The organism is Pantoea coffeiphila (assembly GCF_016909495.1).
GTDB classification, from domain to species: domain Bacteria; phylum Pseudomonadota; class Gammaproteobacteria; order Enterobacterales; family Enterobacteriaceae; genus Erwinia; species Erwinia coffeiphila.
Genome location: NZ_JAFBFW010000009.1, coordinates 1 through 57,671 on the forward strand (window position 1 = coordinate 1; position 57,671 = coordinate 57,671).

At 55.7% G+C, this 57,671-nt stretch carries 42 protein-coding genes and 1 tRNA gene (1 of these 43 running past the window's edge); 28 read left to right on the forward strand and 15 right to left on the reverse strand.

The window, feature by feature from the left end; translation table 11 throughout:
- Positions 1-377 precede the first annotated feature (377 nt).
- Complete coding sequence (locus JOE09_RS22835) at positions 378-674, forward strand: HTH-type transcriptional regulator (protein WP_205067457.1); 297 nt, start codon at positions 378-380, stop codon at positions 672-674.
- A 50-nt stretch (positions 675-724) separates the two neighbouring features.
- Here the strand turns inward: JOE09_RS22835 and JOE09_RS22840 are convergent, their stop codons facing one another.
- The 3 genes from JOE09_RS22840 to glyQ form a co-directional block, all read right to left on the reverse strand.
- Positions 725-1,771 carry an NAD(P)-dependent alcohol dehydrogenase gene (locus tag JOE09_RS22840; RefSeq protein ID WP_205067458.1) on the reverse strand — a complete coding sequence of 349 codons (1,047 nt, stop codon included), beginning with the start codon at positions 1,769-1,771 and terminating at the stop codon, positions 725-727.
- A 134-nt stretch (positions 1,772-1,905) separates the two neighbouring features.
- Positions 1,906-3,975, reverse strand: a complete 2,070-nt coding sequence (gene glyS, locus JOE09_RS22845) for a glycine--tRNA ligase subunit beta (RefSeq protein WP_205067460.1) — start codon at positions 3,973-3,975, stop codon at positions 1,906-1,908.
- A gap of 9 nt (positions 3,976-3,984) precedes the next feature.
- Entirely contained in the window at positions 3,985-4,896 is a 912-nt protein-coding gene (gene glyQ / locus JOE09_RS22850; RefSeq protein WP_205067461.1) for a glycine--tRNA ligase subunit alpha, read from the reverse strand.
- 244 nt (positions 4,897-5,140) lie between these two features.
- On the opposite strand from glyQ, the gene JOE09_RS22855 reads away from it, so the two are divergent.
- Positions 5,141-6,136: an acyltransferase family protein gene (locus tag JOE09_RS22855; protein WP_205067539.1), complete on the forward strand. Its 996-nt coding sequence runs from the start codon at positions 5,141-5,143 to the stop codon at positions 6,134-6,136.
- Here the strand turns inward: JOE09_RS22855 and JOE09_RS22860 are convergent.
- Positions 6,133-7,056, reverse strand: coding sequence for a GlxA family transcriptional regulator (locus tag JOE09_RS22860; protein WP_200545897.1), 924 nt, complete (start codon positions 7,054-7,056; stop codon positions 6,133-6,135). The genes JOE09_RS22855 and JOE09_RS22860 overlap by 4 nt on opposite strands.
- A 1-nt stretch (position 7,057) precedes the next feature.
- Positions 7,058-7,600, reverse strand: a complete 543-nt coding sequence (locus JOE09_RS22865; RefSeq protein ID WP_205067462.1) for a cysteine hydrolase family protein — start codon at positions 7,598-7,600, stop codon at positions 7,058-7,060.
- Between the two features lie 176 nt (positions 7,601-7,776).
- On the opposite strand from JOE09_RS22865, the gene JOE09_RS22870 reads away from it, so the two are divergent.
- From JOE09_RS22870 to JOE09_RS22885, 4 genes are all read left to right on the forward strand, one after another.
- Positions 7,777-7,871: transfer RNA gene (locus JOE09_RS22870), tRNA-Sec, on the forward strand.
- A gap of 212 nt (positions 7,872-8,083) precedes the next feature.
- The gene (locus JOE09_RS22875; RefSeq protein WP_205067463.1) at positions 8,084-9,121 is read left to right on the forward strand and encodes a virulence RhuM family protein; all 1,038 of its coding nucleotides are present in this window, start codon (positions 8,084-8,086) and stop codon (positions 9,119-9,121) included.
- Between the two features lie 252 nt (positions 9,122-9,373).
- A complete protein-coding gene (locus tag JOE09_RS22880; protein WP_205067464.1) occupies positions 9,374-10,714 on the forward strand; it encodes an MFS transporter in 1,341 nt (446 codons plus the stop codon).
- Between the two features lie 368 nt (positions 10,715-11,082).
- Positions 11,083-12,534 carry a DASS family sodium-coupled anion symporter gene (locus JOE09_RS22885; RefSeq protein ID WP_420830702.1) on the forward strand — a complete coding sequence of 484 codons (1,452 nt, stop codon included), beginning with the start codon at positions 11,083-11,085 and terminating at the stop codon, positions 12,532-12,534.
- Positions 12,535-12,708: 174 nt separating this feature from the next.
- Here the strand turns inward: JOE09_RS22885 and JOE09_RS22890 are convergent, their stop codons facing one another.
- Positions 12,709-13,899 carry an MFS transporter gene (locus JOE09_RS22890; protein ID WP_205067465.1) on the reverse strand — a complete coding sequence of 397 codons (1,191 nt, stop codon included), beginning with the start codon at positions 13,897-13,899 and terminating at the stop codon, positions 12,709-12,711.
- A 227-nt stretch (positions 13,900-14,126) separates the two neighbouring features.
- Between JOE09_RS22890 and JOE09_RS22895 the strand changes: the two genes are divergently transcribed.
- Complete coding sequence (locus JOE09_RS22895) at positions 14,127-15,035, forward strand: LysR family transcriptional regulator (protein WP_205067467.1); 909 nt, start codon at positions 14,127-14,129, stop codon at positions 15,033-15,035.
- 17 nt (positions 15,036-15,052) lie between these two features.
- Here the strand turns inward: JOE09_RS22895 and argE are convergent, their stop codons facing one another.
- From argE to JOE09_RS22915, 4 genes are read right to left on the reverse strand one after another with little or no spacing between them, the layout of a single operon-like run.
- Positions 15,053-16,201, reverse strand: a complete 1,149-nt coding sequence (gene argE, locus JOE09_RS22900; protein ID WP_205067468.1) for an acetylornithine deacetylase — start codon at positions 16,199-16,201, stop codon at positions 15,053-15,055.
- Entirely contained in the window at positions 16,194-16,868 is a 675-nt protein-coding gene (locus JOE09_RS22905) for a DUF1028 domain-containing protein (protein ID WP_205067469.1), read from the reverse strand. The genes argE and JOE09_RS22905 overlap by 8 nt, the downstream gene beginning before the upstream one ends.
- On the reverse strand, positions 16,865-17,293 hold the full coding sequence (locus JOE09_RS22910) for a RidA family protein (protein WP_200560668.1): 429 nt from the start codon (positions 17,291-17,293) through the stop codon (positions 16,865-16,867). The genes JOE09_RS22905 and JOE09_RS22910 overlap by 4 nt, the downstream gene beginning before the upstream one ends.
- A 56-nt stretch (positions 17,294-17,349) precedes the next feature.
- Complete coding sequence (locus JOE09_RS22915; protein WP_205067470.1) at positions 17,350-18,756, reverse strand: purine-cytosine permease family protein; 1,407 nt, start codon at positions 18,754-18,756, stop codon at positions 17,350-17,352.
- 323 nt (positions 18,757-19,079) lie between these two features.
- Between JOE09_RS22915 and JOE09_RS22920 the strand changes: the two genes are divergently transcribed.
- A complete protein-coding gene (locus JOE09_RS22920; RefSeq protein ID WP_205067471.1) occupies positions 19,080-20,330 on the forward strand; it encodes a flavin-containing monooxygenase in 1,251 nt (416 codons plus the stop codon).
- Positions 20,331-20,441: 111 nt separating this feature from the next.
- Here JOE09_RS22920 and JOE09_RS22925 read toward each other — a convergent pair whose 3' ends face one another.
- From JOE09_RS22925 to JOE09_RS22935, 3 genes are all read right to left on the reverse strand, one after another.
- Positions 20,442-21,845: a DNA cytosine methyltransferase gene (locus tag JOE09_RS22925; RefSeq protein ID WP_239553273.1), complete on the reverse strand. Its 1,404-nt coding sequence runs from the start codon at positions 21,843-21,845 to the stop codon at positions 20,442-20,444.
- Positions 21,846-21,934: 89 nt separating this feature from the next.
- On the reverse strand, positions 21,935-22,915 hold the full coding sequence (locus JOE09_RS22930) for a metallophosphoesterase (RefSeq protein ID WP_205067473.1): 981 nt from the start codon (positions 22,913-22,915) through the stop codon (positions 21,935-21,937).
- Between the two features lie 126 nt (positions 22,916-23,041).
- Complete coding sequence (locus JOE09_RS22935) at positions 23,042-24,346, reverse strand: NtaA/DmoA family FMN-dependent monooxygenase (protein ID WP_105593675.1); 1,305 nt, start codon at positions 24,344-24,346, stop codon at positions 23,042-23,044.
- Positions 24,347-24,485: 139 nt separating this feature from the next.
- Here JOE09_RS22935 and fepB point away from each other — a divergent pair, with 139 nt between their 5' ends.
- From fepB to JOE09_RS22965, 6 genes are all read left to right on the forward strand, one after another.
- The gene (gene fepB, locus JOE09_RS22940; protein WP_239553271.1) at positions 24,486-25,451 is read left to right on the forward strand and encodes a Fe2+-enterobactin ABC transporter substrate-binding protein; all 966 of its coding nucleotides are present in this window, start codon (positions 24,486-24,488) and stop codon (positions 25,449-25,451) included.
- Positions 25,448-26,458, forward strand: a complete 1,011-nt coding sequence (locus tag JOE09_RS22945; RefSeq protein ID WP_205067475.1) for a FecCD family ABC transporter permease — start codon at positions 25,448-25,450, stop codon at positions 26,456-26,458. The genes fepB and JOE09_RS22945 overlap by 4 nt, the downstream gene beginning before the upstream one ends.
- Positions 26,455-27,504: a FecCD family ABC transporter permease gene (locus JOE09_RS22950; RefSeq protein ID WP_205067476.1), complete on the forward strand. Its 1,050-nt coding sequence runs from the start codon at positions 26,455-26,457 to the stop codon at positions 27,502-27,504. The genes JOE09_RS22945 and JOE09_RS22950 overlap by 4 nt, the downstream gene beginning before the upstream one ends.
- Positions 27,505-27,875: 371 nt before the next feature.
- Positions 27,876-29,984 carry a TonB-dependent receptor gene (locus tag JOE09_RS22955; RefSeq protein WP_205067477.1) on the forward strand — a complete coding sequence of 703 codons (2,109 nt, stop codon included), beginning with the start codon at positions 27,876-27,878 and terminating at the stop codon, positions 29,982-29,984.
- 579 nt (positions 29,985-30,563) lie between these two features.
- Positions 30,564-33,758, forward strand: a complete 3,195-nt coding sequence (locus tag JOE09_RS22960) for an autotransporter outer membrane beta-barrel domain-containing protein (RefSeq protein WP_205067478.1) — start codon at positions 30,564-30,566, stop codon at positions 33,756-33,758.
- 185 nt (positions 33,759-33,943) lie between these two features.
- Positions 33,944-34,378, forward strand: coding sequence for a CaiF/GrlA family transcriptional regulator (locus JOE09_RS22965; protein ID WP_205067479.1), 435 nt, complete (start codon positions 33,944-33,946; stop codon positions 34,376-34,378).
- Positions 34,379-34,583: 205 nt separating this feature from the next.
- On the opposite strand, the gene JOE09_RS22970 is transcribed toward JOE09_RS22965, so the two are convergent.
- The gene (locus JOE09_RS22970) at positions 34,584-35,192 is read right to left on the reverse strand and encodes a hypothetical protein (RefSeq protein ID WP_205067480.1); all 609 of its coding nucleotides are present in this window, start codon (positions 35,190-35,192) and stop codon (positions 34,584-34,586) included.
- Positions 35,193-35,341: 149 nt separating this feature from the next.
- Complete coding sequence (locus tag JOE09_RS22975; protein WP_205067481.1) at positions 35,342-35,923, reverse strand: HD domain-containing protein; 582 nt, start codon at positions 35,921-35,923, stop codon at positions 35,342-35,344.
- Between the two features lie 256 nt (positions 35,924-36,179).
- Here JOE09_RS22975 and eptB point away from each other — a divergent pair, with 256 nt between their 5' ends.
- The 14 genes from eptB to hmsP form a co-directional block, all read left to right on the forward strand.
- Complete coding sequence (gene eptB, locus JOE09_RS22980) at positions 36,180-37,880, forward strand: kdo(2)-lipid A phosphoethanolamine 7''-transferase (protein ID WP_205067482.1); 1,701 nt, start codon at positions 36,180-36,182, stop codon at positions 37,878-37,880.
- Between the two features lie 1,133 nt (positions 37,881-39,013).
- The gene (gene dppA / locus JOE09_RS22985; RefSeq protein ID WP_205067483.1) at positions 39,014-40,624 is read left to right on the forward strand and encodes a dipeptide ABC transporter periplasmic-binding protein DppA; all 1,611 of its coding nucleotides are present in this window, start codon (positions 39,014-39,016) and stop codon (positions 40,622-40,624) included.
- A 196-nt stretch (positions 40,625-40,820) separates the two neighbouring features.
- Positions 40,821-41,840, forward strand: a complete 1,020-nt coding sequence (dppB, locus tag JOE09_RS22990; RefSeq protein ID WP_200545876.1) for a dipeptide ABC transporter permease DppB — start codon at positions 40,821-40,823, stop codon at positions 41,838-41,840.
- Positions 41,841-41,849: 9 nt separating this feature from the next.
- Positions 41,850-42,752, forward strand: a complete 903-nt coding sequence (gene dppC / locus JOE09_RS22995; RefSeq protein ID WP_205067484.1) for a dipeptide ABC transporter permease DppC — start codon at positions 41,850-41,852, stop codon at positions 42,750-42,752.
- An 8-nt stretch (positions 42,753-42,760) separates the two neighbouring features.
- Positions 42,761-43,747, forward strand: coding sequence for a dipeptide ABC transporter ATP-binding protein (gene dppD, locus JOE09_RS23000; protein ID WP_105593688.1), 987 nt, complete (start codon positions 42,761-42,763; stop codon positions 43,745-43,747).
- Positions 43,737-44,741, forward strand: coding sequence for a dipeptide ABC transporter ATP-binding subunit DppF (gene dppF, locus JOE09_RS23005; RefSeq protein ID WP_123334543.1), 1,005 nt, complete (start codon positions 43,737-43,739; stop codon positions 44,739-44,741). Before dppD ends, dppF begins: the two co-directional genes overlap by 11 nt.
- Positions 44,742-45,166: 425 nt before the next feature.
- A complete protein-coding gene (gene bcsO, locus JOE09_RS26360) occupies positions 45,167-46,240 on the forward strand; it encodes a cellulose biosynthesis protein BcsO (protein WP_275584449.1) in 1,074 nt (357 codons plus the stop codon).
- Positions 46,231-47,028 carry a cellulose biosynthesis protein BcsQ gene (gene bcsQ / locus JOE09_RS23015; protein WP_105593690.1) on the forward strand — a complete coding sequence of 266 codons (798 nt, stop codon included), beginning with the start codon at positions 46,231-46,233 and terminating at the stop codon, positions 47,026-47,028. The genes bcsO and bcsQ overlap by 10 nt, the downstream gene beginning before the upstream one ends.
- Positions 47,029-47,118: 90 nt before the next feature.
- The gene (bcsA, locus tag JOE09_RS23020; RefSeq protein WP_205067485.1) at positions 47,119-49,218 is read left to right on the forward strand and encodes a UDP-forming cellulose synthase catalytic subunit; all 2,100 of its coding nucleotides are present in this window, start codon (positions 47,119-47,121) and stop codon (positions 49,216-49,218) included.
- Positions 49,215-51,707: a cellulose biosynthesis cyclic di-GMP-binding regulatory protein BcsB gene (bcsB, locus tag JOE09_RS23025; RefSeq protein WP_205067486.1), complete on the forward strand. Its 2,493-nt coding sequence runs from the start codon at positions 49,215-49,217 to the stop codon at positions 51,705-51,707. The genes bcsA and bcsB overlap by 4 nt, the downstream gene beginning before the upstream one ends.
- Entirely contained in the window at positions 51,707-55,750 is a 4,044-nt protein-coding gene (locus tag JOE09_RS23030; RefSeq protein ID WP_205067541.1) for a cellulose biosynthesis protein BcsC, read from the forward strand. The genes bcsB and JOE09_RS23030 overlap by 1 nt, the downstream gene beginning before the upstream one ends.
- 2 nt (positions 55,751-55,752) lie before the next feature.
- Positions 55,753-56,217 (forward strand): cellulose biosynthesis protein BcsD, encoded by a 465-nt coding sequence (gene bcsD / locus JOE09_RS23035; RefSeq protein WP_205067487.1) that lies wholly within the window; start codon positions 55,753-55,755, stop codon positions 56,215-56,217.
- An 8-nt stretch (positions 56,218-56,225) separates the two neighbouring features.
- Positions 56,226-57,233, forward strand: a complete 1,008-nt coding sequence (locus JOE09_RS23040) for a family 8 glycosyl hydrolase (RefSeq protein ID WP_205067488.1) — start codon at positions 56,226-56,228, stop codon at positions 57,231-57,233.
- A 175-nt stretch (positions 57,234-57,408) separates the two neighbouring features.
- Positions 57,409-57,671, forward strand: the 5' portion of a protein-coding gene (gene hmsP, locus JOE09_RS23045) for a biofilm formation regulator HmsP (protein WP_205067489.1). It continues 1,762 nt past the right edge of the window; only the first 263 of its 2,025 coding nucleotides appear in the window; its start codon is at positions 57,409-57,411; the stop codon falls past the right edge of the window.

Below are 57,671 nucleotides of genomic sequence, written 5' to 3' on the forward strand. Positions count from 1 at the left end.
TTGGCAGATTGGCAGATTGGCAGATTGGCAGATTGGCAGATTGGCAGATTGGCAGATTGGCAGATTGGCAGATTGGCAGATTGGCAGATTGGCAGATTGGCAGGACTGTGACAGGTAAGTACGGCTTATGCTACCTAAGCCAATGACATTTAAGGCGACAGAGATAACGCCTTTCAGTTTTTGCAAAGCAAAACAGAAAAATAATTAAAAAATATGACCTGAATCACCAGGATTAGTCTAATACTTAAGGTCCTGGCGTTTCCCTGTGCTGCCTCGCAGTTTTCCAGCGGTTGATGTCCGCCAGTATTCTGAGCCTGAGCTTGAGGCTCTACTCCTCTGGTTGTTCACATTAAGTGAGTTTAATGAGGTGTGTACTTATGGAAACAAAAGATCCAATGTTTGAATTACTCTCCAACCTGGAGCAGATCGTGTTGACGCGTGATGTGATGCAGGCTGGTGCGATGACAGAAAGTGAAGTAGCCATGCCCGAACCAAAACGGATCAGGGAAATTAGCGGCATGCAGATTGATGAGTTTGCCCTGGCAATGGGCGTCAGTGTTTCATCGGTGAAAAGCTGGGAAGCACAACGTACCAAACCGTCAGGCAGCGCACAGAAGCTGATGCAGTTGATTCATTCGAATCCGTATCTGGGACGACAGTTGCTGGAAAGATAAAAGAACGAAAAAACAAACCCGCCACAGGGCGGGTTTTATGCAGGAAAATCTTAGCGTCCCGCTTTCATATCAATGACAAAACGGTACTTCACGTCACCCTTCAGCATCCGCTCAAACGCATCTTCAACCTGATTCAGGCCGATCACCTCAACATCCGACACGATATTGTGCTGGCCACAGAAATCGAGCATCTGCTGGGTTTCCTTGATGCTGCCGATCGAGGTGCCGGAAATACTCAGGCGTTTAAAGACAATTGGCGTGACGTTGGGTGACGTGTGCGGAGAGTCAGGGATGCCCACCAGTACCAGATGACCGTTGGTTTTCAGCGCATTGAGGTATGGGTCCAGATCGTGGGGTGCGGCCACGCAGTCGAGGATCATATCCAGACTGTTCTTCACGCTCTCCATCTGCTCTGCATCTTTCGACACCACCACCTGGCTGGCACCCAGGCGCAGCGCATCGGCACCTTTCGCCGGTGAGGTGGTAAACAGCACCACTTCGGCCCCCAGTGCACTCGCCAGCTTCACCGCCATATGGCCAAGGCCGCCCAGCCCGATAATTCCCACACGCTGGCCCGGCTGCACGTTCCAGTGCTGAAGCGGTGACCACGTGGTCACACCGGCGCACAGCAGCGGTGCCACCGCGCTCAGCTCCAGATTATCCGGAACGGAGACGACAAATTTACTGTCAACCACGATACTGTCGGAGTAACCACCGAAGGTCATACCGCCGATGGTTTTCTCTTCGCTGTTATAGGTTGCGGTAAAGCCTTCTTCGCAATACTGCTCTTCACCACCGTGGCACTGAGCGCAGTGGCCGCAGGAGTCGACCATCACGCCTACACCCACCAAATCACCCGCTTTAAACGCGGTAACGTCGCTACCGGTGGCGACAACGCGCCCAACGATTTCATGTCCCGGCACCAGCGGGAACTGGCTGACGCCCCATTCGTTACGCGCCATATGCAGGTCAGAGTGGCAGACGCCGCAATAGTGGATGTCGATATGGACATCACCGGCCTGCAGGTCGCGGCGCTTGAATTCGAAGGGTTCGAGAGGGGTGTTGGCTGCCTTTGCAGCGTATCCAAAGGATTGCATAACTGTCTTAACCTGAATGGCAAAAACCGCACAGGGTAAGGAAATGGAGCCCCAGGGGCAAGGTGGAATTGTAAGGCGGGGTGTCTGCGCGATAAAAAAGGGCGGACCGATGGCCCGCCCCTTATGGCAGCAGATTACTGCAGCAGGGAGATATCCGCAACCTGCAGGAACAGCTCGCGCAGCTTAGCCAGCAGCGTCAGGCGGTTAATACGCACCGCCTGATCGTCAGCATTTACCATTACCTTGTCGAAGAAGTTATCCACCGTTTCGCGCAGCTCAGCCAGCTCGATCAGCGCTTCCTGGTAGCGGCCTTCTGCGAAGTAAGGCTGCAGCTTGCTGCTCAGGGCAGACACATAGGTCGCCAGCTTGATCTCTTCATTCTCTTTCAGCAGCACGGCCTGCACGCTGTCGTTCAGCGGTTCGCTGGACTTGGCAAGAATGTTAGAGACACGCTTGTTGGCGGCGGCCAGCGTGGCTGCGGCTTCCAGCGTACGGAAGTGAGACACTGCCTTCATGCGGGCATCGAAATCCGCCGGACGGGTCGGACGACGCGCCAGCACGGCCTGGATGGTATCCACGCTGTGGCCTTCTTCCTGATACCAGGTGCGGAAACGACCCAGCATAAAGTCGATCACCTCATCCACCACCTTGGCGTTAGACAGCTTGCTGCCGTACAGGCGCACCGCTTCTTCCGTCAGGGTTTGCAGATCCAGCGGCAGGTTTTTCTCGACGATAATACGCAGCACGCCAAGCGCGGCGCGGCGCAGAGCGAACGGGTCTTTGTCGCCTTTCGGATGCTGACCGATGCCGAAAATCCCGGCCAGGGTATCCATCTTATCGGCAATCGCCAGCGCGCAGGCAATCGGGTTCGACGGCAGCTCGTCACCGGCAAAGCGCGGCTGATACTGCTCGTTCAGGGCAACCGCAACATCTTCGGCTTCGCCATCGTGACGCGCATAGTGCATGCCCATCACGCCCTGGGTGTCGGTAAATTCGAACACCATGTTGGTCATCAGATCGCACTTGGACAGCAGGCCAGCACGGGTCGCGTGATTCACATCCGCGCCGATCTGGGCAGCAATCCAGCCCGTCAGCGCCTGAATGCGGTCGGTTTTATCGCGCAGGGTACCCAGCTCTTTCTGGAACAGCACGGTTTCCAGGCGCGGCAGGTTATCTTCCAGACGACGCTTACGGTCGCTGTTGAAGAAGAACTCGGCGTCGGCGAGGCGTGGGCGCACCACTTTCTCGTTACCGGAGATAATCTGCTGCGGATCTTTCGAGATAATGTTCGTTACGAAGATGAAGTTTGGCAGCAGCTTGCCCGCGGTGTCGTACACCGGGAAATACTTCTGATCGCCCTTCATGGTGTACACCAGCGCTTCAGCCGGAACCGCGAGGAACTTCTCTTCAAACTTCGCCGTCAGCACCACCGGCCACTCCACCAGGGAGGTGACTTCTTCCAGCAGGCTTTCGCTCAGATCGGCAACGCCGCCGATTTTACGGGCAGCTTCTTCGGCATCGGCTTTGATCGTCGCTTTACGGGCGTCGAAATCCGCCTGCACTTTACCGCGCTCCAGCAGGATCGCGGGATACTGGTCGGCGTTATCGATGGTGAATTCCGGCTCGCCCATAAAGCGGTGGCCGCGAATGGTACGCGCCGAGTCGATGCCCAGAATGGTGGCCGGGATCAGCTCATCGCCGAGCAGAATGGTCACAGTATGCACCGGACGCACGAACTGCACGTCAGACGCGCCCCAGCGCATCAGTTTCGGGATCGGCAGCTTAGCCAGTGAGGTGGCGATCATCGCCGGCAGCAGCGCCTGCGCGCTTTCACCGGTCACTTTCGCACGGTACACCAGCCATTCACCTTTGTCGGTGCTCAAACGCTCGGCCTGATCGACGGTGATACCGCAGCCGCGCGCCCAGCCTTCGGCAGCCTTGGTGGCCACGCCGTTGGCATCAAACGCGGCGGCAATCGCCGGGCCACGTTTTTCCACTTCGCGATCCGGCTGCGCGGCGCTCAGGCTGGCGACTTTCAGCGCCAGGCGGCGCGGCGCGGCGAACCACTTCACGTCGCCGTGGGCCAGGCCTGCGGCATCCAGTTCAGCGGTAAAGTTAGCCGCGAAGGACTCGGCCAGGCTGCGCAGGGCTTTCGGAGGCAGCTCTTCGGTGCCGATTTCCACCAGGAAGGTTTTTTCAGTCATGGCTGCCTCTTATTTCTTGTTATTGCACATCGGGAAGCCCAGCGCCTCGCGGGAGGCGTAGTAAGCTTCGGCCACGGATTTCGTCAGGGTGCGGATACGCAGAATATAACGCTGACGCTCGGTGACGGAGATGGCTTTACGGGCATCCAGCAGGTTAAAGCTGTGTGCGGCTTTCAGAATACGCTCGTAGGCAGGCAGCGGCAGCGGTTTTTCCAGCGCCAGCAGGCTCTGCGCCTCTTTCTCGTACTGCTCGAAGCAGGTAAAGAGGAAGTCGACGTCGGCGTATTCGAAGTTATAGGTGGACTGCTCCACTTCGTTCTGATGGAACACGTCGCCGTAGGTGGTTTTACCCAGCGGACCGTCGCTCCACACCAGATCGTAAACGCTGTCCACGCCCTGGATGTACATCGCCAGGCGCTCAAGGCCGTAGGTGATTTCTCCGGTAACCGGTTTGCACTCCAGGCCGCCAACCTGCTGGAAGTAGGTGAACTGCGTTACTTCCATGCCGTTCAGCCACACTTCCCAGCCCAGACCCCAGGCACCCAGCGTTGGGTTTTCCCAGTTATCTTCCACAAAGCGGATATCGTGGATGGTCGGGTCCATGCCCAGCTCTTTCAGCGAGCCAAGGTACAGCTCCTGAATATTGTCCGGTGACGGCTTGATGATCACCTGGAACTGGTAGTAGTGCTGTAAGCGGTTCGGGTTTTCACCGTAGCGGCCGTCGGTAGGGCGGCGTGACGGCTGCACGTAGGCCACCGCCGTTGGCTCTGGCCCCAGCGCCCGCAGGCAGGTCATCGGGTGAGAAGTACCAGCGCCCACTTCCATATCCAGCGGTTGGATGATGGTGCAGCCCTGGCGCGCCCAGTAATCCTGTAAGGTCAGGATCAGGCCCTGGAAAGTCTTGGTATCAAACTTTTGCATGTTGATTTCGCACGCGATACGAGTGGTTAAAAAAGTGGGCGTCAGTATACCCTTTGACCGGGTTGATTACCAAAATGGTAATGATAACGGCGGTGATTTAATCGAATTCGCTGCTTTTGTCGGCGACGCCACACATTTTATTCGTCCTGTTCCGAGTTTTTGCTCGTCGGGTTGTTGAAGTCCGTTCCCCTGGCCAGGCTTAGCGGGCATCGATACGGATTTTTTCCCGGCAAACAGGATTGAAATAATGCAGAAAATTGGCTGGATAGATAATTTGCGCGCGGTGGCGTGTTTGATGGTGATTATGATCCACACCACCACCTGGTACGTGACCACCGGAATGTCGGTCGGCGAGCACAGTTGGGATCTGTCAAACCTGCTGAACTCGGCATCCAGGGTGTGCGTGCCGATCTTCTTTATGATCTCCGGCTACCTGTTTTTCGGCGAGCGCAGCGCGCAGAAGCGCCATTTCCTGCGCGTAGTGCTGTGCCTGCTGTTCTACAGCGCGATTGCGCTGGCCTATATCACCCTGCTGACGCCAATTAATGAAGTCACCTCGGTGAAAAACCTGCTGCAAAAACCGATCTTTTACCACCTGTGGTTTTTCTTTGCGATTATCGCCATCTATATGTTTTCACCGCTGATTCAGGTGAAACCGGTCAGCGCGGGCTATATGGCGATTGTCATTCTGGTACTGGCTGTGCTGGCGAATCCAAATACCGTCGACGGTTCGATCGCCCGCTTTCACTGGCTGCCGGTAAACCTCTATATCAACGGGGATTCCATCTACTATCTGCTGTACGCGCTGACCGGTCGGGCCATCGGCACGATGAAAACCGACAGGCCGGGCGTCAGTTGGCTGGCCGCCATCACCTTTATCGCCTGCGTACTGGTGATCGCCTTCGGCACCAAACGCCAGTTCGCCATTAACGGCGCCTTCGCCGATACCTGGTATCTCTACTGCGGCCCGGCGGTGTTTATTGCCGCCGTTAGCCTGCTGGTGCTGTTTAAAAACACGCTAAACGACCGCCCTTTGCCGATTTTAGCCACCATTTCGCGCTATTCATTGCCGATTTACGGCTTCCACGCGCTGTTTATCCACTATATGCGCACCCACGGGCTGGATAATACCGACCATCCGTTGATCGACATCCCGCTGGTGTTCGCCATCACCCTCGGCGGCAGTCTGCTGCTGGCCATTGGCCTGCAGCGCATCGATAAACATCACCTGGTGAGCTAGTCCGCCTGCCAGCGCTGCTGAGCGCGGCGCAGCTGGCGGGAGGAGGAGAACCCTGCCGCCAGCGCCGCCTGCTCGTTGCCTTCGCCCTGCTGGCGACGCTGCTGGACAATCGCCAGCCGCAGCTGCTCGTGATACTCACGTACGCTGATGCCGAGATGCTGGCGGAACAGCCGCGTCAGATGGCGCGCACTAACGTGGACTCGCTCGGCGATGTCATCCAGCGACCACTCCTGCTCCGGCTGCTGGATCAGGAGATCCTGGGTGCGGTGAATGGCCGGATGCATATGGTTGCGGTAGCGCAGCCACGGCGAAAGCTGCGGATCATCCCCCGAGCGGCGGAAGTAAACCACCATTTCCCGCGCCACGTTGAGCGCCATCTGCGAGCCACACAGGCGGTTAATCAGATGCAGCGACAGATCGATGCCGGCGGTAATCCCCGCGCTGGTCCAGATACCGCGATCTTCGATAAAGATACGGTTTTCCCGAACGATAGCGGCAGGTTCGGCGTTTTTCAGACGTGCTATCACTTCATGATGGGTGGTGCATTCCACACCGTGCATCAGACCTGCGCGGGCGGCCAGCAGCGAGCCGGAGCAGACGCAGATCAGGGTAATATGGCGGGCGTGAATCGCGGGCTGGATGCGCATCAGCCAGTTGCGGGCGGCAATAGCCTGCGGGGTGTCAAACCATACCGAAGAGTCCTGCACGCCCGGCACGACTAACAGGCTGCCGGGGGGTAACGTTTCCGGCAGCGGCTGGATGCGGCTGATGGCCATATCCGTTGAGCTCAGCACGGTTTCATCGGGGCCAATATAGTGCAGGCTGAAGGCCCCGTCGGCCAGCTTCAGCGTCTCCGCCGGGCCGGTCAGATCGAGGGTCATCACACCGGGCAGGGTCAAAAACCACACCGGAATCGTCATATTATGCAAGCTCCTGCAGGCACTCCTCCACCGTGCGGATCGCGGCGAAGCGATCGATCAGCACGCTTTCGGTACGGTGGTGCAAATCCGCCACGCTGAGCGTAATGCCTTTATGGGTAATGGGGAACGTCAGCGTTGCTTCCGTCACAAACGTCACGCGGTAGCCGAGGTCCGACGCCACGCGCGCGGTGGTTTCACAGCACTGCTCGGTACGGATACCGCTCACAATCACGTGCTTCACCTGCCGCTGCTCCAGCCACTGTAGCAGACCGGATTCCGTCAGCGCATTATGTACCGTTTTTTTCACGGCGTGTGCCGCCTGATGGGTCAGAAACGGCAGGCGAACCACCAGGCCGGACGCCGGTGAAAACGGGCCTTCCGTTTCCACATGCAGCACGTCCACCACCGGAATTTCTTTCTGCTGACAGCCCGCAATGAGCCTGCTCAGCGCCTGTTCAAACACGGGCGTTTCTGGGGTTTGCTGATAGCCACGATGATAGAACGATTGCTGCGCGTCAATTACCAGTAAAACGGTATCGGTCATTTTCGGACTCCTTACCTGAGGGGAATAACCCTATGATGGCAAGGATTGGCGAGGGAAAGAAGGTCAGAAACGGACACGTTGCTGCCGCTGCGGGACATCAGACATCTTATTTAATGAAACCATGGTTTTTATAAGGGTATCACCAATGATATACTCGCCGCGCTTCTGTATTAAAAGGAAGATCGTCGTCTCCGGTGAGGCGGCTGGACTTCAAATCCAGTTGGGGCCGCCAGCGGTCCCGGGCAGGTTCGACTCCTGTGATCTTCCGCCAATCGAAGTCTCTTAAACCCGCCTGTTATCTCAGTAATACCACTTTCCCGGTTAGCACATCTTTCCGCTTGGCCGCAATGTAACCAACGCGGTATTGCATCTCCTGGCTGGGAGGCCTCCCGCAAAATGGATACGCTCGTACGGTAATTTTCGGTCAGCATCTCTGGCATACTAAACCTCTAATCAGACATTTTTCAGCGTAGCGGAGGCGACATGAGCAACGATCCCATCACACACTCTCCTGCAGGCGAATTTTTGATCTTCGCCAGCAGCGATGGGCGCTTGCGTGTTGAATGTCGCTTTGAATCCGATACGCTCTGGCTAACGCAAGCAGCGATTGCACATCTCTATCAGATTACCCCTCAGGCAATTACGCAGCATATCAAAGCTATTTACGAAGAAGGTGAGCTTGCGCAAAACTCAACTTGTAAGTCTTACTTACAAGTTCAACAGGAAGGCTCTCGCCAGATAAGTCGTAATAAGCTGCACTACAGTCTTCCCGTCATACTCGCCGTCGGTTATCGCGTTCGCTCTACTCGTGGTAAGCAGTTCCGTCAGTGGGCCACGCAAACCCTCCAGGAATACCTGATAAAAGGGTTTGTTACAGATGATGAGCGGCTGAAAAATCCACCCATCGGCACTTCCACCGTACCCGACTATTTCGATGAGATGCTGGAACGCATCCGTGATATTCGCGCCAGTGAACGCCGGGTTTATCTGCGAGTCAGGGAAATATTTTCGTTAGCTGCCGACTACCAACCGTCTCACAAAGAAACCGCTCATTTTTTTCAAACCATTCAGAACAAGCTGCATTTTGCCTGCACCGGTTTTACCGCGGCTGAACTTATCCACCTGCGTTCTGATTCCAGCCAACCGCATATGGGATTAACCAGCTTCAAAGGCGATGAAGTTCGTAAGAGTGATGTAACTGTGGCAAAAAATTACCTGAGCCAGACAAAAGTCAGCGAACTCAATCGGGTGGTCAATATGTGGCTGGATTTTGCTGAAGATCAGGCTCGTCGTCGACAGCAGGTATTTTTGCAGGACTGGCAGGAAAAACTGGATCAGTTCCTGCAGTTTAACGACCGTGACGTATTACAAGGCACAGGTGCAATGACGAAGAAACAGGCAGATGAAAAAGCCCGGCAAGAATACGTTCACTTTTCTGATCAACAGCGCCGTTTAAAGGAAGCAGAGGGCGAAAAGGATATTGCCGGTTTGTCAGAGTGGGAAGGAACGAGCAAAAAATAGTTCTACATATCTGTTTTATATCGCCTAAAAATCTCCCCTTTTGAACGCACTGTAAATTCTGCTGGTCTGTTAATTCGGATCATTCGAATCTACCCACCCTCATCAACCGTCCATTTTTCATCCAAAAACAACGACTACTTAACACTTACGCTAAGTCGATTTGACAATTTTTTGTGTCGATTGCAAATGTATATACAGGAAAATACATGAACAGAAGACATGCATTGCAACATCACAACGGGCGGGGGTTACATGGTTTATTCGGGTAAAGTGAATATCCAACAGGCAATCGACGAAGCACCGGTTTCACGCTTTCACTGGGTGATTATCATCCTGGGATTTCTGATCCTCGCCATCGACGGGTTCGACACGGCGGCGATGGGCTATATCGCCCCCACGCTGTCCAGCGACTGGGGAATTAAAAGGCAGGACCTCGGGCCGGTATTAAGCGCCGCGCTGCTCGGGCTTTCCATCGGCGCACTGATCGCCGGGCCGGCCTCGGACAGACTGGGGCGTAAAAAGGTGCTGGTTTTCTCCTGCCTGTTCTTCGGGCTTGCCAGCCTGGGAACCGCCTACGCACAAACGCTGAATACGCTGACGCTGTGGCGCTTTCTGACCGGTCTCGGGCTGGGCGCGGCGATGCCGAATGCGATTACGCTCGTCTCTGAGTTTGCCCCGAAGCGCTGCCGTTCTATGGCAATCAACACCATGTACTGCGGCTTTCCGCTGGGTGCGGCGGGCGGCGGGGCGATTTCGTCCTGGCTGATCCCTAACTATGGCTGGCATAGCGTTCTGCTGGCCGGAGCGATTGCGCCGCTGGCGCTCACCGTGTTGCTGGTTCTGTTCCTGCCGGAGTCGGTCAAATTCCTGGTACATCGCGGTAAAGACATTGTGCAAATCCGGCGCATTGCCCAGCGGTTTATTGCCGGGAGTCTGGCGCAGGTGACACATTTTTATCTCGATGAAGAACGTACCACCGGCAAAAAAGGCAGCGTGGCACAGCTGTTCAGTCAGCCGTGGCTGGCCGGTACGCTGATGCTGTGGATGACCTACTTTATGGGGCTGGTGATCTATTACGTGCTGCTGAGCTGGATGCCGACGCTGATGCTGGGGATGGGCTATCCGCTGGCGGAATCGGCCTGGCTGACCTCGCTGTTTACCTTCGGCGGCACGGCGGGGATTCTGCTGGCGGGCTGGATGATGGACAGGTGGGAAGCACACAAGGTGGTGATGACCGGTTTTGCCCTGACGATGCTGTTTGCGCTGGCGCTGGGCTTCGAGAACAACCATATCGTGCTGTTCGGCGGGCTGATCTTCCTGATGGGCATTACCATGAACGGCGCGCAGTCGGGCCTGCAAACGCTGGCGGCCACCTTTTATCCGACCCACTGCCGTGCCACGGGAATTGCATGGATGCAGGGCGTCGGGCGCTTTGGCGGCGTGGCAGGCACCATGATGAGCGCACAGCTGCTCTCTCAACAATGGCAGGCCGACAGTATCCTGATGTTCCTCAGCGTGCCGGCACTGCTCGCGGCGGCAGCCACGCTGTATAAGCTGCAGCGCTATAAAACACAAAATCTGAGCGTCGCCTAAACCCCGTTATCCTGCTCCCGCCTGGGGGCAGGATAAATTTGAGGGCAAACGCAGTTAGCTGAATGGTCAGCGGGATAAACGTCATCGCAAACGCTAACGGGTAATCGGTAGTGGCATAACCTTTATTAAAAATACGCATGACTGAATTATTTATTCAGCTGATACCGACTTAACGCCTTCTTTCTAATTCCTCTCCGTTGAATAAACCCGAATATAAAATCACTTATCCACCTCGCACAGGCCGTTTCTACCCGCATCTCCCGCGTATTAAGTAAATTAAGATGGATTAATTACCATCCTTGATATCCATCAAGGCGTGGGGAGCTGTTTTTGTTCAAAAAGGGCATAGGGGAAAATAAAGGGAAATAATGATGACTGAACAAGTGCAGGTAAAACTGGCATTTCCACTGTGGAAGGGCGTTTTCACGCTCTTTGTGGGCCTGCTAATCTGGTTTATGCCACCGCCCACCGGGCTGGATATTGTTGCGTGGCATATGTTTGCGGTCTTCGCCGCGACCATTCTGGCGATTATTTTAAAAGTGATGCCGATGGGCGCGGTAACCATGGTGGCGCTGGTCGTCTCGGCAATGACCGGGCTGACGCCGATCTCCGGCGGTGGCAGCGGCAAAGTGGCCGCACTGTCCGGCTTTGCCAACGGCACGATCTGGCTGATCGGTATCGCCATGTTTATCTCCCGCGCGGTGATTAAAACCGGGCTGGGCAGGCGCATCGCGCTGTGGTTTATCTCGAAATGCGGACACAGCATGCTCGGCGTGGCTTACGGTCTGGCGCTGTCCGATATGGTACTCGGCCCGGGCATTCCTTCCGCCTCGGCGCGCGGTGGCGGCATTATGTATCCCATCACCCAGTCGATTGCCACCGCATACCAGTCCGAGCCGGGGCCAACGGCCAGAAAGGCCGGGGCATTCCTGATGATCTGCGTGTCGCAGATTGATGCCATTATCTGCGCAATGTTCCTGACGGCGATGGCCGGAAACCCGCTGATTGCCGAGCTGGCTGCCAGCCAGGGGATTCAGGTTAACTGGGGGATCTGGTTCTTAGGTGCCATCGTGCCCGGTCTGCTGACGCTGCTGATTATTCCTCTGTGCCTCTATTATATTTATCCACCGGAACTGAAAAAAACGCCGGAAATACCGGGCATCGCGCGGGAAGAGCTGCGCAAAATGGGGCCAATGTCCCTTGCCGAAAAAATCCTGGCGTTCGACTTCGTGCTGCTGATCGTGCTGTGGACCGCGGGCGATATCTTCTTCCAGATCCCCGCCACGCTGTCGGCCTTTATTGGTCTGGTTATCCTGCTGCTCTCCAATATCATGTCGTGGAAGAACATTATTGAAGAGAAAACAGCGTGGGATACGATGTTCTGGTTCGCTGTGCTGGTGATGATGGCCAACGCCCTGAACAAATACGGCATGATTGCCTGGATCTCCAAGGGCATCGTGGGCTACATCGGCCACTTTGACTGGCTGCTGGTGTTCCTGGTGCTGATTCTGGTTTATTTCTACACCCGCTATTTCTTTGCCTCGGCGATGGCACATATTTCCGCGATGTATCTGGCCTTCCTGGCGGTATCCGTTTCGGTCGGCGTGCCGCCGCTGCTGGCCGCGCTGACGCTGGGCTACACCTCCAATCTGTCGATGGGGCTGACCCAGTATTCCGGCGGCCCCGGCCCGGCACTGTTCGGCTCCGGCTATAACTCTACCGGCCAGTGGTGGGGCGTCAGCTTCCTGGTGTCGATCGTTTCTATCGCCATCTGGCTGCTGGCCGGCGGCGCATGGATGAAAATCGTGGGCATCTGGTAACACTCACGTTCGCCAGCGGGCAGGCGCTCAGCCTGTCCGCTGCTGAGCGCCTTTCTGCCTGTCTGCCTGTCTGCCTGTCTGCCTGTCTGCCTGTCTGCCTGTCTGCCTGTCTGCCTGTCTGCCTGTCTGCCTGTCTGCCTGTCTGCAACTTAATCGTTATCCGTGTTTTACTGGTTATCCGCGTTTTTTTATCGATATCAGCGTCAGCAGCGCCACTATTACCGGCACCAGCGATCCCCACAGTACGGCATTCCAGCCGAAAAGATGCAGCAGCGCGCCGGAAGAGAATGACCCAATAATCATCACGCCAAAGACGATGAAATCATTCAGCGACTGCACCTGAGTTTTCTCTTCGGGGCGATGGAAATCAACGATCTGCGCGGAAGCACCGGTAAAGCCAAAGTTCCAGCCCACGCCCAGCAGGATCAGCGACACCCAGTAATGACCAATCTCCGTTCCGGCCAGCCCGGCCAGCACAGAAAGAGCCGTAATCACCAGCCCGGCGGCGGCAACGCGAGAAGCACCAAAGCGGCTAATCAGCCCGCCGGTAAAGAAGCCCGGCGCGTACATGGCAATCACGTGCCACTGGATGCCCAGGTTAGATGCCTCCTGAGAGATGCCGTGCATATGCATCGCCAGCGGCGCGGCGGTCATCAGAAAGTTCATCACCATATAGGCAACCGCGCCGGTAAACACCACGCGGGCAAAACCCGGCTGGCGAATAATTTCAGCCAGCGGGCGGCCAGCGGCCCCAGCTTTATTCTGCGCGACCGGCTCGGCCGACTTCACGCCGGAGAGCACCAGGGCGGAAATCGCAGCCACCAGCGCCTGGGCAATAAAGGTCACCGCGAAGGTATGTGGCGGCCAGAGATCCATCGTGCCGGTCACCAGCATCGGGCCGATAACGCCCGCCGCCACGCCGCCGCCCATCACCAGCGAAAGCGCCCGCGCCCGGCGTTCTTTGCCCACGCCATCGGTGGCCGCAAAACGAAATGACAACCCTACCGCCGCATAGGCTCCGCCCATAAACGCGGCAAGGCAAAACAGAGAGAACGAACCTATGACCACCGCCAGTGCGGCGGCCAGGCCGGTGATCACCCCGGTACCGGTGCCCAGCAGAAAGGCCGCTCTGCGGCCATGCCGACGGGCAAACGCGCCGAGCGGTAAAATACAGGCGGCCATCCCCAGCACAAAAATCGTCAGCGGCAGGGTGGCCAGCGTGCTGTCCGGTGCAATGCTATTACCGACAATCGCCCCCGTCGTATAGAACACCACCGCATTCGCACCCGCCAGCGCCTGAGCGGTGGCAAGGCGAAGAATATTGCTATTCTGCTGCCGCAGGGGCAGGGTTATTTCAGCGTTCATTGAGTCTCTTTGCGCAGGTTAAATGCCCGATTCCGGGCATAATGTTGTCCGCTTATCAGCTAACAACAATGCCAGCGTTATCGCAACGCCAGACGTTGTCCTTGACAACGTCAACGTTTAGCTAAACCACTAAAACTGACTGCAAAATTCGTGAAGTTCAACACAGATAAACGCTTTATCGCCGCCATTTTGCCGGATATGATCCTGAGAACGAATAAGGATGGTCTATGGCAAACTACACATTGCGTCAGCTGAAGTATTTCGTCACGACGGTTGAATGTGGCAGCGTGGCGGAAGCTTCCCGCAAGTTATTTATCGCACAGCCGTCGATCTCAACGGCAATAAAGATTCTGGAAGAGAGCTTCGGCGTACAGCTTTTTATTCGCCATCACGCGCAGGGCGTGTCGCTAACGCCTTCCGGTACCCGTTTTCATCGTAAAGCGGTCAGACTGCTGCGAATGGCCCATGAGTTTGAGCAAAATGCGCTGGCCGATACGGACATTGTGGCGGGTAAAATCGATATCGGCTGCTTTGAAACGGTCGCTCCGCTGATTCTGCCAAAGCTGATCCACGGCTTTAAGGCTCTGTATCCCGGCGTGGAGATTATGATCCGCGACGGCGAGCAGCACGAACTGTTGCAGGGGCTGGCCGCAGGCCGCTTCGACGTGGCGCTGCTCTATCAGCACGATCTCGACAACAGCCTGACCGTGGAACCGCTTGTGGCACCGAGAAAGCCCTATATTCTGCTGCCTGCGGCGCACCGACTGGCGCAGCAGAGTGCGGTTTCCCTGTCTGAACTGGCCGATGAACCAATGATCCTGCTGGATGTACAGCCCAGCCGTAACTACTTTATCAGCCTGTTTACCCGCGCAGGCATCACGCCGGATATTGTCTTTAGCTCGCCATCGATTGAAATGGTGCGCGGTATGGTTGGCCACGGTTTTGGTTTTGCCGTGCTGGTAACCCGCCCGAGTGGCAAGTTCAGCTACGACGGGAAGCCGCTGGCCATGGTGGAGCTGAAAGATGAGGTGGAGGGTTCCGGGCTGGCCGCCGCCTGGCTGGCGGGCGATCGGCTGACCAAGCCCGCCGGACTGTTCGTGGAGTACTGCAAAGCCGAACTACCGGGCATGCTGTAAACGGGCCAGCGCGCCGCTCAGGCGCGCAGCCATTGGGTCAGATTACCCAGCATTTTCATACAGGCATCGATCTGTTCCACGCTGATGAACTCATCCGGTTTATGCCCCTGATCCATACTACCCGGACCGCAAACCAGCGTCGTCATACCCGCCTGATGAAATAATCCGCCTTCCGTGCCAAAAGCAACGGTGCTGAAACGGTCGCAGCCGCACCATTCGGCCAGCAGGCTGGCGAACCGACACGTGGGATCGGTCAGCAGACCGGGATACTGGCTGAGCGGCTGAAAGGTGATGCTACAGCCGTCGGCTTTTTGCCGCATAGCGGGTAACAGCTCGCACTGCGCATACTGTGCGATCCGTTCAATGACCGCGTCAGCCGGGGCATCGGGAAGATGGCGGATTTCAAAGTCAAACTGGCAGGACTGCGGCACGATATTTAACGCTGTGCCGCCGGAAATCGTACCAACCTGCAGGGTGCTGAAGGCAGGATCGAAACGGCTGTCCTGCACCTCAGCCAGCTTGTCACCTTCATCCATCAGCCGGGTAATCAGCCGGGTAGCATACTCAATCGCATTCACCCCCTGCGGCGCATAGGCGGAATGACACGCGTGGCCGCGCACGTCGCAGCGCATCGCCACTTTACCCTTATGGCCGTAAACCGGCCGCATTTCAGTGGGTTCGCCAATAATGCACAACGCCGGTTTACTGGCCGCATCAGCCAGCAGCTCCGTCAGGCTGCGCACGCCCAGGCAGCCGACCTCTTCGTCGTAGGAGAATGCCAGGTGCAGCGGCAGTCGCAGCGGTTCGGCAACAAACGCCGGTACCGAGGCCAGCACGCAGGCGAGGAATCCCTTCATATCGGTGCTGCCGCGCCCGTAATAGCGGCCTTCCTGTTCCGTCAGCGCAAACGGCGGCACGCTCCACGTCTGACCCTCGACCGGCACCACATCGGTATGGCCGGAGAGCATCACGCCACCCGCTGTATCAGGGCCAATCACCGCGTAGAGATTCGCCTTGCTTCCGCTGTCATTATGCAGCAGCCGGGATGCCACGCCGTGTTCCGCCAGCCAGCTCTGAACAAAGTGAATCAGCGCAAGATTGGATTCACGGCTGGTGGTATCGAACGCCAGCAGCTGCGCCATTAAATCGCGGACCGAGCTACTCATCGCCGGGAACCCCATAGCCGGGAGCCTGGCGCGGATCGAGTGCTCGCGTCAGATAGTCCTGCGCCTGAGGTTGCCAGGCGCGCCAGAGATCGTTCAGCCGGGCCAATGGAGCAGCATCCGCCCAGTCAACTCTGAGATCGATCAGCGGCCAGCTGTGATCGCCCGCCACTTTCAGCGCGGCGGAATGGACCGGGCCAGCTTCTCCTCCCGCCGCCAGCCCCGCTTCCATCGCGAGGATCAGGCGCTCAGCCAGTGAACCCTGGCTTTTTTCAAATGCGCTGACCATAGCGACGATCACCTGTTTCCCTGCCAGCATATTTCCCGCAGCCACGCACGCTTTCCCCTGAACCGCATGATGCACACCCAGCGTCTGGCTGCCGCTAAATATGGCGGTGTGGCCATCGCGCCCAATCACCGTCACCTGGCGATACTGGCAGTGTGCGTCACGGGCCAGCGCGGCATCTAACGCACCCGGCACGGTCGCCCCCTGATCCAGTGCCGCGAGGATTTCCGGGCCAAGAGCGGGCAGGGTGATGTTCTGGCTGGATACTGCACCGACCCCGCTCAGTACCCACGGGCAGCGGGCGCCCACCGCCATGCTGGAGGAGCTGACGGCCACGCCAAACTGCCCGGTTTCACTACAGCGCGCCGCGATTGAAAAGGTCACAGCGCCTCCTCATCCGGAATAACGGCTATAACATCAATTTCCATCAGCCACTGCGGCTGCGCCAGTGCAGACACCACCAGCCCGGTAGAGATAGGGAAAACGCCCTTCAGCCACTTTCCGACTTCCTGATAGACCGGCTCACGGTAGCGGGGATCGATAAGATAGGTGGTCGTTTTGACGATGTGCGACAGATCGCTTCCCGCCTCTTCCAGCAGCTGTTTCACGTTTTTCATCGCCTGCTCCGCCTGCGCGCGCGGATCGCCCAGCCCCACCAGCGCCCCGGAAAAATCGGTACCCACCTGGCCACGCACGTAAACGGTGTTACCTGCACGTACCGCCTGGCACAGATCGTTATCCAGGCTCTGATTTGGATAGGTCGCTTTGGTATTGAACATGCGAATGCGGGTATGCGTCGGTTTGCTCATCTTTTAACTCCTGTAAAACGGGTAAATGAGGCCGCATAACGCGGCCGGTGGAAAATTCAGGCGGGTCGGCAGTAGCTTTGCTGCCTGCGGCGATACGCGCTGTTGCGGCTGGCCAGCCAGTAATAAAGCGGTGAGGTCACCAGCAGGCCGATCAGCCAGGAGAGATCCGCGCCGTTAATCCACGCGGAAACGGGGCCAACATAGAGCGGGGTATTCATAAAGGGGATCTGCACCACAATGCCGATGCCGTAAGCCAGCAGTGCCTGCGGGTTATAGCGGCCATAAATCCCGCCATCCACCTGAAAAATAGAGCTGATGTCGTAGTTGCCTTTGTGGATGGCATAAAAATCAATCAGGTTGATCGCCGTCCAGGGCACCAGCACCACCAGCAGAGCCAGGACCAGATCCACAAAGTGGCTGATGAAATCCGCCGAGGCAAAGATCGCCGCCACCGAGCAGATCACCAGGGTGATTGCCGACAGCACGGCCCGGCTTTTACTGCCGGGTATCCAGCGCCAGAAAAAGGTTTGCACCAGGGTAATTAACGACATCACCGCGCCGTACAGGTTAAGGGCGTTATGGCTGATCACGCTCAGCAAAAACAGCACCAGCATCAGTGGCCCAATCGCACCGGTGGCAGCCCTGACGGCGTCCATGGTTTGCAGGCCCGGCGGGGTCGCCAGTACCGCCACGGCACCAAAGATAAATGACAGGCTGGAGCCGAGCGTCGATCCCCAGTAAGTCGCCCAGAACGTACCTGCTACGGACACATTTTCCGGCAAATAGCGGGAATAATCGGAAACGTAGGGGGCAAAAGCGATCTGCCACAGCGCCGCCAGCGACACCGTTGCCAGCCAGCCGTAAAGTGAAAATCCGCCGCGCGTCAGGAAATCCGCCGTATGGATATGGCTAAAGATATAGCCGAAGCCCAGCACGATACCGATCCCCAGCACCCAGGTCCCGATGCGGTTCAGCACGTGGATAAACCGGTAGCCGATAATGCCGATTATCCCGGAACCCACAGCTCCGATAATAATCCCGACCGGCAGCGGCACAGCGGGAGCGATGCCGTGCAGCGACTCACCGGCCAGGACGATATTCGAGGTAAAAAAACCGATATACATCACTCCGGCAATCGCCACCACCAGCAAAGAACCCAGCGAGCCGAACTGCGCACGGCTCTGAATCATTTGCGGAATCCCCATCTGCGGCCCCTGTGCGGAGTGCAGCGCCATCAGCGCACCGCCGGCCAGATGGCCGACCAGAATGGCCACCACGCCCCACAGCAAGTTCAGATGAAACAGCTGAACGGCCAGTGCGCCGGTGACAATCGGCAGCGGAGCGATATTTCCGCCAAACCACAGGGTAAACAGATCGCGGGTTTTACCGTGACGATCGGCCGGGGGAACATAGCCAATAGTGTGTTTCTCAATCAGCGGGGGCGAAGTTTCTGTTGGCGACATAGCAGGCTCCAATGTCAGAAAGTGCAGGGGATTTCGAGGCGTCGACGCATCGTTTTTTTATTGAGGCGATAATGCGCACTCTTTTTTCGACGGGTAAATTAGTAAGTTTATGGTCAGAGAGAATGAAAAAACTTGGCAGGGCAAACCAGTGGTGATTTAACGAAAATTCAACAGTTGCGACATATGAGTAACATTGACCGGAAACGAACTCCCGCTGCCTGAATCGTTAATTTATCGTCAATGATGAACTTAATAATATTTTACCGTCTCTGATTCGCTCCCTAGGCTGCATTTGACGATTCCATAAGCCTGAGGATAGAGAGATGACGCCAGAAATAACCTTCATTGATACGCTGGTTGTCGGTGCCGGTCAGGCAGGTGTGGCAATGAGCGAACACCTGACGCGGCTGGACATCCCCCACATTGTGTTAGAAAAAAATCGTATTGCTGAAGCCTGGCGCACCGGCCGATGGGATTCACTGGTCGCCAATGGCCCCGCCTGGCACGACCGCTTTCCCGGCATGGCGTTTTCCGGTATCAGCCCTGATAGCTTTGTACCTAAAGAGCGCGTGGCGGACTATATGGAAGCCTACGCCAGCCGCTTCAATGCCCCCATTCGCACCGGTGTAGAGGTGCGGCGCGTCGATCGCAACATTGGCAAGCCCGGCTTTCGTGTAGAAACCTCCGCCGGCGTGTTTGAAGCCCGCCATCTGGTGGTGGCTACCGGCCCGTTCCAGTGCCCGGCGATTCCGTCCATTGCACCGCAGACCGCAGAACTGACGCAGCTGCATTCGGCACATTATCGAAACCCCGCGCAGCTCCCGGATGGAGCAGTGATGATTGTCGGTGCGGGTTCATCCGGTGTGCAGATCGCCGAGGAACTGAATCGCGCCGGGAAAGCAGTCTATCTTTCCGTTGGTCCGCACGACCGGCCGCCGCGCAGCTATCGCGGGCGCGATTTTTGCTGGTGGTTAGGGGTGCTTGGCCTGTGGGATAAAGCGACCACGGAACCGGGCAAAGAACACGTGACGATCGCCGTCAGCGGCGCAAACGGCGGCCATACGGTTGATTTCCGCAAGCTGGCGGAGGAAGGGGTCAGGCTGGTTGGCCGCACGAAGCGTTTTGCCAACGGTGTGGTGGAATTTGAAAACGATCTGGCGCAGAACATCGTGCGCGGGGATGAAAACTATCTCTCCCTGCTCGATGCCGCAGATGAGTGGGTCACACGCAACGGTCAGGATTTACCGGAAGAGCCGCAGGCACGGATCATTCGCCCGGCGCCTGCCTGTATGACCTCACCGGAGCGACAGCTGAATCTGGCCGCAAACAACATCACCACGATTATCTGGGCGACGGGCTTTACCTCGGATTATCGCTGGCTGAACGTTAATGCCTGTGATGCACAGGGCAAACCACAGCATCAGCGCGGCGTATCCTCGGAACCCGGGGTTTATTTCCTCGGTTTACCGTGGCTCTCCAGGCGCGGTTCGTCATTTATCTGGGGCGTATGGCACGATGCCAAATATATCGCTGACCAGATTGCCATTCAGCGCAACTACCTTACCTGGCAGTAAGCACCATCGCCGCGGAAGGAGAAACGTCAAAAACGGCGGAGAGGTAAGAACATGGCCGGAAAGGGGACATATCCGCTTTCCGCGCCGTTACAGATCCGTTTTCAGGCCGTATTAGCCTGCCGTTTTCTCCGCAGTGCGAGTTTTCTTCACTGCCTGCAAAATCACCGGCTCCAGCAGTCGGGCCACGGCAGCAAAAGCGGGCACCACCACCGAATTCCCAAACTGACGATAGGACTGGGTATCCGACACCGGAATACGAAACGTCTTTTCCCCCGGCTTTTCGAAGCCCATCAGGCGAGCACATTCACGCGGCGTTAACCTGCGCGGGCGGTGTTCAAGGTTGGCCGCATCGTGGAACGATTTCTCGCCCAGCGCTTTATCCCATCCCCGGTCGATCAGGATCTCAGAGCCATCCTTGTGGTAACGCGCGGAAAGGGTGCGTGATACCACCTGACGATCGGCAGGTGACACCAGTCCGTAGCCAAAACCATTACCTTTAGCCTGGTGTTTCTTCGCGTAGTTGTAGAGGTACTCCCACAGTTTTACCGTCAGGATATATTTGCTCTCAACCTGCTTATCCAGCAGATCGGCAAAGGCGGGGCGCTGCGGCGGATAGAACTTCGCAATATCGCGCAGGGTAAAGTCTTGTGCCAGGCCGAGATCGCGGCGGAAACCCACCAGCACAATACGCTCGCGGTGCTGCGGTAAAAAATGTTTGCCGTCGATGATTTTGGGATCGGCCGCACCGTTAACATCAGCATCAGCGACGTCGTAACCCAGCTCATCCAGCGTTTGCATGATCACGCGAAACGTTTTGCCTTTATCGTGGCTTTTCAGGTTTTTTACGTTCTCCAGCACGAAGATTGCCGGTTTTTTGACGGCAATAATTCGCGCCACATCGAAGAACAGCGTGCCCTGCGTATCACATTCAAAACCGTGCGCACGGCCGAGGGAATTCTTTTTGCTGACGCCCGCCAGGCTGAACGGCTGGCAGGGAAAACCCGCCAGCAGCACGTCGTGCTGCGGGATCTGATGATCGATATGAGCGTAGGCTTCCGCTTCGGCCACCTCGGGTTTATCGCTCAGCGTGACCTTGCGGATATCGGTATTAAACGTGTGCTCGTGCTCATCGTTAAACCAGTTAGCCCGGTAGGTTCTGACCGCGTGCGGGTTCCACTCGCTGGTGAACACGCACTGACCGCCAATCGCCTCAAAGCCGCTACGAATGCCCCCGATACCGGCGAAGAGATCGATAAAGCGGAACGGATAGTGGGGATGATGCGACGGTGGCTGCGGCAGCATGGCCTCAAGCGCGCTGACTTCCGCTGCGGTTAATGCCTGTGCGGCAGATTTTCCGCTTATCCAGCGGCTTACCGACTCACGCGTCCAGCCGTCACCGCCGACCGATTGCAAATGTTCGGCAACGGTCCGTCGATCGTAAATTTCCAACACCCGCAGCAGCAGTGCGAGATCTTCCGCGATGCGGGCCTGTAATCCTTCACGGGAACCGGCCATCAGCGGCTGCACGGCAGGCGGTAATTCTTTCATGACGATAATATTCCGGGTTAAGTTCGTGACAGGCTATCACATAATTGACCCGGATTTTACAGACGGCTCTCGCTATCCACCTCGTGCAGCGGCTCGCTGTGGCTTAGTGGCAGGATACGGCTGATTTCACCACCAAAACCGGTGATGATAAGCCTGTTCCCGTTGAGTTCGGCAACGGCAAAAGGCACGTTATCCGGGCCGTCGAGCATCCCTTTCAGAGTAATAAAATCGGTATTCCCACGCCGGTAATAGCCGCCACGGTGATCGTGACCGGCAAAGTAAGCACGGACCTGATAGCGGCACAGCAGATCCGCCACCACTTCACCGTTCCACAAAATGTGTTTTTTCAGCGGAGCCAGCGGATAGTGACCAAACACAATAACCGTTTCACCCAGCGCCTGCGCCTGTTGCAGATTCTGCTCAATCCACGCCATCTGCTTCTCGCCGACCGCACCGTTCCAGCGCTGGGCCTGCGGCTGCTGCTGTGCAATCAGTTCATCAAGCTGTTCACGAGCCTGCTGCAGGTCGTCACCGTTGCCCGCATTACAGTAGAGGCTGATATCGTTACCGTCGATCACCAGAAAGCGATAACCGCTGAGTCGGAAATGATAATAGCTTTTCGGCAGGCCCAGCGGCGGAGTGTGCGCGGCCAGATGCTCGGAAATCACCTGCGCATCATGATTGCCGATTACCGCGACATGTGGATGGTGCAGGGCATCATAACGCGGCAGCAGCTCGCTGTAGCTTGACCAGTGGCGATCGACCAGGTCGCCCAGCGTGGCAACAAAATCGAGCGACAGATCGTTCAGCGCGCTAATGGCCGAGGAAAGCTTACACAGCCCGTGGCGGTAATAGAGGTTATTTTCCACATCGGGATCGGCATCCGCATACTGCGGATCGGCAATCAAGCCAAAGCGCAGGGTGCTGTCGGCGGGGTCAGGCGAGCGTATGGCAGGGAGCTGATAAAGAATTCCGGCCTCGCCCAGCGCCAGCCGCTGCGGCTGGGAAAGCGGATTTGGCAACGTTTTAAGGGACATCGTGCAGCAGATCCAGGCAATAATTAAGAGCCCTATCCTCGCCGTGCGGAATGACGTTTTTATTGCCGAAACGTGACGTTTATACGACAAAAAACGGACTGCCGGGAAGCGACAGTCCGATAACACTCAGCCAATCCCAAGATGCCCGGCCAGCGTTGTGGATGAATACTCGCGGCGCAGCAGGCCCTCTTCACTCAGGCGTGGCATCAGCTGGCTAAGGGTGAGATCCATGCAGCCCGGCGAACCGCCCGGAATGGCGATAATCCCGTCCAGCGCACCGGCCTCGAAGCGTTCACGAATTTCGCGTACCGCATCTTCCACCGTGCCGATAACCTGCCAGTAGGCGGAACCAACCACCTCCGGTCGCGTCATCAGATCGCGCAACAGCGGCTGCTCGCGCTCGATCAGCCGCCGCAGCAGATTGGCGTGTGTCTGGCTGAATACTTTCCCCGGCGGTGGCAGCATGTCCGGCGTAATGCGGGTATCCGGCGACAGCTCGCGCAGGTTAATGCCGAGCAGCTCGCTGGCGCGGGCGAATTTGCGCTCCGGGTCCAGCCCTTCCTGCGTGGCGCGGTACAGTTCCTGCGCCTCCTCCCGGGTATTGCCCAGATACAGACTGACGCCCGGCATCAGGCGGATATCATCAGCGCTGCGCCCGTGCGCCACCGCCCTGCGCCGCAGATCGTTGCGCAGCTCTACGCCCGCAGCGATATCAGGCGTGGCGGCAAAAATGGCATCGGCGGTGCGGGCTGCAAAGTCGCGGCCGGAATCGGAAGCCCCCGCCTGGAACAGCGGAATGCGCGGGCCGTCCCATTCGGGCACGTTAAGCGGGCCCTGAACGCTGAAGTGCTCGCCCTGATGATCGATCGGCACCACTTTATCAAAATCGGCATACACACCCGCTTCACGATCGATGCGCAGCGCCTCTGCCGGATAGCTGCGCCAAAGTTTGCGCACCACCTCGGTGAATTCCAGCGCCTGAGCATAGCGCTGCGCCGACGGAGGCATTTCGCTGAGGCCAAAATTCAGATTCCCGGCCAGTGAGGTCACCACGTTCCAACCTGCGCGGCCCCGGCTGAGCTGGTTCAGCGACTGGAACTGGCGCGCCACCACGTAGGGCGGCATAAACGTCGTTGAGGCGGTGGAAACCAGCCCGATACGGCTGGTATGCGCGGCAATGGATGCCATCAGCAGAGTGGGATCAACGCTGCTGAAGGCTGGAGATTCAACCACCGCCTGGCGTGATAGCCACATCGCATCGGGGCGGAACAGGAAATCGAGCTTTGCTGCTTCGGCGCGCCGGGCGATATCAACATAAAATTCGCTTGAGTAAATTGACTCTACGTCACTGTCATTTCGGCGCCATCCATTGCCGGTTAGCCAGGTTACAGCAAGCGATAACCCGACGCAGAGCTGCCTGTTATTATTCACTCCATTCTCCTTATATCCTTGCATTTGCTGATGTTGTTGTAGATGTGCGTGCGGAATATACTGCCCGTCGTTTTATGAATACGCAATGGCGCAGGGCAGCGTGTGCTGTGCAAAATAGTCCTTACAAATGAATGGATATATGAAAAAAATTAAACTAAATTTGCGATACTTATTATCTCTGGTGCTGTTGATAACGGCTTTTTCCAGCCAGGCTGAAGGTGAAAAAGGCTGGCCGCGCCAGTTCCACAATGCGGATGGCACGACCACGACCATCCCGGCGAAACCAAAGCGTATTCTTTCCACATCGGTCACCGTGACCGGCACGCTGCTGGCCATTGATGCGCCGCTGGCGGGCAGCGCCACCGGCGTGAACGGCGACTGGTACGCGCAGTGGCAAGCGGTAGCGGCAGAGCGCAAGCTGGAAAAATTGTGGACGGCGGGTACCGTCGATCTGGAACAGGCGTACGCAGTCACCCCGGATCTGATTGTGGTTTCCACCGGCGGAGCGGATTCCGCCAAGGCGCAGCTGGCAGACTTCCGCCAGATTGCACCAACGATCGTCGTTGACTACGGTGGACAAACCTGGCAGGAACTGGCGACGCTGCTCGGTGAAGCCAGCGGACTGGAAAAAGAAGCCAGTGCGCGCATTACCGAATTTGACGGCCTCGTAAAGCAGGCGCGGGAAAAAATTACCGTACCGCCGGGGCAGGCCAATATCATCAGCTATAACGGCCCAGGTATCCCTAACCCGATCGCTACGGCAAGAGGCGTGCACAGCAGCCTGCTGGCATCACTCGGCTTTAAAATGGAAGATCCGAACCCGGCCTGGCAAACCACGGTCAAAGCACAGAATGATTTTGTCTGGGCAACCTACGAGAATCTGACCCAGCTGACTGCGGCCACCACCTTCCTGCTGCGCGCGCCGCAGGAGCGGGTCGATGCCTTTCTTCGCGATCCGATGCTGGCGAATCTGCCTTCGGTGCAAACGAAGCGGGTTTACAGTCTGGGGATCAACTCCTTCCGTATTGACTACTACAGTGCCAGTGAGATCGTGCGTGACGTGGTGAAAAACTTCGCTAAAACCCCGGCAGCCAGCGGGCAATGAATCAACTTTTCAGTCCTGCATTTCGACGCAGCGGTTTGCTCTGGGGCATGCTGCTACTGGTTTTGCTGACCATCTGCAGCATGTTTATCGGCACCCGGGCGATTTCGCCTGCGACTACCTGGCAGGCGCTGGTACATTTTGATCCACGTAATAGTGAACATCTGCTGGTGCACTATTTGCGGGTACCGCGCACGCTGCTCGGGCTGGTTGTTGGTGTGGCGCTGGGCGCAGCCGGTGCGGTAATGCAGGCGCTAACCCGCAATCCGCTGGCCGACCCTGGCCTCCTCGGCGTGAATGCCGGCGCCACGCTCGCCAGCGTTATGGCGATCGCCTTTCTCGGGCTGTCCGATATCAATCAGTACATCTGGTTCGCCCTGGGAGGCGCTGCACTGACCGGCGGTGCGGTATGTGCACTGGGTGGCCTGCGCGGCAACAACCCGGTGCGGATGGTGCTGGCCGGGGCTGCGCTGTCGATTATGATGCTGGCACTGACTCAGCTGATTACCGTTAACAGCGATGAGGCCGTATTTGACCAGTTTCGCCACTGGGTTGTCGGCTCACTACAAGGGCGAGGCTATGCGGTGCTGCTGCCAGTGTCGCTGCTGGTTTTAACCGGCGTGGTGCTGGCGCTTATCCTTGCGACGGCGCTGGATACGCTGGCTCTCGGCCTCGACCTGGGTAAATCCCTCGGAGTGAATCCGCTGCGCATCTGGCTGCTGGCGGCGCTGTCGATTGTGCTGCTGGCAGGATCGGCAACCGCCGCCGCCGGACCGATCGGGTTTATCGGACTGACCGCGCCGCACTTCGCCAGAGCATTTTCCGGCGCGGATCACCGCTGGCTGCTGCCCTGGGCGATGCTGATTTCGGCCATTCTGGTGATGGCGGCAGATACGCTTGGGCGTCTGGTGGGATATCCCGGAGAAGTCAGCGTAGGCATTATGGTCGCGCTGCTTGGCGGACCGGTATTTATCTGGCTGGTAAGACGCTGGAAGAGGGTACAGGCATGAAGAATCAGGATCTGCCGATCACAGGTCGCGTCTGGCAGTGGCGGCAATTTTCACTTCGCCTGTCACTGCGCAATCTGCTGGTGTGCTGTTGCCTGCTGGTGCTGGCGCTCATACTGGGCTGTTATGCCATGACCGTCGGCCGCCTGCCGATTGGTATTCCGCAGGTGCTTGCTGCACTGTCCGGCAGCGGTGATGAGGGGATTTTCGGCCACGTTATCCGCAATATTCGCCTGCCGAGAGTGCTGGTGGCGCTATTTGTCGGGGCGGCACTCGGTGTTTCCGGGGCAATTTTCCAGTCGATTTCGCGCAATGTGCTGGGTTCGCCTGACATTATCGGCTTTACCACGGGGGCAGCCAGCGGGGCCATCATGCAGATTGTACTGTTTGATGGCGGAACGCTACAGGTCGTGATCTGGTCGCTGGCGGGCGGCATGCTGACGGCACTGCTGGTCTACCTGCTGGCACGCCAGGGAGGCGCGGTACGGGGCTACCGGCTGATTCTTACCGGCATCGGCGTAGGCGCGATCCTCAGTGCATTCAATGGATTACTGCTGGTTAAAGGCGATCTCGATAATTCCATCATGGCAAATCTGTGGCTTTCCGGCACTACCGCCGCGCGCAGCTGGGATCATGCTATTCCGGTGATTGTTGGTGTCGTCGTGCTACTGCCGCTGGTCCTGCTTGGGGCACATCGTCTGAATTTAATGGAGATGGGCGATGACCTGGCCCGTCAGTTAGGCGTTCCGGTTGAACGTATGCGCTTACTGATGCTGTTTGCCGGCGTAATGCTGGCGGCAGTGGCGACCAGCGCTACCGGACCAATAGCCTTTGTGGCGCTGGCCGCTCCACAACTGGTGGTTCGCCTGACTGCCGGGCGGGGAGTGCCGGTGCTGGGGGCGGCATTAATGGGTGCCTGCCTGCTGATTCTGGCCGATCTATTCACCCAGCTAATGCCTGTAGGGATCACCGTTCCCGTTGGACGCATGACCGGAATTATTGGCGGGCTCTATTTGCTTTGGCTGCTGACCCGCACCCGACAAATTTAAAACATCTTCAGTACAAATAACTGCAACAGAATCATTTCCCGGCATATAAACCCAAAATTTACTTTTGTTACATTTGATAATGATTTGCATTAACATGCGCAAATCATTATTATTTTTGACGATTTTTTAGCGCGGTATTACTTACCTCATAGGGGCCACTTCTCAGCTGCATCGCTTGATGTCGCGTTAACATCATGGTTAAAAAGCATAATTTACCAGCGTGACTATTATTTTCGCAGAAAGTCAGCGTAGGTATTACATAACCAAAAGCCAGGATGGCCGATAAAGTCATTAGCAATGTGAATGTTATTGTCGTTTCACCCTCGTAAAAACAATAAAAGCAGTGCGCATCTGGGAAAGGAGAAAGACACATGGCCGAGCAGACTCAGGCTCAACGTCAGCCCGAAGCAGGACGGGTTTTCAAACGGACATTTTCATCGCTGTTAATTGGCTTATGCGTGTTAGGCGCAGGTAATGCCACGGCAGCTGAAGAGAAAGTGGCTGATGACAAAGTGGCAGAAGGTAATCAAAAAGAAACCGAAACTGCCGTTGATAACACGATGATCGTCACCGGTGAGAAGACTAACCGCTCCATCTATGACACCGGCTCTAGCGTCAAAGTTTACGACAAAGACGCAATCGATTCCCTGCCGCACGCAGTGGAAATTCGCGACATCATGCAGATGATCCCGAACATTACCGATGTGGGCCCGGGTAACGATCTGCCCACCATTCGTGGCCTGGACGGTTCCGGTCCGGCAACCGGCGCGACCGCTTTCTTCACCGGTTCACGCCCGCGTATCAACATGTCCGTCGATGGCCGTTCGCTGAGCTATAACGAAATGGCATTCGGCAGCCAGTCGCTGTGGGATGTGGACCGTACCGAAGTTTTCCTCGGCCCACAGAGCTATGTGCAGGGACGTAACGCCATTGCCGGTGCGGTGGTAATGACCACGCGCGATCCGTCATTTGAATGGGAAAGTGCGGTAAAAGGCGGTATCGGTAATCAACACGCCTCGCAAACAGCCGCCATGGTTTCCGGTCCATTGATCGAAGATGAACTGGCCTTCCGCGTCAGCCTCGATCGCCAGCGCCGCCAGAGCACCGTCGACCTGATTGATTACGATCCCTATCCGGGGAAAGTGAAGCAGGTTGAGACCAATACCGCGCGTATGAAACTGTTGTATAACCCGTCATCGCTGCGCGAACTGAGCACCAAGCTGACGGTCAACCACTTTGACAGCATCGCACCACAGAACGAAGCGCTCAGCCCGGAAACCAACACCGTTGCCCGCTACGATCGCCGCCGTCCGGTCTTCCAGAACCAGTACAACAGCACGATCTGGGATATCTCCTGGGATCAGTCGGAACAGCTGCGCCTGTCGAACAAAGCGCTGTATACCGCGTTCAATCAGCATCGTCATACCTACGCCAGCAACGTCAGTGCTAACGTCGATGGCCATGAATTCCAGATGTCGCCACTGGTGAACTTTGCCACCGAAGATAACGTCTGGCGCGGTCTGGCCGGACTGAACTACTTCACCGCCAGCCAGGATGAGGATGTGTACCTTTACGGCGGCAGCTTCTTCAAGGATGAAACCAAAACCTCATCGGCCTTCGCTGAACTGACCTATGCGCTGACCGAACAGGTTGATGTCACCGCATCCAGCCGCCTGGAACGCGAACATCGCCGCCGCGTTGGTAGCGGTGGTGCATCCGCAGTGAATTTCGATGAAACCTACAACGTTTTCCTGCCGAAACTGGACGTGGCATGGAAGCCGATTGAAGGCCAGACCTTCGGTGCCAAAATCGCTCGCGGTTATAACGCCGGTGGTGCGGGCATCACCTTCGCCACGCCGGTGGTCACCTACACCTACGATCCGGAATACGTCTGGAACTATGAACTGTATACCCGTCACCATATTGATGCGGCCGACCTCGACCTGACCAGTAACGTGTTCTATAACGATTACAAAAACATGCAGCTGCCGTATACGCTGTCATCAGGTTCATCGATTATCGACAATGCGGACAAAGTGGTGACTTACGGTGCAGAGTTTGGCGCTATCTGGAAGCCGAGCATTGATTTTGAAATGAATACCTCCGTTGGCCTGCTGAAAACCAAGATCAAGGAGTTTAACGGCAGCACCAACGAAGGCAATGTTCTGCCACGAGCACCGGGCTATACGGCTAACGTGGGCGCGAAATATATGCTGCTGCCGGGCGTTGAGCTGAGCGGTAATGTGAAGTTCAGCGGATCTTATTATTCAGCCTATGATAATGATAATCGTGGCCGCATTTCTCCATACTGGGTTTCTAATGCGCAGCTGGCTTATACCTTCAAATATGGTCGTGCAACGCTGTATGCGCAGAACTTATTTGATAACGATCACAGTTTGAGTATTAGTTCGAATGACAGAAATACGCCAATTACGCTTCGTGAACGCGCAATTGGAACCACGCTGGAACTGAACTTCTAATAATTTCAGATAAAATCCTGCCGTCGGAGAGTTAATAACTCTCCGACATTTTCACCGTTTCAAACTCATAAAAACCCTTTTCCATTTATAATTCTTTTAATACATACCCTTATCTATACGTGAATTTTACGATCAATCAATTAATACCCACTCAAATTCCAAGCTTGAAAGTAACAAATAAAACCTATTTCGGGTTTAAAAACGATATTTAACTCTACCTGTCGATTAGCAATGAGACTTAAGTGTTATTTTCACCCCTATCCTGTAATTAAGGTTTTTTAGGTTGATTTTTTCAATATCATTTTCATTGCGCTGTCGATAAGAGATATTTATCAACATGATTACTATTTTTTTCTTTACAGTTGTTAGCTGCAATCAACACGATTCTTAATATTCAGTTAATTTTCATGGAGGATAATTTGAAGGGATATATTTTCTTCTGAGTTAAATCTGTAATTAGTTTCCGCTGAGATAATTTTTTATTTCTGGCGTGAGGTTTTATGCTTAAAAATTAATGAAATAAAACAGGAGCCAGTGAGGCGAACTGTTCAATTGTTTATTATAAAAGGAATTGCAGTGATGAGAAAAAACAGTTTCAAGCTGAGTGTTCTGGCGGCTTCAGTTATCGTCAGCCTTAGTACCCCAGCGTTTTCCGCCACCACGTCATCTTCCGTCGCAGTAAAAGACAAGGCTGTGTTAAGCCATGATGCCCAGGGTCAATATACTGGCGGCGGTGCCGTATTTATTGGCGGAAGCGACCTTCCGATTGTCAATAACACCCTTACCGGTAGTGAATGGGTTGCCATTAATACGAATACTCAGGGCTTTCACGCTCTGGTAAACAGCAGCGGTTACAAAGACTACTTGAACTCGACCGTTCCAAGCCTGCCAGGCGATGCCAACTACATTATTTTCGAAGATTACCAACGTGCCGTACATGGTGAGCGTCTGGCAAAAGCCACAGCAGCGAACGGTTATTCTGTTCCGGTTGGTGTCGTTGATGGCCTGAAAATGGGTACCGCGAATAATCGCTATCAAAAAACACAGAGCGTAACGCTTTATCAACGTGATGCCAGCGGCGCTATTCAGTATCAGAAAAAAGCCGACGGTACATTTGTACTTGATACGGCCGGAAATAAAATTCCTTTAACCGTCAGCAAAGTTATCGCGCTCGATCGTAACTCTGACGTTTATATCAGCCCGGTCGATCGCACCGGCGGTGTTTTTGGCCTGCAAAACGCAGCTGTATATTCTCAGGTGAAAAGCCTGAATCAAAGCGTAGCAGCCGTTGCCGTTGATGGTAATCTGCAGGAAACCGCTACGCACGATCGCGCTCGCGATGTGCTGGTGATTAAAAATACCACTATCGATAACACGCTTAATACGGATTCCGTGCCGGTTGATCCTTCAGGAAATGTTCAAGGTGAAGAGCATGTCTATACCATGCGTCCTTCAGCGACCGGCCTGAGCATTAACAGTAGCAGCATGAATTACGCGGTTGACAGCAACGGTAACCATATTGCTGCGAATCAGACGCTGACCCATCAGGTTGCTAAAACGCCAAACGTTGTTTTAGATAACGCTCAGATCACGGCAAAAAATATCGCTGCGGTTCGTGAAGATGATAACTACGACGGTAGCCATAAAAATAACGGCAACTACAGCCGCGATGCCGACAGCAAATCCACTGCGGTAGCCATCTCCGGTTCTGGTTTATTTGTCTCCGTGACCAACAATTCAACGCTGTCCGCTGGGGTAAACAACGCAGGTTCTGCACTGGACATGTCCGGTCATGCTAACCGCGTGGATGTGAATGGCTCAACGCTGAATGGCAACGTGAATCTGACCCACGACGGCTATACGCCAACGATCAACGTAACCGTAGTGCGTGATGCGAAGACCGGCGACTATGTTGCAAGCGGTGCCAGCATTACTAATACGCAGGCTATGGATCGTGAACACAACGGCACCACGCTGAATCTGACCAACAATACCGTGGTAAACGGTGACATCACCGCTCGCGGTGCCACTGGCTACGTTGTTCAACTGACCGACGTGACCGATGCGAAAGCGCCGGTGGTTCTGGCACAGGGGGCAATTGATGCTTCACTGTCTGCGTCTTCCATCTATAAAAATGCCGTCAGCAGCGTCAGCAATACCATTCTGGTGAATGCCAGCAATGCGTGGACGCCGGTTACCGTTAACCTGAACCACAGTACGCTGAATGGTAAAGTCGGCGGTATTACTAACATTTCTCGTCCTGACGATACCCTGGTATCTTCATGGAACCCGGACATGAACGTTAAAAACGGCGCGGTGTGGAATGCCGCTGCAACGGCTGATGGCGGTCTGGCAATCAGCGACGTTCATGACATGAACCTTTCTGCCTCCTCATTGAATTTGATCAACCTGGCAGACGACACCGCAACTCTGGGCGATCGCGGCCGCTATGAAGACCTGGGCGCTGCACGCGTTGTCGTTCATGGTAATCTGAACCAGGACAAAGACAGCGCTGGCCATTATCAGACTTCGGTTATCACCGTGGGTAAAGCCGTAGCCGAGCCGCTGCTCAACATCGGTGGTGATTACACCTATGGTTCAGTTCAGGTTAAAGGCACAGCAAAGGGTGAGTACCGTCTGGAAATCGCTAACTCTGGCGTAGAACCTTATGTCAAAGACGGCTACATTGCCGATCGCGACCGCGTTAATGGCGTGAATCCTCACAGCTTCGTTAACTATCTGGATAAAGGCAGCGATGCGCACTTCATTGGCCGCACCGAGCTGGGTGTTTACCAATATGACGTTCAGGACATTCTGAATGACAAAGTGCACGACGAACGTAACGTTTATTTTAAAAATAATGGCCACCTGTCAAACAGCGCGGTAACGGCATTAAGCATGGCGGCCGCGCAGGTGAATGTTGCCAGCATGGAGTCGGATGCACTTAACCAGCATATGAATGCTTCACGCCACGCCAGGGATGACGGTGGTGTATGGATCTCTTACTTTGGTGGAGAAAACCACAATACAACGTCAGCCGGTGCTGGGTATAAGTTAAATACCAACGGCGTTATGCTGGGCGTTGATAACCTGTTTGATGCGAAGAATGGCGGCAGCTGGTTAGCCGGTGTGGCGTTCTCGTCAGCGCGTTCCGATCTTGACGTGATGAACAGCAGCGGCGATCTCGATAGCTACGGCGCACAGTTCTATCTGTCTCGTCGCTTCGAAAATGGCATCTTTGTTGATACGTCCGCGCAGTACAATCATTTCAGTAACAGCGGCGATGCCCGTACTCTGGATGGTCAACGTTCACGTTCTGACTTCTCTACCAACGGCTATGGCCTGGGTATGAAACTGGGTTACACCTGGGAAGACAGCGGTTACTTTGCTGAACCGTATGTGAAAGCGACCGGTCGTGCCATTGATGGTGCACACTACACCATGAATAACGGCATGGTTGTCAATGGCGACGATTTCAAATCAATGGTAGGCGAAATCGGTACGGATGTGGGTTATACATTCGAACTGAATCAAGGCTATATCAAACCTTACCTGCACATGGCAGCGCTCAACGAATTTGCTGATAGCAATGAAGTGAGACTGAACAACGTTAATATGAATAACAGCATCGATGGTGCTGCATTCCAGATTGGCGGCGGTGCAGAAGTTCAACTGATGAAAAATGTCGGCGGTTATGCCAGCTTCAACTATACCACTGGCGACAACCTTGAGCGTCCATGGCAGGCAAACGTGGGCGTGAATTACTCCTGGTAAACCCTATCCCCATTGCTAACTTTAGCAATGGGGAACTATTTTTTTAGCTGCGTATAGTTATTTTTTCTGTGTCACTGCGGGTTGGGCAAATACTCTTTGCCCATTTTTCCCATTTTCACGTGAAAAAAAGAGCCTTGAATCTCATCGGTAGTGTACATTTCTTATCAAACAGGGACGACATGATTATGAGTAAAGACGAAAACGTTATTTCTCCCGATAAGGGAACAACCAAGGTGGTAAAACAGAGCAATCATGACGGTGGCCGCGTGCCTGCGGAATTAAGTCAGTATGCCGACCAGCCTTTATATGTTCTTATCGCATTATGGGGTCTGATGCAGAAAACGTGGATTGGACATAAACAAGTTTCTGAGGTCTTTGCTATTACCGAGCGCAGGGCATCCTTCCAGCTGTCTTATATTTTACGTAAGACAGACGTCATAATCTGCCAGACAAGAAAGGTAAAAGCTCAGGGTACGCGCCGCTTATGCCATCAGATCAAGGTTGAGGAGGTCAGAATTGCAGGTACAGCTGAAAAAACATCAAAAGTAAAGACTCAATCAGGTATCTATCACCAGACTAAAGGTGAATGCGTTGCGAATATCCCGCAGCTTGCAACATAAAAATCAACCTGCCTTATTATTTGTTGAAACCCATGGATATTTTATAGTTAAATGTTATTAAAAAAAATAACCAATATGATTTTTTGATAATTACAGGCCAAAACAATACAGTTTACTCTGATACAGTACAGTCGATATAATTGATCGCACATTTAACAAGCAACATGTTTAAAAAATCATCTTAATTGCGCGATCAATCTTTCTTTTACTTTTTCTTTTCGGTGAATAAATACCCGAGCGTGGCAAAAAGACACAGGGTATATCCCAGCAGTTCACTCCCTTCTTCTGCCATGTTTTTCACCGTGCGGTTATAACCGTCTGGCATCAGATGCCGCCATAACTCATTCATACCAAACAGGCGTGAAAACACCAGGATAGTGAGCATACCGGCTACCATCATTCCCCACGCGGGATGTCGCATAAAATCAGCCAGCCCCGAAATCAGATAACGAGGATGCCTGATCGCGGCGATAAGTGAAGCAAACGTTACTGCCAGCGCGAACCAAAACCAACTTCCATGGCTGATTTTATCAAACAAAAAATCCAGCTCACGAATCAACATGCAGGCAAAAAAGCCAGCGACCAGAATTCGTATCGGCTGCTGATCTACAGAATCTCTGGCATGACGAATAAACAAAAATACGATCACACCCAGTATTAATTCCTGAGTGATTTCCGTAAATGAAGCTTCATGCACCTCATCACTCATCCAGACCACATCAATAAATACTAATCCCATCATCGCACTAAGAAATGCTGCAAAGATAAAAAAAACACCAATTTTATTTCTAATTGTAAGCAGATCTTCAGACATTATTGCCCCCGGTAAACTAATCTCCGGGCAATTATAGGGATGTGAAATCTTGATTCCTGGCATTCTATGCCGTGGACCATACAATGGCACAGAATGCCAGGGTAGCCGCCTGCTTAGAAACAGAACCTGTGTCCGCTGGTTATCAATACTTATCGATATTTCGCTTCCTGAAGAGCAAACCAGTCGTCGGGAACATTGTAAGGCGGCTGGCCGAGCTGATGGATACCCTGTTCAATAATTCGATTGGCGGACTGCCATAGCGTTTGATCTCCAGCGGTCAGTAAGGCTATCTGCACGCGCTTTTCAACCAGATAGATACGGGCGAAATGCGGATCGAAATGAATAATAGAACGGGTATTGTCGATAATGTCGGCCAGCTTAATCGTCTGGGCATCAGGTGACGCCTCAGCCGTATGACGAAAGTGAGCGACTTTTCGCGCGGCACGGTTCTGGCCGGGAAGATTTCCGCTGTTGGTGAGCATAGAAACCAGAGAAGCGACCCGTTCACCAAAACGCGCTTTAATATCACCGAGTGTGCCGGGAGTATCTTCAACGGTATCATGCAGCCAGGCGGCAGCCAGCATTTCTTCATCATCACTGACGCTGCGAACCAGTTCCACTACCGCTTCGGGGTGGACGATATAGGGTTCATCGGTATACTTGCGTCTCTGTCCAGCCGCCGCATGCGCTTTAGTGGCATAGCGCCGGGCACGTTCTTCGAGTGTATGCATGGTGATTTTCCCCGATTGACTTCGAAAAGAGGCGATTGTATCGGCTGAGTGGTTAGTTAACAGAATGCCATCACGCAGCGTGATTAACGATCGGTCATGGTCATCTGTGTCGGCATTTATGCTGTAAGAATAGTTTGTTTATAAAAGGGAATTTAGGTTTATAGGTTTTTTCCGAACTCTCTGACAGCACCAGGGTCTGATAAATGTTCAGAATGTGTATAGAAATTGTTTAGGTCATGCCAGGACTAAAATCCCAATGAATTATATTAGAATGCTTACCCAGCAAAAGTTATCTCTGATGCTGGCCGTTTATATCGGTATTTTCTTAAATTTTTCAGTATCTTACCGACGCTTTGATCCTCTGTTCTCCAGTTTTAAACCCATGCAGTGGCTCTCCGCACTGGCGGAAGTGACCGCAGCGGTTCTGCTCACTTTCTTCCTGATGCGCCTGCTGTCGCTGGGTGGGAAATGGTTCTATCGCGTTACCGCGACCCTGCTGGTGCTGATATCCGTTTCGGCCAGCTATTATATGACCTTCTTCAACGTGGTTATTGGTTATGGGATTGTCGCGTCGGTCATGACGACCGACGTTGATTTGTCGAAAGAGGTCGTGGGATATCACTTTATTCTGTGGATGGTGCTGGTCAGCATCGTGCCGCTGGTGCTGATATGGACCAATAAACAACGAATGACGCTGCTGGAACAGCTCAAAACCCCAGGCCAGCGTATTAAACCACTGCTGACGCTGCTGCTGGCCGTCGCTCTGGTCTGGCTGCCGATTCGCTACTTCGACAAGCTGCAAAGCGCCAACGAGAAACTGACCAATATTGACCTGCCAAGCTACGGTGGCGTCGTGGCTCACTCTTATCTGCCGTCAAACTGGCTCTCGGCGCTGGGGCTGTTTGCCTACACCAGCTACGATGAAAAGATGGAGCATGATGACCTGCTCGATCCGGCGAAGAAGTTTAGCTACGTTGCGCCCGCCGCGGGTCTTGACGATACCTACGTGGTATTTGTGATCGGTGAAACTACGCGCTGGGACCACATGGGCCTGTTGGGCTATGAGCGCGATACCACACCGAAGCTTTCGCAGGAAAAAAATCTGGTCGCCTTCCGTGGCGAATCCTGTGATACCGCCACCAAGCTTTCCCTGCGCTGCATGTTCGTTCGCGAGGGCGGTACCATGGACAACCCGGGACGCACCCTGAAAGAGCAAAACGTCTTCGCCGTGCTGAAAGAGTTAGGATTCAGCTCCGAGCTGTTCGCTATGCAGAGCGAAGTCTGGTTCTACAACAATACCGACGCCGACAACTATGTCTTCCGCGAGCAGATTGGCTCCGAGCAGCGTAATCAGGGCAAATCGGTGGATGACATGCTGCTGATCCCGGAGCTGAAGGCATCAATCGATCGCCATCCGCAGGGAAAACATCTGGTGGTGTTGCATACCAAAGGCTCCCATTATCTTTACTCGCAGCGTTACCCGCGTGAGTACGCGCGCTATCAGCCGGAATGTATGGGGGTCGATGACACCTGCAGTAAAGCCATGCTGATTAACGCTTTCGATAACTCGGTACTGTATACCGATACGGTACTGGACAGCGTGTTCGACCAGCTGCGCGATAAGAAAGCCATCGTCTTCTACGCGGCGGATCACGGTGAATCCATCAGCGACAACATGCACCTGCACGGCACGCCGCGCAATATGGCCCCACCGGAGCAGTTCCGCGTGCCGATGATTGTCTGGGCGTCGGACAAGTATCTGGCTGATGCCAACAACAAAAGTGCATTTGAACGCCTGCAGGAGCAGCAACGCGCGGGCAAAACGCATCGCCACGTAGAGCTGTTCGATACCATTATGGGTTGCCTGGGCTATACCTCACCCAACGGCGGTATTAAGCAGGCGAATAACTGGTGTGCCGACCCGAAAGCAGTGGCAGAGGGCAGTACGGCGAAATAAGCCCCTCTGGCTTAGGTTACCCAAAACTCAATCACGTCGACGGACCGGCGTGGTGCTGGCTTTCATCGATTTGCAGCTTAATCGGGTAGGAGAACATCCTGCCCGTTACCCCCACACCTGAATACCCTGCCAGTAAAACCGCCAGATCGACCTTTCCCCCAGTACGCCACCCCCAATTCAAATACCAGGCCGACATTTAAAACAGACGACGCTAAATCCGCAGAGCGGACGGGTTCCGGCTCTGAACCGGCAATCCACAGCGCTGAACGAAGAGAGGAAGCCAGGATTTGGCCGCATGGACGCGGCCAAAAGCCGCAGCCGGTCCAGGACGGCCCGTCTGAGGCGGTCCGACAGGCTGACGAACGGCGTGAGGGAACCACGCAGCGCGCGTGGCGCGAGGCGCTAGGACCAGCCGATCAGAGCCGGAACCCGCCCGCGAACGCCACCAGCGTTAAAGGCAACACCAATATTCCAGCCAATCACTTCACGCGTACCAGTGGCTTTATACCCGTCCGACAATCTCCCCACCCCCAACATAAAACTCTACTGTTGCAAAATTATCCACCGTTTCAACCCGCATTAAATCCGACAAAAAAACAACCTAACATGATGTTATATATGTAAATAAAATCTTAATTCGCGACGAATTATGTTGATGTCCGATTCACGTTAAACGACGATTTTTCACCGGACCGTTGCAGCATATTTATCTATAAGTTAGCCATATGGATAATTTTATCGCGCGGCAGACGGGGTTATTCGGTTTATTTTAAAGGTTTTTTCTCAACGCGATCCGCTGGATATCAGCATCGTATTTAGCGATTAATCTGGTTTTGTGACGAAGTCATAAGTTTTTAATCCGCAAAATAGAGCTAATTGTTTTTTTAATATTTGCATGCGGTTTCTCACACTCTGCGTAAATACACTACGATTGTATTGACGTTCCTTGAAACTGTTGACAAATTGAAACCCCAGCACAAAAGGTAAGGAGATTTGTCTGAAGGTTTCTCAATCGTATGGAAACCGCAAACTCCGCTCCCAGGACTGACGCCGCAAGGCATTACGCCAGACCACACAAAAAAATTATCGGTCGGCACGCAACACACAACATCACATCACTATTGGAGCTAAGCATGAGTATTTCCCTGACTAAATCCGGGATGCTGAAGGTCGGTTTCAGCGCGATCGCACTAATGATGGCCGCCAGCGTACAGGCGAAAACCCTGGTTTATTGTTCTGAAGGATCGCCAGAAGGGTTTAACCCTCAGCTGTTTACTTCCGGTACCACCTACGATGCCAGCTCGCGCCAGATTTATAACCGTCTGGTGGAATTCACCATCGGTACCACGGAACTGCACCCGGCTCTGGCGGAAAAATGGGACGTCAGTGAAGATGGCAAAACCTATACTTTCCATCTGCGTAAAGGCGTGAAGTGGCAAACGACCAAAGACTTTAAGCCAACGCGCGACTTTAACGCCGACGATGTGGTTTTCACCTTTGAGCGCCAGCTGGATAAAAATAACAAGTATCACGGGGTTTCCGGCGGCAGCTACGAATACTTTGAAGGCATGGACATGCCTAACCTGATTAGCAAAATTGAGAAGGTTGACGACAACACCGTACGCTTCGTCCTGACCCGCCCTGAATCACCGTTCCTCGCCGACCTGGGAATGGACTTTGCCTCTATTCTGTCTGCGGAATACGCCGACAACATGCTGAAAGCGGGCACTCCGGAAAAAGTCGACCTGAACCCGGTCGGTACCGGTCCATTCCAGCTGCAGCAGTATCAGAAAGATTCACGTATTCTCTATAAAGCCAACGCGGACTACTGGGGCGAGAAGCCGAAGATTGACCGCCTGGTGTTCTCCATCACCCCTGATGCATCGGTGCGCTACGCCAAGCTGCAGAAAGGCGAATGCCAGGTGATGCCGTATCCAAATCCTGCTGACATCGCCAGCATGAAGAAAGACACCAAAATCAACCTGATGGAGCAGCCGGGTCTGAACGTCGGCTATCTGTCGTTTAACGTTGAGAAAAAGCCGCTGGATAACCTGAAAGTTCGCCAGGCGCTGACCATGGCGGTGAACAAGCAGGCGATCATCGACGCGGTTTACCAGGGTGCAGGACAGGCGGCGAAAAACCTGATCCCACCAACCATGTGGGGCTACAACGACGCCGTGAAGGACTACGCCTACGACCCGGAAAAAGCCAAAGCGCTGCTGAAAGAAGCGGGTATGGCCGATGGCTTTGCTATCGACCTGTGGGCGATGCCGGTACAGCGTCCGTATAACCCGAACGCTCGCCGCATGGCGGAAATGATCCAGAGCGACTGGGCGAAGATTGGCGTGAAGGCCAAGATCGTCACCTATGAGTGGGGCGAGTATCTGAAGCGCGCGAAAGCCGGTGAACACCAGACCGTGATGATGGGCTGGACCGGTGATAACGGAGATCCGGATAACTTCTTCGCCACTCTGTTCAGCTGTGCGGCAGCCAAAGACGGTTCGAACTATTCACGCTGGTGTGACAAATCGTTTGAAGATTTGATTCAGCCTGCCCGTGCGACTGAGGATCACAACAAGCGTATCGAACTGTACAAGCAGGCTCAGGTGGTGATGCATGACCAGGCTCCGGCGCTGATCATTGCCCACTCAACCGTGTATGAGCCAGTGAGCAAAAAAGTGTCCAACTACGTGGTTGATCCACTGGGCGGACACTACTTTGCCCAGGTTGATATCGCCGAGTAACGAACCCGATAAGGGGTTGAAGAGCTGCATCGGTGGCTGTTCAACCCCTTTCGATGTTTCGAAGCCCGCTAAATCCTTGTTTATTCAGGTCAAGGCGCAGTTCGCTGCGTCGTGGCCGGGTCTACCCGGCTACAAGATGTGAGCAATAATAATCCCGCAGGCTAAGACCGGCGGGAAACAGAAGAGAGTACGGAATATGCTGCAGTTCATACTCCGACGGCTGGGACTCGTTATCCCAACGTTTATTGGTATCACCCTGTTAACTTTCGCGTTTGTCCACATGATCCCCGGCGACCCGGTGCTGATTATGGCAGGTGAACGCGGGATCTCCGCTGAACGTCACGCTCAGCTGCTGGCCCAGCTTGGTCTGGATAAGCCACTCTGGCAGCAATACTTCACCTATGTCTGGAACGTGCTGCACGGCGATTTAGGTATGTCGCTGAAAAGCCGCATTCCGGTATGGGACGAATTTGTTCCGCGCTTCAAAGCGACAATGGAACTGGGCATCTGCGCCATGCTGTTTGCGGTAATCGTCGGCATCCCCGTTGGCGTGCTGGCCGCGGTTAAACGCGGTTCAATTTTCGATCATACCGCGGTGGGTATCTCCCTGACCGGTTATTCCATGCCGATTTTCTGGTGGGGCATGATGCTGATCATGCTGGTTTCGGTGCAGCTTAACCTGACCCCGGTGTCAGGGCGCATCAGCGATACGGTCTTCCTCGACGACACGCTGCCGCTGACCGGCTTTATGCTGATCGACACCCTGATCTGGGGCGAGCCGGGCGACTTTATTGATGCCGTGATGCATATGATCCTGCCTGCCGTGGTGCTGGGCACCATTCCGCTGGCGGTGATTGTGCGTATGACCCGTTCGGCGATGCTGGAAGTGCTGGGCGAGGATTATATTCGCACCGCGCGCGCCAAAGGGCTGACCCCGATGCGGGTGATTATCGTCCACGCGCTGCGCAACGCGATGCTGCCGGTGGTCACGGTGATCGGCCTGCAGGTCGGTACGCTGCTGGCCGGCGCTATCCTGACCGAAACCATCTTCTCCTGGCCAGGCCTGGGTCGCTGGTTGATCGACGCACTCCAGCGCCGCGATTATCCGGTCGTCCAGGGCGGCGTGCTGATGGTTGCCACGCTGATTATCCTCGTTAACCTGCTGGTCGACGTGCTTTACGGCGTGGTCAATCCACGCATACGCCACAAGAAATAAGGGGCCACTATGTCTGTTGTAGATCCGGGCAGCGTCCCTGCTGCACCCAAGCCGATGACCCCGTTACAGGAATTCTGGCACTACTTTAAGCGTAACAAAGGCGCGGTGATCGGCCTGGTTTACGTCGTCGTAATGATTTTAATCGCTATTTTTGCCAACTTCCTGGCACCGCATGCCCCGGCAGAGCAGTTCCGTGACGCGCTTTTGCGCCCACCGGTCTGGCATGAAGGCGGCAGCTGGCAGTACCTTCTCGGTACGGATGATGTGGGCCGCGATGTCCTTTCCCGCCTGATGTACGGCGCACGCCTGTCGCTGCTGGTTGGCTGTCTGGTGGTGGTTCTGTCATTGATTATGGGCGTGGTCTTCGGCCTGATCGCCGGCTATGTCGGCGGTGCGATTGATGCAGCGATTATGCGCCTGGTCGATATCATGCTGGCACTGCCGAGCCTGCTGCTGGCGCTGGTGCTGGTGGCGATCTTTGGCCCATCGATTGTCAACGCCTCGCTGGCGCTGACCTTTGTCGCCCTGCCGCACTATATCCGCCTGACCCGCGCGGCAGTGCTGGTGGAAGTGACCCGCGACTACGTCACCGCCTCGCGCGTGGCGGGGGCAGGGGCGATGCGCCAGATGTTTATCAATATCTTACCAAACTGCCTGGCACCGCTGATCGTGCAGGCGTCTCTTGGCTTTTCCAACGCGATCCTCGATATGGCCGCGCTGGGTTTCCTGGGTATGGGCGCGCAGCCGCCTACGCCGGAGTGGGGCACCATGCTCTCCGACGTACTGCAGTATGCGCAAAGTGCCTGGTGGGTGGTCACCTTCCCCGGTGTTGCCATTCTGCTGACGGTACTGGCATTCAACCTGATGGGCGACGGCTTACGCGACGCTCTTGACCCGAAACTCAAACAGTAGGCAGCGAGATGGCACTATTAACTGTAGATAAACTCTCGGTGCATTTCGGTGACGAAAAAGCACCGTTCCGCGCCGTAGACCGCATCAGCTACCAGGTTGAACAGGGGCAGGTGGTCGGTATCGTCGGCGAGTCCGGCTCCGGTAAATCCGTCAGTTCACTGGCAATCATGGGGCTGATCGACTATCCCGGTAAGGTCATGGCAGATCAGCTGGTCTTCGATCAGCGCAACCTGCAGCAGATTTCCGAGAAAGAGCGCCGCCAGCTGGTGGGTTCGGAGGTCGCGATGATCTTCCAGGACCCGATGACCAGCCTGAACCCCTGCTACACCGTGGGCTACCAGATTATGGAAGCGATTAAGGTGCATCAGGGCGGTAATCGCCGTACCCGTCGCCAGCGCGCGATCGACCTGCTGAACCAGGTGGGCATCCCCGATCCGGCCTCCAGGCTGGATGTCTATCCGCATCAGCTGTCGGGCGGCATGAGTCAGCGCGTGATGATCGCGATGGCGATTGCCTGTCGGCCCAAGCTGCTGATTGCCGATGAACCGACTACCGCACTGGATGTGACCATTCAGGCGCAGATCATTGAGCTGCTGCTGGATCTGCAACGCCAGGAAAATATGGCGCTGATCCTGATTACTCACGATCTGGCGCTGGTCGCCGAAGCCGCGCAGCACATCATTGTGATGTATGCCGGGCAGGTGGTGGAAACCGGTAAAGCGGTGGATATCTTTAAAGCACCGCGCCATCCCTACACCCAGGCTTTGCTGCGCGCGCTGCCGGAATTTTCCACCGACAAGGCAAGACTGGCCTCGCTGCCGGGCGTCGTGCCGGGTAAATATGACCGGCCCAACGGTTGTCTGCTGAATCCACGCTGCCCGTACGCCACCAACCGCTGCCGATCGGAAGAACCGCCGCTGCGCGATCTTGCAGGGCGTCAGTCCAAATGCCACTTCCCACTGGATGATGCCGGGAGACCAACTTATGAAGCCTGAAGGAACGAATCCGACCCTGCTGATGCAGGCGATCGATCTGAAGAAGCATTACCCGGTCAAAAAAGGCCTGTTTGGCCAGGAACGACTGGTGAAAGCGCTGGACGGCGTATCGTTTAACCTCGAACGCGGTAAAACGCTGGCGGTGGTGGGGGAGTCCGGCTGTGGTAAATCCACCCTGGGCCGCCTGCTGACGATGATCGAAACGCCAACCGAAGGCCAGCTGTTTTATCAGGGGCAGGATCTGCTGAAGCACGACCCGCAGGCGCAGCAGATGCGGCGGCAGAAGATTCAGATTGTTTTCCAGAACCCGTATGGCTCGCTCAACCCGCGTAAAAAAGTCAGCCAGATCCTGGAAGAGCCGCTGGTAATCAATACCAACCTGACTAAAGCCGAGCGCCGGGAGAAAACCCTGGCGATGATGGCGAAAGTGGGCTTGAAAACGGAGCACTACGATCGCTATCCGCATATGTTCTCCGGCGGCCAGCGCCAGCGTATTGCTATTGCCCGTGGCCTGATGCTTGACCCGGACGTGCTGATTGCCGATGAACCGGTCTCCGCGCTGGATGTGTCGGTCCGCGCCCAGGTCCTGAATCTGATGATGGACCTGCAGCAGGAGCTGGGGCTTTCCTACATCTTTATCTCTCACGATCTGTCGGTGGTAGAGCACATTGCCGATGAAGTGATGGTGATGTATCTGGGGCGCTGCGTAGAGAAGGGAACCAAAGAGGAGATTTTCGCTAATCCGCGGCATCCTTATACTCAGGCGCTGCTTTCCGCCACGCCGCGTCTTAACCCGGACGATCGGCGCGAGCGTATCAAACTGACCGGCGAGCTGCCCAGCCCGCTGAATCCACCGCCGGGATGTGCGTTTAACGCCCGCTGCCGTCGGCGGCTTGGCACCTGCACCCAGCTGCAGCCGCAGCTAAAATCCTGGGGTGGGCAGCAGGTCGCCTGCTTTGCCGTTGAGCAGGATGAGAGCGAACCGGCGGCCTGAAGGCGGCCATAATGCAAAAGCGGAGATTAGCTCCGCTTTCTTTTTAACAACGCTGAAACTGTACACACCTTAAACACTTAAGATAAGTAAAAGAGTCGTTTTACCGATAAAGGGAATTTTTTCCAGTAGTGATAACGAGTTAACGGATAACCTTAATAATTTAAAGGAAAATTAAGGAAAAGAAGTTAATAACTATTTTTAAGCTATTTCAAGTTTGTGAAATGAAAGCCTTTAACCCGGTAAAATTATCCAATTTATTAACATAGTCACTAATATGATAAGTGACGTTGGCAATAAATAATTTTGCTAGTAACCCGTTAATTTACTGATTGAAAATCAGCAAACTGCGCACTGAGATTAATCTGACGATTTCAAAAAGAGTGTGTTATATTGCCGTAAAATCCTCCTTCTGCGCGATCGCTTCTATGAAAAGTTATGATGACTTGCAGCGTTTTAAAGAAAAGACGCAAACAAACCACATCGAATTCAAAGATATGTCCGAGCAGTCACTCCATTCTGACAGCTCAAACTGGGCCATTATCAAGCAGTTGCTCAGTGATGGCACCGACCCGGTGCTGGATAAGAGTCAGAGGATTGATGTTGTTGCACCTCAGCCTATCGATCCGTCGGTGCTGCTGGCTCCGCCGGTAGCAGCTGCGCCCGCACAGCCGTTGCCGTCATTCTCCGCGTTGGAGGACCACACGCCATCGGTGGGCGCATCGTTATTCGACAGCATTTCATCATCGCTGAAGCCAGGCACGCCGCCTGAAGCATCCGCACCCGTTACGCCGCAGCCGGAAGTTCCGCCTGTTGCACCAGCGAAACCGGCGGTACAGCTGACCAAAGTCGCCGATCTGCGTCCGGAGTCTGTTGCTCAGGCATCAGGCTCGCTGTTCGATCAGCTGGCAAAGTCACAGCCAAGCACTGCGCAGAAAAAGCCTGATGCTCCGCTTGAGCAGCCCGCAGCGCCGCAGCTCAACGCGCTATTACAGCAGCCGGAGCCAACACAGCCGAACGCTCAGCCCCTGTTGCAGTCGGGCTTCCCGCTGCCGCCTCCGCCTGTGCAGCCGCAGCTGAATGCACTGCTGCAGTCGCCGCCGGTAGCGCCACAGCCTCAGCAGGTTGCCGCACCGCAGTATCAGCCACATCCGCAGCAGGTGCCGCCACAGTATCAGCCACAGCAGGTTGCTCAGCAGCCGTACTATGCGTCCCAGCAGGTTTCGCCGCAGCCGCTGTATCAGTCGCAGCCTCAGCAGGTCGCGCCGCAGCCCGTTTATCCACAGCAGCAGGCCGCACCGCTTTATCAGTCGCAGCCGCCAGCAACCTCGCCGCTTTTTGCCAGCAGCCAGGCGATACAGCCGCACGCGCAGCCTGCGGCAACATCTTCAAATATCAGCTATAAACAGTTATTCAGCCCGGCCCACGGCTCGGCTGAGCAGATCGTTTCTAAAGAGATGCCATTACAATCCCTGCTGGAGAAAATTGCCTCATGCCGTTAGTTTGCGTCTGTTCCCCTAAAGGCGGTGTGGGTAAAACCACCATGGCAGCCAACCTTGCACACGCGCTAGCCCGCAACGGTAGCAAAGTGCTGGCGATCGATTTTGACGTACAGAATGCGCTGCGTCTGCATTTTGGTGTACCGCTGTCGGACGGACGCGGCTTTGTCGCCAAATCTGCGGAATCGTCCGACTGGAGCCAGTCCATTCTCACCACCGGCGGGAACATCTTTGTTCTGCCTTACGGTGATGTTACCGAACAGCAGCGTATGCAGTTCGAAGATAACCTGACCCACGATCCGAACTTTATTATCCGGGGTCTGAACACCGTGCTGAACTATCCCGGTCTGGTGATTATCGCTGATTTCCCTCCGGGCCCTGGCCCGGCGCTGAAAGCTATGGCGGCACTGGCCGATATGCACCTGGTGGTGATGCTGGCCGACACGGCTTCGCTGTCGCTGCTGCCGCAGGTGGAAAATGAAAAACTGATTGGCAGCGCCCTGAATCATCGTAAAGGCCACTATTTTGTGCTGAACCAGAGCGACAGCCGACGCAATATCAGCCGCGACGTCACGCTGTTTATGCAGCAGCGCCTGGGCGACCGGTTAATTGGCGTGGTAAACCGCGATGAAAGCGTGGCCGAGGCAAATGCCTCACAGCAGTCTATTTTTGATTTCAGTTCCGTATCCGCTGCCGCGTTCGATATCGAACTGATCGGTAAACGTCTTTCCGCGCTGCTTGATATCAAAGTCGGCGATGGCGAGATGCATGCGCCGCTTCAGTCTCGCTAGAGCGGGCCACAGGAACCTGGCACGGATGCCTGAAGACGCGTGGTGAAATGCGCCACGAAGAATTATACCCACACGTGTTCAGGATGACTTATGAATAAAGTCCTGTTTTATCTGCTCTTACTCATCTTACTGCCCGTTGCGGCGGTAATCGTTATCACCCCGATGGATAGCCAGAAACAATATACCTTTGGTCTGATTGCCATCGGTATTGTGTTCCTGCTGGGCTTTATTAAGAGCAAGCCGGTCTCGCTGATCATGGTATTTCTTTCCGCGATCATGTCGACCCGCTATATATACTGGCGCGCTACCGAAACCCTGCACTTCAATTCCGAAGTGGAAGCGATTCTGGGTATCGGTCTGTTTATCGCCGAACTTTACGTCTGGCTGATTCTAATTCTCGGCTATCTGCAGACTTCCTGGCCGCTAAAACGCACCATCGAACCGCTGCCGGATGATATTTCACTCTGGCCGACGGTGGATGTTTACGTTCCCAGCTATAACGAAAGTCTTGATGTGGTTCGTGACACCGTGCTGGCTGCACAGTGTATTGACTACCCGCGCGACAAGCTCAAGATCTACCTGCTGGATGACGGCAAGCGCAGCGAATTTGCCCGCTTCGCCGCCGACGTCGGCGTGGGTTATATCACCCGCGACGATAACCGCCACGCCAAGGCCGGTAACCTGAACCATGCGATGAAAATCACCAAGGGTGAACTGATTACCGTCTTTGACTGTGACCACGTAGCCACCCGCACCTTCCTGCAGGCCACCGTGGGTGCCTTCCTGAAAGATGAAAAGCTGGCGCTGCTGCAAACGCCGCACTACTTCTACTCGCCGGACCCGTTTGAACGTAACCTGAAAGCCGCCCGCGAAATCCCTAACGAAGGCGCGCTGTTCTACGGCCCGGTACAGCAGGGTAACGATAACTGGAACGCAACGTTCTTCTGCGGTTCCTGTGCCGTAATTCGCCGTTCCGCGCTGGAAGAGATCAATGGTTTTGCGGTGGAAACCGTGACCGAAGATGCGCACACCGCATTAAAAATGCAGCGACTGGGCTGGGGTTCCGCGTTTCTGGCCATCCCGCTGGCTGCCGGTCTGGCTACCGAGCGTCTGGGTCTGCATATCGTTCAGCGTACCCGCTGGGCGCGCGGCATGACGCAGATTTTCCGCGTGGACAATCCGCTGCTGGGCCGTGGCCTGAAGTGGCAGCAGCGCCTGTGCTACCTCAACGCCATGCTTCACTTCCAGTTCGGTCTGCCGCGCGTGGTGTTCCTGACGGCGCCGCTGGCCTACCTGCTGTTTAACCTGAACATTATTCACTCATCGGCCAGCCTGATCTTCGCCTACGTGCTGCCGCACCTGGTGCTGTCGCTGTACGTGAACTCCCGCATGAATGGCCGTTTCCGCGCCACCTTCTGGGGTGAAATTTACGAAACGGTGATGGCATTCCACCTGGTGATCCCGACGTTGCTGACGATGATTTCGCCGAAGCACGGCAAGTTTAACGTAACGGATAAAGGCGGCCTGCTGGATGTGGGCTTCTTCGACTTCAACATCGTCCGTCCGCACGTGATCTGCGCCCTGCTGCTGGCAGCCGGGGTGATCAGCGGCATCGTACGCGCCACCGCTCACGACTACTTCGGCGTAGACCCTTACGTTATTGCGCTGAACGTCGGCTGGGCCACCTTCAGCCTGATCATTCTGATGGCGGCGATTGCCGTGGCGCGCGAAACCAAGCAGGTACGTAAAACCATTCGTATCGACGTGAATATCCCGGCAATTGTGCACTATGCCAGCGGTATCTCCTCACGCTGCCACACCATCAACCTGTCGATGGGCGGCGCGCAGCTGACCGCACCGGATCAGCGCTTCGAGAATGATGAGATTGAAGAGATCGAACTGATGCTGCACTCCGGCGCTATCTCGATCCCGGTCCAGCTGATCAGCGCTGATTCCGGCGTGCTGCGCTTCCAGTTTAAGGACATTCCGCTGTCGCGCCGCCGCGAGCTGGTACGCGTGGTGCTGTCCCGCGCCGATGCCTGGCTGAAACCGGAAGGGCCAAAAGATAACCCACTACGCTCGCTGGTTAACATCATTCGTACAGTATTCGAACTGTTCTGGCTGACCTGGAAAGATCGCCGCGCGAATAAAAAGCGCCGTATGCGTGCTGAGAAGGATGGAGTGGCATGAAGCAATTGATACTTCGCGCACTGTGCCTGAGTACTGCGCTGACGCTGAGCAATCTCAACGCCGCAGATACGGCCAACAACAATTCGCAGTTTGGCAACTTACTGAATAACTTTGTTCCTGCCAACCAGGGTAACGGCGCGGAAGCTGAAGAGAACGATCAGCCCGCTGCGGCATCAGACAATCCGGCACCGGCAACGGGCGCGGAAAACGGCTTGCCTGCGGGCAACGAACCGGCGCTGCCGCCGGGATCGGTGGCCGAGCTGCCAGGGCTGCCTCCGCTTCCTGCACCGCCTGCTGATACCTCACCGATGGTCTCCCTGAATCAGCCGCTCTCCAGCACAGTGACGGTTGCACAGATGGGCCAGCCGCAGGGCGTGCTGCTGACCGGTGGCCAGCTGCAGTCCGGTATCACCTTTACGCTGCCGGGCGATGAAGTGATCACCAATGCGCGTCTGAATCTGTCGCTGAAGGTCTCTTCCGCGCTGGCGGCGCGTAATACCTCGCTGCAGCTGATGATGAACGGTCAGCCTCTGGGTACGCTGCCGCTGAGCGCGTCGGATAAAGAAAGTGAAGACTATCAGCTGGATATCCCGGCGGCGATGGTGGTCTCAAGCAACAACCTGAGCTTCAAAATTAACGATGCTGACCAGCTCCTGTGCGAGCGCGACAGCGAAGATCAGTACCAGGTGACGATCCTGCCAACGACCACGCTGTCGCTGGAAGGTCAGCAGCTGAACATCGGCACCAGCCTGAGTAATTTCCCGCGGCCGTTCCTCGATCCGCTGCGGATGAACTCCTCCAGCGTCGCCATGGCGTTTGGTGAAAATATTCAGCCGGGCGAAGTCAGCGCGGCGGCAATTCTGGCGTCGTGGCTGGGCATTCAGGCGGACTACCGTGGGATTACCTTCCCGGTGCTGCGCGGCCAGCTGCCGGAGAAAAACGGCGTGGTGTTCGGCCACCCGGGTGAAGTGATTTCCAGCCTGACGCTGCCGGAAACCAGCGTGCCGCTGGTGAAAATCGTCGATAACCCGGACAACCCGGTCTATAAACTGCTGCTGGTCGTCGGTAAAGACGACCTGCAACTGCGCCAGGCGGCAACCCGTCTGCTACAGCCAATGAAGGTAGACAGCGCCCAGCTGGAAGTGGGTCAGCAAACGCTGCCGCTGCGTAAACCTTATGACGCTCCGCGCTGGATTAATACCGAGCGCCCGGTTCGCCTGAGCGAGCTGCTGCGCCAGGATCAGAACCTGACTGCCAACGGCATCTGGCATGACGCGCTGCGGGTTAACTTCCGCGCGGCACCGGATCTGTTCCTGTGGGACGGCGATACGCTGCCGCTGCAGCTGAACTATCGTTTCCCGTCTGAAAACTGGATTGATGAAGATAACTCCGTTCTTAACGTCACCCTGAACGGCACCTTCCTGCGTAATCTGACGGTCAATAAACTCGGGCTGCTGGAAAATATCTGGCACCGCCTGGGCGGCGACGCACGCCAGGAGAAATACACGCTGAAACTGGACCCGTATCTGATTTACGGTGATAACCAGCTGCAGCTCTATTTCAATATCAAACCGAAGGCCAACGCACCCTGTAGCGTTCTGACCAACAACAATATTAAGAGCCGAATCGAAGAAGACTCCTCGATCGATCTGAGCCACACGCGCCACTTCGCGATGCTGCCGAACCTCTCCTACTTCGTCGGTGCCTCGTTCCCGTTCTCGCGTCTGGCTGACTATTCCCAGACCGTACTGATGCTGCCTGAGAAGCCGGCTAATGCCGAAATCAGCGCGCTGTTAAACATGGCAGGGCGTTCCGGTAATGCCACCGGCGTAGCGCTGGCCTACAACAACGTGGTGTTCGGCGTACCTGGCGGCGGCGCGATGCGCGAACGTCTGGAAAACAGCGATGTCCTGGCGGTGTCCACGCTCGGTCAAACCGCGTTTAACGAGTCGATTCTGGCCGCTTCACCGTATGAAGTTCACGGCCATACGCTGGGCGTGAAAGTGCAGGGAACGCTGGAAAAACTGCGCAGCTGGCTGACCGGCGACTGGTCACGGCAATCACTGGATGCCGACCGCTATCTCTCTTCTAACGAAGACTGGCGTGGGTTTGTCAGCTATCGCTCGCCGTGGAACGGCAGCCGTCTGGTGGTGATGACCATCGCGACCGACGACGATCAGCTGAACCGCCTGAGCAACGATTTAACCTTGCAGCGCATCAACGCCGGTATTCGCGGCGATACGGCTATCATTACGGATGAAACCGGTGTGCGCAGCTTCCGCGTTGGTGCCCAGTTCCCCAGCGGACAAATGCCGTGGTACATGATGGTGGTCTGGTATGCCAACCAGCACTCCGTTCTGATGGCCCTTGTGGCACTGCTGTGTTCGACATTAGTGGGATTAAGTACCTACGTGCTGCTGAAACGCCACTCATGGCGTCGCCTGCATCCACCGAAATCATCCCGTTCCTCTGGCGAGAAAAAAGAATGATGAAAACACAACTCACACAGTTAAGCGCCAGAATTCGCCATCGCTGGATGATCGGCGGCAGCCTTGCGCTGTCGGTCATCTCCTTCCCGCTGATGGCGGCTGATAACAACCCGGCCGTTCAGGCGCTTTTTGACCAGGCAAACTACTGGCATCAGAAATCGCATGACAATCTGGCGCGTGAAGCGTTACAGAAAGTGCTGATGGTGGACGGCAATAACACCCAGGCGATGTATCTGATGGCCCTGTGGTCGCAGCAGAACGGCGACACCGCAGGCATGACCAAATGGCGTACCCGGCTGAGTGAAGTGTCGCCGCAGGACCCGCGTCTGGTTGAGCTGGATAACGCCCGCCAGATGCAGTCGATTCCGGCAGCACAGCTGTCGCTGGCCCGCCAGCAGGCGCGCACCGGCAACACCGCCGCCGCGCTGCAAACCTGGCGCAACACGTTCAGCGGCAACCAGCCGCCTGCCAGCGTGGCGGCGGAATACTATCTGACGATGGCCGGTGACCGTAACATGCTGCCGCAGGCGATCGATAACCTGCGCCAGTTCAGTGCCCAGAACCCGCAGGATAACGCCGCCAAGCTGGCGTTGGCCAAAGCGTTGACCTATCAGGAATCCACCCGTCGTGAAGGCCTGCAGTCGCTGGAAACGATGGCTCCGGCGAATCCGGATGCCGACCGCTCGCTGCGCCAGGCGCTGCTGTGGCTGGGCCCGAAACCGACCGATGATGCGCTGTATCAGAACTACCAGCAGCGCCATCCGCAGGATACGGCGGTGATGGCCTACTACCGTAAAAACGTCGGTGGCGAAACCAAAGGTCAGGGCTTTAACGCGCTGAACAGCGGCGACGTTTCCAGCGCGCAAAACGCATTCGACCAGGTGCTTCAGGTTAATCCGGAAGATGCGGATGCGCTGGCCGGTCTGGGCTACGTTGCCCAGCGCAACGGCAATTATACTCAGGCCGCCGACTACCTTGAGCGTGCGGCCAAACTGGGCGGTAATAACAGCCAGCAGCGTCAGCAGCAGGCGGATGATGCCCGCTTCTATGGCCAGCTGGCCACCGCTCAGCAGGCGCTGAAATCCGGCAATACCGCACAGGCGCTGTCGCTCAGTGAGCCACTGACTCAGGCCGCCGGTGAAAAAGGCGTTTCCGCCAAACTGTTCCGTGGCGATGCGCTGCGCCGCAGCAACCAGCTCGATCAGGCGGAACAGACCTTCCGCAGCGTGCTGGCCACCGATGCCGACAACCGCCCGGCCAAAGAAGGGCTGTTCTACGTGCTGCGTCAGCAGAATCGTACGGCAGAAGCCAATACGCTACTGGCCTCACTGCCAGCCAGCGTTCGCGCTGCGGTCACGCCGCGCCCGGTCGCCACCAGCGATCCGGTGCGCAACGAGGCCAAACAGGCGCTGGCGGCGGGTAACCCGCAGCGTGCGGTGTCGATCCTCCAGCAGGGGATGCAGCGCTTCCCGTCAGATCCGTGGCTGCGCCTCGATCTGGCGCGTATCTATGAGCAGCAGGGCAATTCGGCTCAGGCCGCAGGCGTCATGCAGCCCGCTTACCGCAACGGTGCCTCCAGCAACGAAGTTTACGCCGCCGCGCTGTTCGCCAGCGAAACGGGGTCGTGGGCGCAGGCCAACAGCCTGCTGTCACGTATTCCGGCCCGCAGCCAGAACGCCGACATGCGCACGCTGGCACAGCGGGCCAGCTTTAATCAGCAGATGGACGTTGCAAAACAGTACCTGGCGCAGGGCAACAGTGCCGCCGCTGCCAATACGCTGAAAGTGCTGGCGGCCAATCCGCCGTCCAGCCCGTCCGATGCTGGTAATCTGGCGAAAGCCCTGGCCCAGGCGGGCGATATGAGCACCGCCGTGTCGGTAGTACGCGGCAACATGCGCCGTGGCGTGCAGGGCAATGCCGGGGACTATGCCGCACAGGCCGCCGTACTTGAGCAGGCAGGATTAGGTGCCGAGGCGCAGAGCTTCCTCAGCAGCCCGGAAATCCAGTCGCGCAGTACGCCAACCCAGCTGGCCGGTATTCGTAACGGTGGGGTGATCAATGAAGTTGACCGCCTGCGCGAGCAAAAACAGTACGCGGCGGCCTACGACAAACTGATTACCGCCCTGCAGAAAGATCCGCAGAACACCGACCTGATGTTTGCCATGGCGCGGCTCTATCAGTCCGGCAAAATGAACAAAGAAGCTGGCGTGGTCTACGACTACCTGATGACTCGCGATACGCCGAATCAGGATGCGCGTGAAGGCGCTATCAACGTGGCGCTGGCGCTGAACGATGTCCCACGCGCGCGCTCACTGAGTACCGGCCTGCGCGGTCAGCAGTCACCTGAGCGCCTGCTGCTGCTGGCTCGCGTGGCGAATGCCGACGGCGATCATAACGAAGCGCTGAGCTACCTGCGCACCGCGCGTGGCAAGGTGATCGGTCTTTCGGGCGCAGATACCGGCAGCAGTGCGGGGATTGGCGGTCTGGCGATGTCAGACAACCCGTTTATCAACCGCACCACGCTGTCGCCGCGTCCTTCACCATCAACCTACGGTAAAACCATGCCGTGGCAGCTGTCGCCGACTTATCGTGATTACCGCGATATTCCGGGCGCTACCTTCACCATGGGTAATGCACCGCTGCTGCGCGAGAACCAGACGCTGGCCCAGATTGATACCATGATGGCCGATCTGGAAAAAGACACCGGAACCTGGATGCAGGCCGGGGTGCAGATCCGCAGCCGCGACGGCGAGAATGGTCTCAGTAAACTGACCGAAGCCAAAGCGCCGCTGACCTGGACCAGTTCACCGCTGGGTGATGCGCACTTTGACTTTACCGTTACGCCGATTAATCTCAGCGCGGGCAGCGCCAGCGGCGATGCCTATCGCCGCCTTGGCTCCGGCGCAACCGAACAGGCGATCGGCAACCTGCTGGAAACCATCAAGAGTGAACAGACCTACATCAGCACGCTTAACGCGACCGATCTGGCGACCTTCAACACCACCAATCCGGGGGTGGCGACCGCGCTGACCGCGCTGGACGGTATCACTTTTGAAGAGTTGAACCCGCTGACCGCCACCGGATTGAGCAACCTCACCAGCCTGAACAACAACACCGCGCTGAAAAATTATCTGGTCGCCTCCACGCGTAAACCGAGCGTGGACAGTGCCAGTTCCGGTACCAGCGACTCGCAGAACGCCAGCGGCGTTGAGCTGAACCTGGCGCTGACCGGCACCAGCTACAAGATCGACCTCGGCAGCACGCCGCTGGGTCAGGACTTGAGCACCATGGTCGGTGGCGTGAAGTGGGCACCGAAGCTGACCGATTATCTGACGCTGATCCTCACCGGGGAACGTCGTGCGGTGACCGACAGTCTGCTCTCCTATGTGGGCGTGCAGGATAAGCTCTCCGGCAGCAACTGGGGACGGGTGACCAAGAACGGCGGTAACGCCCTGTTAAGCTATGACGACGGCGATGCCGGATTCTACGTTGGCGCAGGGGCCTACAGCTATCTGGGTGAGAACGTGGCCAGCAACCAGAGCCTGGTCGCCAACGCCGGTGCCTACGTTCGTCCGTACCATTACGACGATCGCGAACTGAAAACCGGTATCAGCCTGAGCTGGATGGATTTCAAAAAGAACCTCAGCTACTACAGCTACGGCCAGGGCGGCTACTTCAGCCCGCAAAACTTCGTCAGCGTCGCCTTCCCGATCGACTACTCGCAAAGCTATGACGATCTGAGCGTGCGCATCGGCGGTTCGGCGGGTTATCAGGCCTATACCCAGGATCGCAGCGCCTATTATCCGAACAATCCTGAGTGGCAATCCGCGCTGGAATCAGCAGTTACTGCTGGTTTTGCCAAAGAAGCCTACTATTCCGGCGGCAGTAAGAGCGGAGTTGGCTATAATCTTCATGCGGGTGCGGATTACAAGATTAATAAAAATATCACCGTCGGTGGTCAGCTGGGTTATGACACCTTTGGTGAATATAACGAAAGCACGGCGCAACTTTATTTCCGTTACATGCTGGGAGGTAGTCAATAAGCATGAGCCAGTTACAGGAACGTACCCTGCAATATTATCGTCAGCAGCAGTGTCAGCCAGGCTGGTTTGACCTGCTGAGCGTGATGATCGGCGGCATGATGGGCAATGCCGGCGAGCGTGAAAGCCAGGCTTTCCTGCAGCAGATGGGGGACAGCCTCGCGGGCCGTTACCCGCTGGGTAAAGCGGCGACCGTTGGCGATTTGGAAAAGCAGATTAACCAGGTGCTGGCGCGCTTTAACTGGGGCTTTATCGACATTCAGCCTTCCGAAAGCGCAATGATTATTGAACATCTGGCGCTGCCTGTAGCAGATGGCGCACTGCCGCTGCATCAGTGGCATCTTGCTCTGAGCGCAGTATTGACCGGATTGTACGCCCGCTGGCTGCGTGAGCAGGGAGGATACGATCGCGTTTCACTGAGCGTGGAAGCGACCAGCGATGTTTCACTCCGCTTCCGCTATAAGGCCTGAGTGATACGATGATTGCGATGTTGAGGGCGACGGTAATTATGCTGGTAATGGCGCTGGGATGTACCCAAGCCTTTGCTGCGGACGGCTGGGGCAGTTTTAAGACGCGCTTTATGACCAGTGATGGTCGCATTCAGGACACCGGTAACAAAAACGTCAGCCACACGGAAGGGCAGGGCTACGCCATGCTGATGGCCGTGCAATACAACGACCGCACCAGTTTTGACAAGTTGTGGAACTGGACGCAAAACACGCTGAAAAACCCAAATAACGGCCTGTTCTACTGGCGCTATATCCCGACCCAGGCTGATCCGGTGGCGGATAAAAACAATGCCTCCGATGGTGATGTGCTGATCGCCTGGGCGCTACAGCAGGCCGGGGAAAAATGGCACGTTCAGGCCTACCTGAAAGCGTCAGACGCCATTCAGCGGGCCATTCTGGCACAGAACGTTATCCCGTTTGGCGGCTACACGGTGATGCTGCCGGGCGCGCAGGGCTTCAATAAAAACAGCTACGTGATCCTGAATCCTTCCTACTTTGTGTTTCCGGCATGGCGTGACTTTGCCCGGCGCAGCCATCTTCAGGTGTGGAATCAGCTGATTAGTGACGGGATGGAGCTGCTGGCGCAAATGCGGTTTGGCGATACGAATCTGCCGCTGGACTGGGTAGCGCTGAACGCCGACGGCACCTTTGCCCCGGCCGCAGCCTGGCCGCCGCGCTTTAGCTATGACGCCGTCCGCATCCCACTCTATCTGCACTGGTACGACGCACAGAATCCTCAACTGGTCCCGTTCCAGCGCTTCTGGGGTGGTTTCCAGCGTCTGCAAACGCCGGCATGGATCGATGTGTTAAGCGGCGAGAAAGCCCCGTACAATATGGCCGGTGGCCTGCTGTCGGTGCGCGATTTAACGCTGAATGAAACCGGTTATCTCAACGATGCGCTGAGCAGTAACGAAGATTACTACTCCTCCAGCCTGCATCTGCTGACCTGGCTGGCATTTCTGCAACAGCAGCAGTAACTGGCTCTCTGGAGCCAGTCGCCTTTCCGCGACGGAGAGGAAAACGATCGGAAAACGCTTAAACCGATAGTCGCAGAGCGTGATAGCTTAACAAGCGGTTGCCATAGGATATACTCAGGGCAGTTTTTTGCCTTATGCGCCATGAATCCGGGGATTCAGGCTTTGGAGAACAGGCTTGCGCGTCAGTCGTTCACTAACGATTAAGCAAATGGCAACGGTGTCCGGCGTTGCGGTCGTCACCATCTGCATCTTTATCGTTATACAGCTTTTCCACTTTGTGCAGCAGCGCAGAATTGACTACGCCCAGCAGATGGAAAATGTTGCCCATACGGTGCGCCAGCCGCTGTCTCAGGCGGTGCTGAAAGCGGATATCCCCCAGGCTGAATTCATCCTCAACTCCCTTCGACCGGCAGGAATCCTGGCGCGTGCCGAAGTGGT

Bases quoted from the DNA above. Each gene is read 5' to 3' on its own strand.
- JOE09_RS22835 (WP_205067457.1), top strand. From the start codon at position 378: ATGGAAACAAAAGATCCAATGTTTGAATTACTCTCCAACCTGGAGCAG.
- JOE09_RS22840 (WP_205067458.1), bottom strand. From the start codon at position 1,771: ATGCAATCCTTTGGATACGCTGCAAAGGCAGCCAACACCCCTCTCGAA.
- glyS (WP_205067460.1), bottom strand. From the start codon at position 3,975: ATGACTGAAAAAACCTTCCTGGTGGAAATCGGCACCGAAGAGCTGCCT.
- glyQ (WP_205067461.1), bottom strand. From the start codon at position 4,896: ATGCAAAAGTTTGATACCAAGACTTTCCAGGGCCTGATCCTGACCTTA.
- JOE09_RS22860 (WP_200545897.1), bottom strand. From the start codon at position 7,056: ATGACGATTCCGGTGTGGTTTTTGACCCTGCCCGGTGTGATGACCCTC.
- JOE09_RS22865 (WP_205067462.1), bottom strand. From the start codon at position 7,600: ATGACCGATACCGTTTTACTGGTAATTGACGCGCAGCAATCGTTCTAT.
- JOE09_RS22875 (WP_205067463.1), top strand. From the start codon at position 8,084: ATGAGCAACGATCCCATCACACACTCTCCTGCAGGCGAATTTTTGATC.
- JOE09_RS22880 (WP_205067464.1), top strand. From the start codon at position 9,374: ATGGTTTATTCGGGTAAAGTGAATATCCAACAGGCAATCGACGAAGCA.
- JOE09_RS22885 (WP_420830702.1), top strand. From the start codon at position 11,083: ATGATGACTGAACAAGTGCAGGTAAAACTGGCATTTCCACTGTGGAAG.
- JOE09_RS22890 (WP_205067465.1), bottom strand. From the start codon at position 13,899: ATGAACGCTGAAATAACCCTGCCCCTGCGGCAGCAGAATAGCAATATT.
- JOE09_RS22895 (WP_205067467.1), top strand. From the start codon at position 14,127: ATGGCAAACTACACATTGCGTCAGCTGAAGTATTTCGTCACGACGGTT.
- argE (WP_205067468.1), bottom strand. From the start codon at position 16,201: ATGAGTAGCTCGGTCCGCGATTTAATGGCGCAGCTGCTGGCGTTCGAT.
- JOE09_RS22910 (WP_200560668.1), bottom strand. From the start codon at position 17,293: ATGAGCAAACCGACGCATACCCGCATTCGCATGTTCAATACCAAAGCG.
- JOE09_RS22915 (WP_205067470.1), bottom strand. From the start codon at position 18,756: ATGTCGCCAACAGAAACTTCGCCCCCGCTGATTGAGAAACACACTATT.
- JOE09_RS22920 (WP_205067471.1), top strand. From the start codon at position 19,080: ATGACGCCAGAAATAACCTTCATTGATACGCTGGTTGTCGGTGCCGGT.
- JOE09_RS22925 (WP_239553273.1), bottom strand. From the start codon at position 21,845: ATGGCCGGTTCCCGTGAAGGATTACAGGCCCGCATCGCGGAAGATCTC.
- JOE09_RS22930 (WP_205067473.1), bottom strand. From the start codon at position 22,915: ATGTCCCTTAAAACGTTGCCAAATCCGCTTTCCCAGCCGCAGCGGCTG.
- fepB (WP_239553271.1), top strand. From the start codon at position 24,486: ATGAAAAAAATTAAACTAAATTTGCGATACTTATTATCTCTGGTGCTG.
- JOE09_RS22945 (WP_205067475.1), top strand. From the start codon at position 25,448: ATGAATCAACTTTTCAGTCCTGCATTTCGACGCAGCGGTTTGCTCTGG.
- JOE09_RS22950 (WP_205067476.1), top strand. From the start codon at position 26,455: ATGAAGAATCAGGATCTGCCGATCACAGGTCGCGTCTGGCAGTGGCGG.
- JOE09_RS22955 (WP_205067477.1), top strand. From the start codon at position 27,876: ATGGCCGAGCAGACTCAGGCTCAACGTCAGCCCGAAGCAGGACGGGTT.
- JOE09_RS22960 (WP_205067478.1), top strand. From the start codon at position 30,564: ATGAGAAAAAACAGTTTCAAGCTGAGTGTTCTGGCGGCTTCAGTTATC.
- JOE09_RS22965 (WP_205067479.1), top strand. From the start codon at position 33,944: ATGAGTAAAGACGAAAACGTTATTTCTCCCGATAAGGGAACAACCAAG.
- JOE09_RS22970 (WP_205067480.1), bottom strand. From the start codon at position 35,192: ATGTCTGAAGATCTGCTTACAATTAGAAATAAAATTGGTGTTTTTTTT.
- JOE09_RS22975 (WP_205067481.1), bottom strand. From the start codon at position 35,923: ATGCATACACTCGAAGAACGTGCCCGGCGCTATGCCACTAAAGCGCAT.
- eptB (WP_205067482.1), top strand. From the start codon at position 36,180: ATGAATTATATTAGAATGCTTACCCAGCAAAAGTTATCTCTGATGCTG.
- dppA (WP_205067483.1), top strand. From the start codon at position 39,014: ATGAGTATTTCCCTGACTAAATCCGGGATGCTGAAGGTCGGTTTCAGC.
- dppB (WP_200545876.1), top strand. From the start codon at position 40,821: ATGCTGCAGTTCATACTCCGACGGCTGGGACTCGTTATCCCAACGTTT.
- dppC (WP_205067484.1), top strand. From the start codon at position 41,850: ATGTCTGTTGTAGATCCGGGCAGCGTCCCTGCTGCACCCAAGCCGATG.
- dppD (WP_105593688.1), top strand. From the start codon at position 42,761: ATGGCACTATTAACTGTAGATAAACTCTCGGTGCATTTCGGTGACGAA.
- dppF (WP_123334543.1), top strand. From the start codon at position 43,737: ATGAAGCCTGAAGGAACGAATCCGACCCTGCTGATGCAGGCGATCGAT.
- bcsO (WP_275584449.1), top strand. From the start codon at position 45,167: ATGAAAAGTTATGATGACTTGCAGCGTTTTAAAGAAAAGACGCAAACA.
- bcsQ (WP_105593690.1), top strand. From the start codon at position 46,231: ATGCCGTTAGTTTGCGTCTGTTCCCCTAAAGGCGGTGTGGGTAAAACC.
- bcsA (WP_205067485.1), top strand. From the start codon at position 47,119: ATGAATAAAGTCCTGTTTTATCTGCTCTTACTCATCTTACTGCCCGTT.
- bcsB (WP_205067486.1), top strand. From the start codon at position 49,215: ATGAAGCAATTGATACTTCGCGCACTGTGCCTGAGTACTGCGCTGACG.
- JOE09_RS23030 (WP_205067541.1), top strand. From the start codon at position 51,707: ATGAAAACACAACTCACACAGTTAAGCGCCAGAATTCGCCATCGCTGG.
- bcsD (WP_205067487.1), top strand. From the start codon at position 55,753: ATGAGCCAGTTACAGGAACGTACCCTGCAATATTATCGTCAGCAGCAG.
- JOE09_RS23040 (WP_205067488.1), top strand. From the start codon at position 56,226: ATGATTGCGATGTTGAGGGCGACGGTAATTATGCTGGTAATGGCGCTG.